General features: G+C 65.7%; 47 protein-coding genes, 1 tRNA gene and 1 pseudogene (1 of these 49 only partly in view). 22 read left to right on the top strand and 27 right to left on the bottom strand.

What is annotated here, in order from left to right; translation table 11 throughout:
* Positions 1-564: the 5' portion of an NADPH-dependent 7-cyano-7-deazaguanine reductase QueF gene (gene queF, locus V0R62_RS09030; protein WP_330103477.1), read on the bottom strand. It extends 267 nt beyond the left edge of the window; only the first 564 of its 831 coding nucleotides appear in the window; its start codon is at positions 562-564; the stop codon falls past the left edge of the window.
* Between the two features lie 68 nt (positions 565-632).
* Positions 633-1,148 carry a cupredoxin domain-containing protein gene (locus V0R62_RS09025; RefSeq protein ID WP_330103476.1) on the bottom strand — a complete coding sequence of 172 codons (516 nt, stop codon included), beginning with the start codon at positions 1,146-1,148 and terminating at the stop codon, positions 633-635.
* Between the two features lie 157 nt (positions 1,149-1,305).
* Between V0R62_RS09025 and V0R62_RS09020 the strand changes: the two genes are divergently transcribed.
* The gene (locus tag V0R62_RS09020) at positions 1,306-1,986 is read left to right on the top strand and encodes a heavy metal response regulator transcription factor (protein ID WP_330103475.1); all 681 of its coding nucleotides are present in this window, start codon (positions 1,306-1,308) and stop codon (positions 1,984-1,986) included.
* Positions 1,986-3,371 carry a heavy metal sensor histidine kinase gene (locus V0R62_RS09015; protein ID WP_408005643.1) on the top strand — a complete coding sequence of 462 codons (1,386 nt, stop codon included), beginning with the start codon at positions 1,986-1,988 and terminating at the stop codon, positions 3,369-3,371. Before V0R62_RS09020 ends, V0R62_RS09015 begins: the two co-directional genes overlap by 1 nt.
* Here the strand turns inward: V0R62_RS09015 and V0R62_RS09010 are convergent.
* The 3 genes from V0R62_RS09010 to V0R62_RS09000 form a co-directional block, all read right to left on the bottom strand.
* Positions 3,362-4,606, bottom strand: a complete 1,245-nt coding sequence (locus V0R62_RS09010) for a lipoprotein-releasing ABC transporter permease subunit (RefSeq protein WP_330103474.1) — start codon at positions 4,604-4,606, stop codon at positions 3,362-3,364. The genes V0R62_RS09015 and V0R62_RS09010 overlap by 10 nt on opposite strands.
* Positions 4,607-4,667: 61 nt before the next feature.
* On the bottom strand, positions 4,668-5,351 hold the full coding sequence (lolD, locus tag V0R62_RS09005; protein ID WP_177330835.1) for a lipoprotein-releasing ABC transporter ATP-binding protein LolD: 684 nt from the start codon (positions 5,349-5,351) through the stop codon (positions 4,668-4,670).
* A 7-nt stretch (positions 5,352-5,358) separates the two neighbouring features.
* Complete coding sequence (locus V0R62_RS09000; protein WP_186733461.1) at positions 5,359-6,609, bottom strand: lipoprotein-releasing ABC transporter permease subunit; 1,251 nt, start codon at positions 6,607-6,609, stop codon at positions 5,359-5,361.
* Positions 6,610-6,702: 93 nt separating this feature from the next.
* Between V0R62_RS09000 and V0R62_RS08995 the strand changes: the two genes are divergently transcribed.
* Together V0R62_RS08995 and V0R62_RS08990 are read left to right on the top strand one after the other, a co-directional pair.
* The gene (locus V0R62_RS08995; protein WP_330103473.1) at positions 6,703-7,287 is read left to right on the top strand and encodes a PilZ domain-containing protein; all 585 of its coding nucleotides are present in this window, start codon (positions 6,703-6,705) and stop codon (positions 7,285-7,287) included.
* 32 nt (positions 7,288-7,319) lie between these two features.
* A complete protein-coding gene (locus V0R62_RS08990) occupies positions 7,320-8,036 on the top strand; it encodes a glycerophosphodiester phosphodiesterase (RefSeq protein ID WP_330103472.1) in 717 nt (238 codons plus the stop codon).
* A gap of 48 nt (positions 8,037-8,084) precedes the next feature.
* Here V0R62_RS08990 and sthA read toward each other — a convergent pair whose 3' ends face one another.
* From sthA to V0R62_RS08975, 3 genes are all read right to left on the bottom strand, one after another.
* Positions 8,085-9,479, bottom strand: a complete 1,395-nt coding sequence (sthA, locus tag V0R62_RS08985; RefSeq protein WP_023631920.1) for a Si-specific NAD(P)(+) transhydrogenase — start codon at positions 9,477-9,479, stop codon at positions 8,085-8,087.
* A gap of 203 nt (positions 9,480-9,682) precedes the next feature.
* Entirely contained in the window at positions 9,683-10,681 is a 999-nt protein-coding gene (locus V0R62_RS08980) for an FAD:protein FMN transferase (RefSeq protein WP_330103558.1), read from the bottom strand.
* 227 nt (positions 10,682-10,908) lie between these two features.
* Entirely contained in the window at positions 10,909-12,372 is a 1,464-nt protein-coding gene (locus V0R62_RS08975; protein WP_110738521.1) for a glyceraldehyde-3-phosphate dehydrogenase, read from the bottom strand.
* Between the two features lie 167 nt (positions 12,373-12,539).
* Here V0R62_RS08975 and mfd point away from each other — a divergent pair, with 167 nt between their 5' ends.
* From mfd to V0R62_RS08960, 3 genes are all read left to right on the top strand, one after another.
* Entirely contained in the window at positions 12,540-15,989 is a 3,450-nt protein-coding gene (mfd, locus tag V0R62_RS08970; protein WP_330103471.1) for a transcription-repair coupling factor, read from the top strand.
* A gap of 9 nt (positions 15,990-15,998) precedes the next feature.
* Complete coding sequence (locus V0R62_RS08965; RefSeq protein ID WP_186713687.1) at positions 15,999-16,559, top strand: CsiV family protein; 561 nt, start codon at positions 15,999-16,001, stop codon at positions 16,557-16,559.
* A gap of 415 nt (positions 16,560-16,974) precedes the next feature.
* Complete coding sequence (locus V0R62_RS08960; protein WP_408005648.1) at positions 16,975-19,878, top strand: DEAD/DEAH box helicase; 2,904 nt, start codon at positions 16,975-16,977, stop codon at positions 19,876-19,878.
* Positions 19,879-19,998: 120 nt separating this feature from the next.
* Here the strand turns inward: V0R62_RS08960 and nagZ are convergent, their stop codons facing one another.
* Both nagZ and V0R62_RS08950 read right to left on the bottom strand, forming a co-directional pair.
* Positions 19,999-20,997, bottom strand: coding sequence for a beta-N-acetylhexosaminidase (nagZ, locus tag V0R62_RS08955; RefSeq protein ID WP_330103557.1), 999 nt, complete (start codon positions 20,995-20,997; stop codon positions 19,999-20,001).
* A gap of 191 nt (positions 20,998-21,188) precedes the next feature.
* On the bottom strand, positions 21,189-21,893 hold the full coding sequence (locus V0R62_RS08950; protein WP_203647455.1) for a TetR/AcrR family transcriptional regulator: 705 nt from the start codon (positions 21,891-21,893) through the stop codon (positions 21,189-21,191).
* Positions 21,894-22,112: 219 nt separating this feature from the next.
* Here V0R62_RS08950 and lexA point away from each other — a divergent pair, with 219 nt between their 5' ends.
* Together lexA and sulA are read left to right on the top strand one after the other, a co-directional pair.
* Positions 22,113-22,721: a transcriptional repressor LexA gene (gene lexA / locus V0R62_RS08945; protein WP_330103469.1), complete on the top strand. Its 609-nt coding sequence runs from the start codon at positions 22,113-22,115 to the stop codon at positions 22,719-22,721.
* Between the two features lie 13 nt (positions 22,722-22,734).
* On the top strand, positions 22,735-23,211 hold the full coding sequence (gene sulA, locus V0R62_RS08940; RefSeq protein WP_050704833.1) for an SOS-induced cell division inhibitor SulA: 477 nt from the start codon (positions 22,735-22,737) through the stop codon (positions 23,209-23,211).
* A 51-nt stretch (positions 23,212-23,262) separates the two neighbouring features.
* On the opposite strand, the gene V0R62_RS08935 is transcribed toward sulA, so the two are convergent.
* The 7 genes from V0R62_RS08935 to V0R62_RS08905 form a co-directional block, all read right to left on the bottom strand.
* Positions 23,263-23,496, bottom strand: coding sequence for a hypothetical protein (locus V0R62_RS08935; RefSeq protein WP_023630868.1), 234 nt, complete (start codon positions 23,494-23,496; stop codon positions 23,263-23,265).
* Positions 23,497-23,547: 51 nt separating this feature from the next.
* Positions 23,548-24,069 (bottom strand): DUF6586 family protein, encoded by a 522-nt coding sequence (locus V0R62_RS08930; protein ID WP_050704832.1) that lies wholly within the window; start codon positions 24,067-24,069, stop codon positions 23,548-23,550.
* Positions 24,070-24,227: 158 nt separating this feature from the next.
* Positions 24,228-26,837 carry a type I DNA topoisomerase gene (topA, locus tag V0R62_RS08925; protein ID WP_330103468.1) on the bottom strand — a complete coding sequence of 870 codons (2,610 nt, stop codon included), beginning with the start codon at positions 26,835-26,837 and terminating at the stop codon, positions 24,228-24,230.
* 100 nt (positions 26,838-26,937) lie between these two features.
* Positions 26,938-27,189 (bottom strand): DUF1653 domain-containing protein, encoded by a 252-nt coding sequence (locus V0R62_RS08920; protein WP_050704830.1) that lies wholly within the window; start codon positions 27,187-27,189, stop codon positions 26,938-26,940.
* A gap of 78 nt (positions 27,190-27,267) precedes the next feature.
* On the bottom strand, positions 27,268-28,443 hold the full coding sequence (fadA, locus tag V0R62_RS08915; RefSeq protein ID WP_330103467.1) for an acetyl-CoA C-acyltransferase FadA: 1,176 nt from the start codon (positions 28,441-28,443) through the stop codon (positions 27,268-27,270).
* Positions 28,444-28,474: 31 nt separating this feature from the next.
* Complete coding sequence (gene fadB, locus V0R62_RS08910) at positions 28,475-30,622, bottom strand: fatty acid oxidation complex subunit alpha FadB (protein WP_050704828.1); 2,148 nt, start codon at positions 30,620-30,622, stop codon at positions 28,475-28,477.
* 474 nt (positions 30,623-31,096) lie between these two features.
* Positions 31,097-31,534 carry a hypothetical protein gene (locus V0R62_RS08905; protein WP_330103466.1) on the bottom strand — a complete coding sequence of 146 codons (438 nt, stop codon included), beginning with the start codon at positions 31,532-31,534 and terminating at the stop codon, positions 31,097-31,099.
* Positions 31,535-31,644: 110 nt separating this feature from the next.
* Here V0R62_RS08905 and V0R62_RS08900 point away from each other — a divergent pair, with 110 nt between their 5' ends.
* Complete coding sequence (locus V0R62_RS08900; RefSeq protein WP_186733471.1) at positions 31,645-32,088, top strand: universal stress protein; 444 nt, start codon at positions 31,645-31,647, stop codon at positions 32,086-32,088.
* An 81-nt stretch (positions 32,089-32,169) separates the two neighbouring features.
* Here V0R62_RS08900 and V0R62_RS08895 read toward each other — a convergent pair whose 3' ends face one another.
* Positions 32,170-34,101 (bottom strand): ATP-binding cassette domain-containing protein, encoded by a 1,932-nt coding sequence (locus V0R62_RS08895; RefSeq protein ID WP_330103465.1) that lies wholly within the window; start codon positions 34,099-34,101, stop codon positions 32,170-32,172.
* 207 nt (positions 34,102-34,308) lie between these two features.
* Here V0R62_RS08895 and V0R62_RS08890 point away from each other — a divergent pair, with 207 nt between their 5' ends.
* Entirely contained in the window at positions 34,309-36,237 is a 1,929-nt protein-coding gene (locus V0R62_RS08890; protein WP_330103464.1) for a transglycosylase SLT domain-containing protein, read from the top strand.
* Positions 36,238-36,311: 74 nt separating this feature from the next.
* On the opposite strand, the gene V0R62_RS08885 is transcribed toward V0R62_RS08890, so the two are convergent.
* Both V0R62_RS08885 and V0R62_RS08880 read right to left on the bottom strand, forming a co-directional pair.
* Positions 36,312-37,115, bottom strand: coding sequence for an MOSC domain-containing protein (locus V0R62_RS08885; RefSeq protein WP_330103463.1), 804 nt, complete (start codon positions 37,113-37,115; stop codon positions 36,312-36,314).
* A 40-nt stretch (positions 37,116-37,155) separates the two neighbouring features.
* Positions 37,156-38,085, bottom strand: coding sequence for a chemotaxis protein CheV (locus V0R62_RS08880; RefSeq protein WP_028692748.1), 930 nt, complete (start codon positions 38,083-38,085; stop codon positions 37,156-37,158).
* A gap of 339 nt (positions 38,086-38,424) precedes the next feature.
* Here V0R62_RS08880 and V0R62_RS08875 point away from each other — a divergent pair, with 339 nt between their 5' ends.
* From V0R62_RS08875 to V0R62_RS08865, 3 genes are all read left to right on the top strand, one after another.
* A complete protein-coding gene (locus tag V0R62_RS08875; protein ID WP_330103556.1) occupies positions 38,425-38,925 on the top strand; it encodes a histidine kinase in 501 nt (166 codons plus the stop codon).
* A gap of 377 nt (positions 38,926-39,302) precedes the next feature.
* Positions 39,303-40,199 carry a sensor histidine kinase gene (locus V0R62_RS08870; RefSeq protein ID WP_330103462.1) on the top strand — a complete coding sequence of 299 codons (897 nt, stop codon included), beginning with the start codon at positions 39,303-39,305 and terminating at the stop codon, positions 40,197-40,199.
* Entirely contained in the window at positions 40,189-40,848 is a 660-nt protein-coding gene (locus V0R62_RS08865; RefSeq protein WP_330103461.1) for a response regulator transcription factor, read from the top strand. The genes V0R62_RS08870 and V0R62_RS08865 overlap by 11 nt, the downstream gene beginning before the upstream one ends.
* Here the strand turns inward: V0R62_RS08865 and yegS are convergent.
* On the bottom strand, positions 40,832-41,719 hold the full coding sequence (gene yegS / locus V0R62_RS08860; protein ID WP_330103460.1) for a lipid kinase YegS: 888 nt from the start codon (positions 41,717-41,719) through the stop codon (positions 40,832-40,834). The genes V0R62_RS08865 and yegS overlap by 17 nt on opposite strands.
* A 267-nt stretch (positions 41,720-41,986) precedes the next feature.
* On the opposite strand from yegS, the gene V0R62_RS08855 reads away from it, so the two are divergent.
* On the top strand, positions 41,987-43,444 hold the full coding sequence (locus V0R62_RS08855; RefSeq protein WP_330103459.1) for a mannose-1-phosphate guanylyltransferase/mannose-6-phosphate isomerase: 1,458 nt from the start codon (positions 41,987-41,989) through the stop codon (positions 43,442-43,444).
* A 63-nt stretch (positions 43,445-43,507) separates the two neighbouring features.
* Positions 43,508-44,743, top strand: coding sequence for a glycosyltransferase family 4 protein (locus tag V0R62_RS08850; RefSeq protein WP_330103458.1), 1,236 nt, complete (start codon positions 43,508-43,510; stop codon positions 44,741-44,743).
* Here V0R62_RS08850 and V0R62_RS08845 read toward each other — a convergent pair.
* Positions 44,732-45,952 carry a molybdopterin molybdotransferase MoeA gene (locus V0R62_RS08845; protein ID WP_330103457.1) on the bottom strand — a complete coding sequence of 407 codons (1,221 nt, stop codon included), beginning with the start codon at positions 45,950-45,952 and terminating at the stop codon, positions 44,732-44,734. The two genes, V0R62_RS08850 and V0R62_RS08845, sit on opposite strands and share 12 nt — an antisense overlap.
* Positions 45,936-46,475 (bottom strand): molybdenum cofactor biosynthesis protein B, encoded by a 540-nt coding sequence (moaB, locus tag V0R62_RS08840; RefSeq protein ID WP_330103456.1) that lies wholly within the window; start codon positions 46,473-46,475, stop codon positions 45,936-45,938. Before moaB ends, V0R62_RS08845 begins: the two co-directional genes overlap by 17 nt.
* Positions 46,476-46,645: 170 nt before the next feature.
* On the opposite strand from moaB, the gene V0R62_RS08835 reads away from it, so the two are divergent.
* Together V0R62_RS08835 and V0R62_RS08830 are read left to right on the top strand one after the other, a co-directional pair.
* Entirely contained in the window at positions 46,646-46,867 is a 222-nt protein-coding gene (locus V0R62_RS08835; RefSeq protein ID WP_043206706.1) for a YgdI/YgdR family lipoprotein, read from the top strand.
* An 81-nt stretch (positions 46,868-46,948) separates the two neighbouring features.
* Positions 46,949-47,025 (top strand) — tRNA-Pro (locus V0R62_RS08830).
* A 254-nt stretch (positions 47,026-47,279) separates the two neighbouring features.
* Here the strand turns inward: V0R62_RS08830 and mqo are convergent.
* From mqo to V0R62_RS08815, 4 genes and pseudogenes are all read right to left on the bottom strand, one after another.
* Positions 47,280-48,845 carry a malate dehydrogenase (quinone) gene (mqo, locus tag V0R62_RS08825; protein WP_330103455.1) on the bottom strand — a complete coding sequence of 522 codons (1,566 nt, stop codon included), beginning with the start codon at positions 48,843-48,845 and terminating at the stop codon, positions 47,280-47,282.
* A 431-nt stretch (positions 48,846-49,276) separates the two neighbouring features.
* Positions 49,277-49,981: a methyl-accepting chemotaxis protein gene (locus V0R62_RS26785; protein WP_371263132.1), complete on the bottom strand. Its 705-nt coding sequence runs from the start codon at positions 49,979-49,981 to the stop codon at positions 49,277-49,279.
* A 228-nt stretch (positions 49,982-50,209) separates the two neighbouring features.
* Positions 50,210-50,320 (bottom strand): annotated as a pseudogene (locus V0R62_RS26780) (hypothetical protein); the annotation flags it as partial.
* Positions 50,321-51,091: 771 nt separating this feature from the next.
* Entirely contained in the window at positions 51,092-52,855 is a 1,764-nt protein-coding gene (locus V0R62_RS08815; protein WP_330103454.1) for an ABC transporter transmembrane domain-containing protein, read from the bottom strand.
* A gap of 247 nt (positions 52,856-53,102) precedes the next feature.
* Between V0R62_RS08815 and V0R62_RS08810 the strand changes: the two genes are divergently transcribed.
* The 4 genes from V0R62_RS08810 (at position 53,103) to dsbG (ending at position 56,736) form a co-directional block, all read left to right on the top strand.
* The gene (locus V0R62_RS08810) at positions 53,103-53,276 is read left to right on the top strand and encodes a PA1571 family protein (RefSeq protein WP_330103453.1); all 174 of its coding nucleotides are present in this window, start codon (positions 53,103-53,105) and stop codon (positions 53,274-53,276) included.
* A gap of 151 nt (positions 53,277-53,427) precedes the next feature.
* Positions 53,428-55,146: a protein-disulfide reductase DsbD gene (dsbD, locus tag V0R62_RS08805; RefSeq protein WP_330103452.1), complete on the top strand. Its 1,719-nt coding sequence runs from the start codon at positions 53,428-53,430 to the stop codon at positions 55,144-55,146.
* The gene (locus V0R62_RS08800; RefSeq protein ID WP_330103451.1) at positions 55,146-55,976 is read left to right on the top strand and encodes a TlpA family protein disulfide reductase; all 831 of its coding nucleotides are present in this window, start codon (positions 55,146-55,148) and stop codon (positions 55,974-55,976) included. Before dsbD ends, V0R62_RS08800 begins: the two co-directional genes overlap by 1 nt.
* Position 55,977: 1 nt before the next feature.
* A complete protein-coding gene (gene dsbG, locus V0R62_RS08795; RefSeq protein WP_330103450.1) occupies positions 55,978-56,736 on the top strand; it encodes a thiol:disulfide interchange protein DsbG in 759 nt (252 codons plus the stop codon).
* Positions 56,737-56,754: the final 18 nt, after the last annotated feature.

Below are 56,754 nucleotides of genomic sequence, written 5' to 3'. Positions count from 1 at the left end.
GCCGGTGACCGGACAGTTGGATTTGAGCAGGTGGCTGTGCACGGTCTCTTCCACCACGCGCTCCGACGAACAACGCAGCAGCTCCGGTTGCGGCTGCTCGTAGTTGCTGATGTTCACATCCAGCGCATCGATGCACTGGCCCGGCAACGCGGTCACGCCCTGCCCCTCGACCTCGGCCAGGGTGCTGACCTTGACCGCGACCGGCTTACCAGCCGCAGCGGACAGATCCTGCACCAGGCACGCCTGCAACGCCGCTACCGACTCGAACACCGTCTGGTTCAGCGAGTTGAGGTACAGCTTGAAAGATTTGGACTCGATGATGTTCGGCGAATCACATGGAATGGCGAACTCGCCGATGGCTACCACCGGCTTGCCCGAGGGCAGCAGCCAGGAGAGCTCGAAGCAGTTCCAGAAATCCACGCCCTGCCACGGCAGCGCGTCGCCGCTCACGCCCAGCTCGGCCCATTTGGCCAGGCGAGGAATCGGGAACAGCAACGAGGGGGTGTAGGTGGCGATGTATTCGCTGGACTTGCCCAGCGGGGAATGTTCGGCGGCGGGATGCATGGAAACTGACCTGAAGGTTCGAAATTGCCCCTAGTCTACCGGTTTTGCACCCCGCCTTGGAGCCGATGTCACTCGATGGTCAGCGGCCCGACCATGCCTGCCTGGTAATGGCCCGGCACGTTGCAGGCGAACTCGATGGGCGCCGACTTGCGGAAGGTCCAGGTCAGCTCGGCGCGCTGGCCGGGCTGCACCAGCACGGTGTTGCCGCCCGCATGGCCGTGGCCAGCACCCATTTGGCCGTGATCCATCTGGCCATGGTCCATGCCTTCGTGGTTCATGCCGGCAGTGAACATCTTGCCCTGCATGGCGATCATTTCCTTCTGGTGCTCGGCGTGCATGGCCTTGTCGCCCAGGTTGAACTCGTGGGGCAGCTTGCCTTGGTTGACCAGCACGAAGCGCACGGTCTCGCCGGCCTTGACCTTGATACTCTTGGGTTCGAAGGCGATGTCCTTGAGCACCACCTCGACGGTGCGGGTGGCCTTGGCCGCCTCGGCCGGCTCGCCGAAGGCGAAGGGTTTACTGCTGTCGGCGAAGCTCGGCAGGCTGACCAGTGCGAGGGCGGCGGCGATAAACAGGTGTTTCATGGGTGACTCCGGGTCGTTCTGGGAGAATGAGGCCATTCTCGAAAAGGCTGGCTGGCAGCTGGCTGACGGGAAGATTACAACTTTGTCAGCTTGGGCAGGCCGCCGGATCGTCACGTATCATTTCGGCATCACGTTGGCCCTAACCGTTGGTAAACACATGAAACTGCTGATCGTCGAAGACCAGGCCAAGACCGGCCAGTACCTGAGCCAGGGGCTGAGCGAAGCCGGTTTCGCCACGGAGCTTGCCATCGACGGCGACACCGGCCAGCACCTGGCCCTGACCGGTGACCACGACCTGCTGATCCTCGATGTGATGCTGCCGGGGCGCAACGGCTGGCAGATCCTCCAGGCCGTGCGTCAGGCCGGGCTGGACACGCCGGTGCTGTTCCTCACCGCCCGCGATGCCGTCGAGGACCGCGTCCACGGCCTGGAACTGGGCGCCGACGACTACCTGGTCAAGCCGTTCGCCTTCTCCGAGCTGCTGGCCCGGGTGCGCAGCCTGCTGCGCCGGGGCGCCAGCGCCAGCCAGGACACCTGCCTGAGCCTGGCCGACCTGCGCCTTGACCTGATCCGCCGCCGCGCCGAGCGGGCCGGCCAGCGCGTCGACCTGACCGCCAAGGAATTCGCCCTGCTCGAACTGCTGCTGCGCCGCCAGGGCGAGGTGCTGCCCAAGTCGCTGATCGCCTCGCAGGTGTGGGACATGAACTTCGACAGCGACACCAACGTCATCGAGGTGGCCATCCGCCGCCTGCGCCTGAAGATCGACGACACCCACGCCACCAAGCTGATCCATACCGTGCGCGGCATGGGCTACGTGCTCGAGGAGCGCCAGGACTGATGCGCCGCCTGTCCCTCGGCAGCCGCCTGGCGCTGCTGTTCGCCGCCTGCACCGCCAGTGTTTCACTGGGCGCCGGCCTGCTGTTCAGCCGCGCCAGCGAGCAGCATTTCGTCGAACTCGACCAGCAACTGCTCAGCGGCCGCCTGTCGCTGATGCGCAGCCTGCTTGACGGCGTGACCAGTCCCGAGCAACTGGCCACGCGCCTGCCGGGGCTGCTCAACGAGCTGAGCCACCAGTCCGACCTGGCCTTGCGCGTGCGCGCGGTCGACGGCACCACCTGGTTCGCCAGCCGCAGCGACCTGCCGGACGCCCCGGACCAGCCAGGCCTGGCTACCCTGCATACCCAGGGCATCGACTACCGTGGGCTGAGCCTGCCGCTGGACGAAACCCGACCCGCCTCGCCGCAGCTGACCCTGTTCCTCGACATCACCCATCACCAGCACTTCCTGCAAGGCATGCAGCGCCTGATCTGGCTCACGGTCGGCCTCAGCGCGCTGGTCACCGCGCTGCTCGGCGCCTGGGCCGTGCGCCGTGGCCTGAAGCCGCTGCGGCGCATGGGCAAGGTCGCCGCCAGCGTCAACGCCCGCTCGCTGACTACCCGCCTGCCGGCCGCCGAGATGCCCGAGGAGCTGGCCGAGCTGGCCGGCACGGTGAACGCCATGCTGCAGCGTCTGGACGATGCTTTCCAGCGCCTGTCGGCGTTCTCCGCCGACATCGCCCACGAGTTGCGCACGCCGCTGTCCAACCTGCTGACCCACACCCAGGTCACCCTCACCCGCCCGCGCAGCCTCGAGGAGTACCGCGAGGCCCTGCATGGCAACCTTGAAGAGTTGCAATGGATGGCCCAGCTGGTCAACGACATGCTTTACCTGGCCAAGGCCGACCACGGCCTGCTGATGCCCAACCGCCAGGCGCTGGACCTGGCGACCGAGGTCGATGCGCTGCTGGAGTATTACGCGCCGCTGGCCGAAGAAGCTGAAGTCAGTCTGTCACGCGAGGGCCAGGCGCATGTCGAAGGCGACCGGCACATGCTGCGCCGGGCCTTGTCGAACCTGCTGGACAACGCCCTGCGCTTCACCCCGGCGGGCGGCGAGATCCGTGTGAGCCTTGCGCCGGGGTTGCGCATCGAGGTGGCCAACAGTGGCCCGGCGATCGCCCCGCAACTGCTGGAGCGGCTCTTCGACCGTTTCTATCGGGCAGACCCGGCGCGCCAGGAAGGCAGCAGTGAACATGCAGGGCTCGGGCTGGCTATCACCCGCTCGATCGTGCAGGCGCACGGTGGGAAGATTCGGGCGGAGTGCGAAAATGGGTGGACTCGGTTCGTGATCGAGTTGCCGGCGAAAGGGGCGCAAAGCGCCCCCGGTGTTGCCATGCCTTACTCGTAACGCAACGCCATCGCCGGCTCGATCTGCGAGGCGCGGTACGCAGGATAAATGGTCGCCAGGAAGCTCATCACCAGCCCGGCCACGCAGATGATCGCCACGTCGCCCCACTGCAGCTCCGACGGCAGGCTGCTGATGAAGTAGATGTCGGAGGTGAAGATGTGCTGGCCGCTGACCCGCTCGATCCAGCCGACCACGGCGCTGACGTTCAGCGCCAGGAGCACCCCGAGCACGCCGCCGATCAAGGTGCCGACGATGCCGATCAGGCTGCCCTGGACCATGAACGTGCCCATGATCTGCGCCGGCGTCGCGCCGATGGTGCGCAGGATGGCGATGTCCGCGCCCTTGTCGTTCACCACCATCACCAGGGTGGCGATGATGTTGAAGGCGGCCACGGCGATGATCATCATCAGCAGCAGGCCGATCATGGTCTTTTCCATCTTCATGGCGCTGAACAGGCTGCCCTGGGTGTGCGACCAGTCGTCGGCGCGGTAGCCGTCGCCCAGCCCCGTGGCAATAGCCTTGGACACCTGCGGTGCGGCGTACAGGTCGTGCAGTTTCAGACGCACGCCCTGCACCTGGCCCGGTGCCCAGCGCTGCATCTCGCCGGCGTCGGCGATATGGATATAGGCCTGGGAGCCATCCAGCTCGGCGCCGACCTTGAAGATGCCGACCACGGTCAAGCGCTGCATGCGCGGGGTGATGCCGCCCGGCTCCTTGCTGATCTCCGGGACGATCAGGGTCAGCTTGTCGCCGGTGTTCAGGCGAAAGCGTCGCGCCGTCAGCTCACCGATGACCACGCCGTACTCGCCCGGCACCAGGTCCTGCAGGCTGCCCTGGACGATATGCTGGGTGACGATGGAGACCTTGCCCTCCTCGGCCGGGTCGATGCCGGCAACCTGGATCGGCTGCATCGCCCCCTTGTACGAGAGCATGCCTTCCATCTCGGTGATCGGCGCCGCAGCCATCACCGCCGGATTGCCTTCGGCGGTGATGGCGACCTTGCGCCAGTCGTCCAGCGGCTGCGCGCCGAGGATCGCGGCATGGGGCACCAGACCCAGCACGCGCGAACTCATCTCGCGCTGGAAGCCGTTCATCACCGACAGCACCGTGATCATCGCCAGCACGCCAAGCGACAGCCCGATCATCGAGGTCATGGAGATGAACGAGATGAAGTGGTTGCGACGCTTGGCACGGGTGTAGCGAGCACCGATGAACAAGGACAAGGGTCTGAACATGAACAGGGATACCCAATCTAAGTGTGAAACGGGAGGCCTCGTGGCGCCCCGCGCAAGCGATTCAGATCGCCACCAGGCGCCCGTCTTCCAGGCTCAGCACGCGGTCCATCTGGCGCGCCAGGTTGAGGTCGTGGGTCACCACCAGGAAGGCGGTCTGCGAATGCGTGGACAGCTCTCGCATCAGTTCCTGGATCCCCATGGCCGTATGGTGGTCGAGGTTGCCGGTGGGCTCGTCGAGCATCACCAGGCCCGGGCGGTTGACCAGGGCGCGGGCAATCGCCACGCGCTGGCGCTCACCGCCGGACAGCTCGGCCGGCTTGTGATTCAGCCGGTGCCCCAGGCCAACACGCTTGAGCAGTGCCTCGGCGCGCTCGCGGGCCTCGGCGATCGGCGTCTTGCCGATCAGCAGCGGCATGCAGGCGTTTTCCAGGGCGGTGAACTCCGCCAGCAGGTGGTGAAACTGATAAACGAAGCCCAGGGCGCGGTTGCGCAGCAGGCCACGGGCCCGCTCGCCCAGCGCCGACAGCTCCTCGCCGGCCAGCCAGACACTGCCCTGGGTCGGCGTGTCGAGGCCGCCGAGCAGGTTGAGCAAGGTACTCTTTCCCGAGCCCGAGCTGCCGACGATGGCCACCCGCTCGCCCGGGTGCAGCTCGAGGTTCAACCCCGACAGGACCTGGACCGACTCCGGGCCTTCCTCGTAGCTCTTGCCCAGGTTGCGGCAGCTCAACACGGCTTTATCACTCATGCGCGACTCACTCATAACGTAGCGCCTCCGCCGGCTGGGTGCGCGAGGCGCGCCAGGCCGGATACAGGGTGGCGAAGAAACTCAGGACCAGCGCCGCACCACAGACCATGTACACGTCCTGGGCCTGGATCTGCGACGGCAGGTAATCGATGAAGTACACGTCGGCATTGAGGAACTTGTGCCCGATCAGGGTCTCGATGCCGGCGATGGCCGCGCTCACGTTGAGCGCGCCGAGGATGCCCAGCACCGCGCCGATCAGCGTGCCGACCACGCCGATCACCGTGCCCTGGACCATGAAGATGGCCATGATCTGCCCGGGTGTGGCGCCCAGGGTGCGCAGGATGGCGATGTCGCCGCGCTTGTCGTTGACCACCATCACCAGGGTGGAAATGATGTTGAATGCCGCCACCGCGACGATCAGCAGCAACAGCAGGCCGATCATGGATTTCTCCATGCGGATCGCCTGGTACAGGTTGCCGTGGGTGCGGGTCCAGTCACGCGGGTAGAACTCCTGCTCGCCCAGCTGCTGGGCGATGGCCCAGGCGGCACGCGGGGCCTGGAACAGGTCGTCGAACTTCAGGCGCACGCCCTGGACCTGGTCGGCCTTCCAGCGGTGCAGGCGCGACAGGTCGGCGATGTTGGTCAGCCCCAGGTAGCCGTCGATCTCGCCAGCACCGACGTGGAAGGTGCCGACCACGGTGAAGCGTTTCATGCGCGGGAACATCCCCGCCGGGGTGACACTGACCTCGGGGGCGACGAAGGTCAGCTTGTCGCCGATGCCCACGCCCAGCTTCTGCGCGGCCTTGTCGCCGATCATGATGCCCCACTCGCCCGGGGCCAGCTTGTCGAGGCTGCCGTCGAGGACGAACTTGTCGATGATCGACACCTCGCGTTCGCGGGCCGGGTCGATGCCGTTGAGCAGCACCTTCTGCACCTTGCCTTCATGGGTCAGCAGGCCCTGCATCTGGGTGAACGGCGCGACCGCCAGCACCTGCGGATTCTGCTTTACTTTAGAGGCGAGGGCCTGCCAGTCGTCGATCGGCTGGCCGGTCTCCAGCGTGGCGTGGGGGATCATCCCCAGCACGCGGGTACGCATCTCGTGGTCGAACCCGTTCATCACCGAGAGCACCACGATCATCACCACCACGCCCAGGGCGAGGCCGATCATCGAGGTGAGCGAAATGAACGAGACGAAGTGATTGCGGCGCTTGGCACGGGTGTAGCGCGTACCAATGAATACGAATAGAGGTCTGAACATGTCGGGGCTTGTTCGGATGAAAGGGAACGTCCTTGTGGCGAGGCGCCTACGGCGGCTTTACACTCGGACCACCGCCGTAACCTTGGGTTCGCCATGACGACATTAGACGAAGAAGATCGCCGCGAATACTACCGCATCGAAGATCGGATCGCACTTCAAATCAGCCCCCTCAGCGCGGCCGAAGCCCTTGAAACAGAACTGTTGCAGGATGATTCAGAGCTGTTCAACCTGCTCAGCGAGCTGCACCTTTCGGACTTCGAGTCGCAGCACCTGCTACGCCAGTTGAGCGAGAAGGACCGCACCCTGGCCGCCTTCCTGCGCGCCCAGAACAAACGCCTCGACCTGCTCAGCGCCGTGGTCGCCCAGAGCCTGATCGGCGAGATTGGCCAGCCGCAACCGGTGATCATCTCCGAAGGCGGCATCGAGTTCGCCCAGGCGCAGAAGATCGCCCCCGGCACCCGGGTCAAGGTGAAAATGGTGCTGATGCCCCGCGCCCACGGCCTGCTGCTGCGTGGCCGGGTCACCCACTGCGACCCGCGCCCCGACGGCGATTACGAGGTGGGCACCGAGTTCATCGACATGACCGACGCCCAGCGCCAGCTGCTGGCCCGCTACATCCTGCAGCGCCAGCAACAGCAACGACGCCAGGCGCTGGAACAGAACGATCCCGCTTCCTGAAGCCCTTTTCTCTCTGATTTGAAGGAACGAACGTGACCTTGATCTATGGCCACCGCGGCGCCAAGGGCGAAGCGCCCGAGAATACCCTGCAGAGTTTCCGCCAGTGCCTGTCCCATGGCGTGACCCGCTGCGAACTCGACCTGCACCTGTCGGCCGACAACGAGCTGATGGTGATCCATGACCCGACCCTCAAGCGCACCACCGGCCGGCGCGGCAAGGTGGTCGAGCACACGGCGGCCGACCTGGTCACCTACGATGCGCGCAAGGGCGGCCCGGGGCATGTGCAGCCCTGCCCCATCCCGCGGCTCGAGGAGTTGTTCGAGAAGTGCCCGTTCGAGCACTGGCAGCTGGAGGTCAAGAGCGCCTCGCGCACCCGCGCCGCCAGCACCGTGCTGGCGATCCGCGAACTGGCCCAGCAGCATGGCCTGCTGGACAAGGTGACCATCACCTCGAGCTCACGGGAAGTGCTGGGCGCCGCCCAGGAATTGGTGCCGGACATCAAGCGCGGGCTGGTTGCCGAGTACGCCTGGCTAGACCCGCTGAAGGTCGCGCAGAACTACGACTGCGAGATGCTGGCGTTGAATTGGACGCTGTGCACCCCCGAGCGCCTGATCAAGGCGCAGCGCCAGGGTCTGCACGTGTCGGTATGGACGGTCAACGAACCGGCGCTGATGCGCCGGCTCGCCGACTTTGGCGTGGACAGCCTGATTACAGACTTTCCCGGTTTGGCCAGGACCACCCTCGGGTAGGGCTGAAATCGGTCTCCCCGACCGGCTCAGGCCACCGGTCGGAGCCGCTCAAAAAAGCCGGTTCAGACCATCATAGGCAGCTACCCGATAGGCCTCGGCCATGGTCGGGTAGTTGAAGGTGGTGTTGACGAAGTACTTCAGGTTGTTCTGCTCGCCCGGCTGGTTCATCACCGCCTGGCCGATGTGGACGATCTCCGAGGCCTGGTAGCCGAAGCAGTGCACGCCGAGGACTTCCAGGGTCTCGCGGTGGAACAGGATCTTCAGCATGCCTTGCGGCTCGCCGGCGATCTGCGCGCGGGCCATGCTCTTGAAGAAAGCCTTACCCACTTCGTAGGGTACCTTGGCCTGGGTCAGCTCCTGCTCGTTCTTGCCGATCGAGCTGATCTCCGGAATGGTGTAGATGCCGGTCGGCACGTCGTTGACGAAGCGCCAGCTGCCGTTGTCGACGATACTGCCGGCGGCCGAGCGGCCCTGGTCGTGGGCGGCGCTGGCCAGGCTCGGCCAGCCGATCACGTCACCAGCGCCATAGATGTTCGGCACGCTGGTGCGGTAGGTCTCGTCGACCTCGATCTGGCCACGGCTGTTGACCTTGATGCCGATGTTCTCCAGGCCCAGCTTGTCGGTGTTGCCGGTACGGCCGTTGCACCACAGCAAGGCGTCGGCCTTGATCTTCTTGCCCGACTTCAGGTGCAGGATCACCCCGTTGTCCAGGCCTTCGACGCGGTCGTATTCCTCGTTGTGGCGCACGGTGATGTTGTTGTTGCTGAAGTGGTAGCTCAGCGCCTGGGAGATTTCCGAGTCGAGGAAGCTCAGCAGCTGGCCGCGGTTGTCGACCAGCTCGACCAGCACACCCAGGCCGCTGAAGATCGAGGCGTATTCGCAACCGATCACCCCGGCGCCGTAGACGATCAGCTTGCGCGGGGTGTGGCTCAGGCTGAGGATGGTGTCGCTGTCGTAGACGCGCGGGTGGTGGAAGTCGATGTCAGCCGGGCGGTACGGGCGCGAGCCGGTGGCGATGATGATGTGCTTGGCGTTGAGCTTCTCGACCACGCCGTTGGGGCAGACCACTTCGACGGTCTGCTCGTCGGCGAAGCTGCCGGTGCCAACGAACACGTCGACGCGGTTGCGCGCATAGTAGCCCGTGCGCGAGGCGACCTGCTTGCTGATGACCTTCTCGGCGCTCTTGAGCACGTCGGGGAAGGAGAACCAGCGCGGCTCACCGATGGCGCGGAACATCGGGTTGGTGTTGAACTGCATGATCTGCCGCACGGAGTGACGCAGCGCCTTGGACGGGATGGTGCCCAGGTGGGTGCAGTTGCCGCCGACCTGGCGACGGCTGTCGACCATGGCCACCTTGCGCCCTGCTTTGGCGGCGTTCATTGCCGCGCCTTCTCCGGCCGGGCCGGAACCCAGCACCACTACGTCGTAGTTGTAGACAGCCATGCGTACTCCTTCAGAACTGGCCCGCCGGCCGGATGGCCGCGGGGCGCGATCATGTCGCCGGGGCGCCATGAGAAAATTCGGGTGCAGTCTAATCAAGCGTGAACGCCGCGCACATTAACCCTTGGTCGCGTCGTAGGCCATTATTGCCTGCACTACATGTCGTTTCACCGTATCCGTGGCATTGATCATCCGTGGCTTGCCTTTCACTCGCCTTTCACCACTCGCTCGAAGGCCGGCGTGGAACGGGAGACGAAACCACCCTCGACCCGGGTCACCAGCACCGCGGCGATGCCGTGGGCGATGGCGAAATCCCAGCCACGCTGCAGCCCGAGGATCAACAGCACGGTCGAATAGCCGTCGGCCCGCAGCGCCGAGGCGTCGAGCACCGTCACCGCCGCCAGGTCGTGCTCGACCGGGCGCCCGAGACGGGCATCGAAGGTGTGCGAATAGCGCCGGCCATTGTCCTCGAAATAATGCCGATAGTCACCCGAGGTCGACACGGCCATGCCCTCCACGTCGATGACCTGGCGGGCGATCTGGCGGTCCTCGCGCGGCAACTCCAGGGCCACCCGCCAGGCACTGCCATCGGGCTTGCGGCCCACGGCCTTGAGCTCGCCGGTGGCTTCGGCGAGAAACGCCTCGATGCCCATGGCGCGCAGGCGCTGGGCGATCAGGTCGACGGCGTGGCCAGCGGCGATACTGTTGAAATCCAGCTCGATGGCGGCGTCCTTGCACAGGGCGTCACCCTCGATACGCAGGTGGCGGTAGCCCACGCGCTGGCGGGCACGGGCCAGCGCCTGCGGGTCGGGCACATGCATTTCGCGGGCCTGGGGGCCGAAACCCCAGAGGTCAAGCAGCGGCTCGACGGTCAGGTCGAAGGCGCCCTGGCTCTGCTCGGCCAGGTGCTGACCGAAGCTGGCCAGCTCGAACAGGTCGGCGTCAATGGGCAGGCACTGATTGGCCGGGAGCTGGTTGAAACGGCTGACGGTGGAGTCGCCACGGTAGGTGGAGTAACGGCTATCGATGGCCTGGAGGATGGCCTCGACCTCGGCCTGGACCTGCTCGGGCGCAGGACCACCGGGCTGGCGCACGTACTGGATGCTGTAGCTGCTACCCATGGTCGGGCCGCCGAAGCGCTCGAGGGTGGGGCCTGGGTTGCAGGCTGATAACAACAACAGGCAGAGCAGAAGAACTGTGCGCAACATGGATCTCTCGGTTGACCTGCCCACGCGGTCGGTGTAGGAGCGGCCTTGTGTCGCGAAAGGGCTGCGCAGCAGCCCCGGCAATTGTGGCAGTGACGCTGAAAACCTGGGGCCGCTTTGCGGCCCGTTCGCGACACAAGGCCGCTCCTACAACGACCGCGCTGATGCGGAAAGCAAAAAAAACGGGAACCCGAAGGTTCCCGTTTTTTCAACGCATTACAAGCGGATCAGCGTGGAAACGCTGGCGGGTTCACACCGGCCATGTCTTCCATCACGCGCACTACCTGGCAGCTGTAACCGAACTCGTTGTCGTACCAGACGTACAGGACAACGCGGTTGTCGTTGCAGATGGTTGCCTCGGCGTCGACCACACCGGCGTGACGCGAGCCGACGAAGTCGGTGGACACCACTTCCTGGGAGCTGACGTAGTCGATCTGCTTGTGCAGTTCCGAGTGCATGGCAGTCTGGCGCAGGTACTCGTTCAGCTCTTCGCGGTTGGTGGCCTTCTCGAGGTTCAGGTTGAGAATGGCCATCGACACGTTCGGTGTCGGCACACGAATGGCGTTGCCGGTCAGCTTGCCCTTGAGCACCGGCAGCGCCTTGGCTGCGGCGGTGGCGGCACCGGTCTCGGTGATGACCATGTTCAGCGGCGCGGCGCGGCCACGACGGCTGCCCTTGTGGAAGTTGTCGATCAGGTTCTGGTCGTTGGTGAACGAGTGAACGGTTTCGACGTGACCATTGACGATGCCGTACTGGTCGTTGATGGCCTTGAGCACCGGCACGATGGCGTTGGTGGTGCAGGACGCCGCCGAGATGATCTTGTCATCGGCGCTGATGTCGCCGTGGTTGATGCCGTGCACGATGTTCTTCAGCGCGCCCTTGCCAGGCGCGGTGAGGATCACGCGGGCAGCGCCCGGGCAGGCCAGGTGCTGGCCGAGGCCGTCGGCGTCACGCCATACGCCGGTGTTGTCGACGATCAACGCATCATGGATGCCGTACTGGGTGTAGTCGACTTCGCTCGGGCTCTTGGCGTAGATCACCTGGATCAGGTTGCCGTTGGCGGTGATGGTGTTGTTGGCTTCATCGATGACGATGGTGCCGTCGAACGGACCGTGCACCGAGTCGCGGCGCAGCAGGCTGGCGCGCTTGACCAGGTCGTTCTCGGCGCCCTTGCGCACGACGATGGCGCGCAGGCGCAGGCCGTCACCACCACCGGTCTTCTCGATGAGGATGCGCGCCAGCAGGCGGCCGATGCGGCCAAAGCCGTACAGGACGACGTCGGTGCCCTTGCGTGCGGAAGCGTTCTGCTGACCCACGACGTCGGCCAGTTCGTCACGGACGAACTGCTCGGCGCTGCGGCCGTTGCCTTCGACCTTGAACTTGTTGGCCAGCTTGCCCAGGTCCACCGAGGCGGCACCCAGCTTAAGCTCGCTCATGGCCTTGAGCAGGGGGAATGTCTCGTGGACGGACAGCTCGGTCTCGTCGGTCTGACGGTGACGGGCAAAGCGGTGGGCTTTGAGGATCGAGATAACCGAACGGTTGATCAGGCTGCGGCCATAGATCGAGCTCACCACGTTGTTGTTGCGGTAGAGCTGACCGATAAGCGGGATCATCGCTTCAGCCAGGGCTTCACGATCGATCCACTCACCAAGACACTGGTCGGGCTTCTGAGTCACGGTAACCTTCCACATGTAGGGGAACAAAAAAGGGGCTACATTATGACGCCCCTCGGCGTATCGGGCAATGAGCGCCTGTCGCCGACGCCAGACCCCGTCGTCATGCCCTCGCGAGCCTGACAGCGAGCCCCGTCACCGGTACAATCGACCTCTTTGCCGCAACGCTTGGAGTCCGATCTCCCGTGTCAGTTCTGCGCCTACCGCAAATGTCGGCCACGGCCGGCAAACAAACCTGGGGCAACCTGCCCGGCGCCGCCTTGAGCCTGGCCATCGCCGAGGCGGCCAGTACCGCCGGTCGCTTCACCCTGTTGCTGACCGCCGACAGCCAGGCGGCCGACCGCCTCGAGCAGGAGCTGCGCTTCTTCGCGCCGGCGCTACCGGTGCTGCCGTTCCCCGATTGGGAAACCCTGCCCTACGACCTGTTCTCACCGCACCAGGACATCATCTCCCAGCGCATCGCCAGCCTCTACCGGCTGCCGGAGCTGGACCACGGTATCCTCGTCGTGCCGATCACCACCGCGCTGCACCGCCTGGCCCCCACGCGCTTCCTGCTGGGCAGCAGCCTGGTGCTGGACGTCGGCCAGAAGATCGACGTCGAGCAGATGCGCACGCGCCTCGAAGCCAGTGGCTACCGCTGCGTCGACACGGTCTACGAGCATGGCGAGTTCGCCGTGCGCGGCGCGCTGATCGACCTGTTCCCCATGGGCAGCAAGCAGCCGTACCGCATCGACCTGTTCGACGACGAGATCGAGACCCTGCGCACCTTCGACCCGGAGTCGCAGCGCTCGATCGACAAGGTCGATTCGATCCGCCTGCTGCCGGCACGCGAGTTCCCCATGCAGAAGGACGAGGTGACGCGCTTCAAGGCGCGCTTCCGCGAACGCTTCGACGTGGACTTCCGCCGCAGCGCGATCTTCCAGGACCTGACCAGCGGCATCATCCCCGCCGGCATCGAGTACTACCTGCCGCTGTTCTTCGAAGAGACCGCCACCCTGTTCGACTACCTGCCGACGGACACCCAGGTGTTCTCCCTGCCGGGCGTGGAGCAGGCCGCCGAGCACTTCTGGAACGATGTGCGCGGGCGCTATGAAGAGCGTCGCGGCGACCTCAGCCGGCCGCTGCTGCCGCCGGCTGAGCTGTTCATGCCGGTGGAGGACTGCTTCGCCCGCCTCAAGCAATGGCCGCGGGTGGTGATCGGCGCCGACGACGTCGAGCCCGGCGTCGGCCGCGAGCGCTTTCCGGCCCGCGCCCTGCCCAACCTGGCGATCGAAGCCAAGGCCAACCAGCCGCTGGCGGAACTGGCGAACTTCCTCGACCAGTTCCCCGGTCGCGTGCTGTTCACGGCGGAATCGGCGGGCCGGCGCGAAGTGCTGCTGGAACTGCTCGAACGCCTGAAGCTGCGCCCGCACGCCGTCGACGGCTGGGCCGACTTCGTCAGTGGCGGCGAACGCCTGGCGATCACCATCGCGCCGCTGGACGACGGCCTGCTGCTGGACGACCCCAGCCTGGCCCTGGTCGCCGAGAGTCCGCTGTTCGGCCAGCGCGTGATGCAGCGCAGGCGCCGCGAGAAACGTGGCGAGGCGGCCAACGACGCGGTGATCAAGAACCTCACCGAGCTGCGCGAAGGCGCCCCGGTGGTGCACATCGACCACGGCGTGGGCCGCTACCTTGGCCTGGCGACCCTGGAAATCGACGGCCAGGCCGCCGAGTTCCTCACCCTCGAATACGCCGAGGGCGCCAAGCTCTACGTGCCGGTGGCCAACCTGCACCTGATCGCCCGCTACACCGGCAGCGACGACGCCCTGGCGCCGCTGCACCGACTGGGCTCCGAAGCCTGGCAGAAAGCCAAGCGCAAGGCCGCCGAACAGGTGCGCGACGTCGCCGCCGAGCTGCTCGACATCTATGCCCGCCGCGCCGCGCGCAAAGGCTACGCCTTCGCCGACCCGGCCGCCGACTATGCCACCTTCAGCGCCGGCTTCCCGTTCGAGGAAACCCCCGACCAGCAGGCCGCCATCGAGGCGGTACGCGCCGACATGCTCGCCGGCCAGCCGATGGACCGCCTGGTCTGCGGCGACGTCGGCTTCGGCAAGACCGAGGTGGCCATGCGCGCCGCCTTCATCGCCGTGCACGGCGGGCGCCAGGTCGCGTTGCTGGTACCCACCACCCTGCTCGCCCAGCAGCACTACAACAGCTTCCGCGACCGCTTCGCCGACTGGCCGGTGAAGGTCGAGGTGATGAGCCGCTTCAAGTCGGCCAAAGAAGTCGCCAGCGCCGCGGCGGACCTGGCCGAAGGCAAGATCGACATTCTCATCGGCACCCACAAGCTGCTGCAGGACGATGTGCGCTTCAAGGACCTGGGTCTGGCCATCATCGACGAGGAACACCGCTTCGGCGTGCGCCAGAAGGAACAGCTCAAGGCCCTGCGCAGCGAGGTGGACATCCTCACCCTGACCGCAACGCCGATTCCACGCACGCTGAACATGGCGGTGTCGGGCATGCGCGACCTGTCGATCATCGCCACCCCGCCGGCCAGGCGCCTGTCGGTGCGCACCTTCGTCATGGAGCAGAACAAGAGCACGGTCAAGGAGGCGCTGCTGCGCGAACTGCTGCGCGGCGGCCAGGTGTACTACCTGCACAACGACGTCAAGACCATCGAGAAGTGCGCCGCCGAACTGGCCGAACTGGTGCCTGAGGCGCGCATCGGCATCGGCCACGGGCAGATGCGCGAGCGTGAACTCGAACAGGTGATGAGCGACTTCTACCACAAGCGCTTCAACGTGCTGATCGCCTCGACCATCATCGAGACCGGCATCGACGTGCCCAGCGCCAACACCATCGTCATCGAGCGCGCCGACAAGTTCGGCCTGGCCCAGCTGCACCAGTTGCGCGGCCGGGTCGGACGCAGTCACCACCAGGCCTATGCCTACCTGCTGACGCCGCCGCGCCAGCAGATCAGCGCCGATGCCGAGAAACGCCTGGAGGCCATCGCCAACACCCAGGACCTGGGCGCGGGCTTCGTTTTGGCCACCAACGACCTGGAGATCCGCGGTGCCGGCGAGCTGCTCGGCGAAGGCCAGAGCGGACAGATCCAGGCGGTTGGCTTCACCCTGTACATGGAAATGCTCGAGCGCGCGGTCAAGGCCATCCGCAAGGGCGCCCAGCCGAACCTCGAGCAGCCGCTCGGCGGCGGCCCGGAGATCAACCTGCGCCTGCCGGCGCTGATCCCCGAGGACTACCTGCCCGACGTGCATGCGCGGCTGATCCTCTACAAGCGCATCGCCTCGGCGGCCGACGAAGAGGGCCTCAAGGACCTGCAGGTGGAAATGATCGACCGCTTCGGCCTGCTGCCCGAGCCGACCAAGAACCTGATGCGCCTGACCCTGCTCAAGCTGCAGGCGGAAAAGCTCGGCATCAAGAAAGTCGATGCCGGCCCCAATGGCGGCAAGCTCGAGTTCGAGGCCGAGACCCCGGTCGACCCGCTGACCCTGATCAAGCTGATCCAGGGCCAGCCCAAACGCTACAAGTTCGAAGGCGCGACCCAGTTCCGCTTCCTGGTACCGATGGAGCGCCCCGAAGAACGTTTCAACACCCTGGAAGCGCTGTTCGAGCGCCTCACTCCACAAAATCCATAAGGAAGCTTCATGCGTGCCATCCGTTGCCTGACCCTGCTGCTGGCCCTGCTCGCGCCAGCTGCCTTCGCCGCAGGCCCCTACCAGGTGGAAATGATCCTGGTGCGGCAGAACGCCGTGCCGGCGATCACCAGCCCGTTCGCCCCGGAAGACTGGAGCGCCGGCGCGCCGCGCCTGGAAAAAGGCGCCGAGCGCCCGACTGGCCTGGGTGACGAAGTCACCCGCCTGCAGGCCACCGCCGACTACACCGTGCTGCTGCACAAGGCCTGGCAGCAGGACGGCGATACCGTCGCCGTGAGCGCCGGTGACGAGCAGTTCGGGCACTTCCCCATCGAAGGCAACCTGAGCATCAGGGAGGATCGCTTCATCGCCGTCGACGCCAACTTCTGGGTCAACCAGCTCGACGGCAACGGCAGCGTGATGCAGAGCGAACAGCTCAAGCAGAGCAACAGCAACATGAAGGCCGGCCAGCTGACCTTCTTCGATGGCGGGCACCTGGCGCTGCTGCTCAGGGTTTCGCCGGCCGGCATGCGCAAGATCCCGCTGCCGGATCCGGAAATGATGGAGCAGTGAAACCGTGAACGCCGATGTGCAGAAGCTGGCGGCCGAGAACCCGAGCTGGAAGCGCGACTTTTCCGCGGCCACCCTGCAACGTGGCGAACGCTACGCCGAACAGGGCCTGGTGCAGATCCAGTCCCACGGCGACTCGCGCATCGAGTCCATCTGCCACGGCAGCGGCGGCAATGTCTACCGCCAGCGGATCATCATCACTGCAGGCCCCTCCGGACAGTGCCATGTGCGCGGCGACTGCTCCTGTCCGGTCGGCACCAACTGCAAGCACTGCGCCGCCGCGCTCTATACCCTGGCCAACAGCTACGGGCACGTCGCGGCCAACGGCGACCAGCTGCCCCATCACCTGCAGCACTGGCTGCAGGGGCTGGAGCCGCCCACACCCCGACAGGGCGATGCCGAGGACAAACGGGGCCGCATGGTCTGCTACCAGCTGGCGCTCAACGACGACCACAGCAGTTGCGCATTGCGCGTGCGCAAGGGCACCCGGGAAGAGCACGGCATTCGCTACAGCCGCATCCAGTCGCTGTACGAACTGCTCTACGAGCCCCCGAAGTTCGTCAAGGAAGATGACCTGCGCATCCTTCGCCAGCTCTCGGCGCAGACCGCGCCCTACGGCCACGAGCGCGGCTATGCGCTCAAGGGGCTCGAGGGCGGCGAGTTGCTGCAGCGGGCGCTGGACACCGGACGCCTGATGTTCATCGAAGACCTGCCCCTGCTGACCCAGGGCGCGCCTCGTCAGTCGGACTTCCGCTGGGTGCGCCTGGAAAGCGGCGACTATAGGGGCATGTGGTACAACGGCGAGAAACCGCTCAATTGCGTGCTGCCGCTGGTGCCGCTGTACTACTTCGACATCGACACCCATGAGGTCGGCAGCGTTTCCCACGACCTGGATCCGCACACTGCCCTGCAGCTGTCCCTTGCTCCCGATGTACCGGAACACCTCATCGTGCCCCTCAGCCACAAGCTCAACGCCCTCAACCATCACCTGCCGACGCCCACCACCGTGCAGCAGGAGCAGCTCGACGACATCCAGCCGACCCCGCACCTGACCCTCGGCAGCCTCGAATTCAGCGCCTACACGCCCAAGACCGGACGCATGCAACGGCAGATGCAGCACCGCGCCGCGCTGGCGTTCGACTACGACGGTCTGCGCGCCAGCGGCGGTGAAGACAAGCCGCTGAGCCGCCTGGTGGGCAGCACCAGCCAGCGCATCCGCCGCCAGCCCCAGGCCGAGCAGGCCCTGCGCAAGGTGTTACGCGAGCATGGTTTCAAGCCCGCCACCCGCCAGAGCAAGGCCCTGCCCGACAGCGCCGGCGAGATGCTCCAATTGCCTGACGACGAAGCCTGGCTGCGTTTCGCCCGCGAAGGCCTGCCGCGCCTGCGTGAGGCCGGCTGGGCCATCGATGTGCACCGCGACTTCGCCTTCAACCTGCACGAGGTCGACGACTGGTACGCCACCATCGACGAAGCGCCGGGCCACGAATGGTTCGACCTGGAACTGGGCATCGTCGTCGAGGGCCAGCGCCACAGCCTGCTGCCGATCGTCCTGCAGCTACTGCGCGCCAGCCCCGAGCTGCTGCGCCCCAGCGAACTGGCGCGGCGCAGTGACGATGAACACCTGCTGATCGACCTCAACCGCGCCCGACACGATAGCCCGGCGCTGCGTGTCGCCCTGCCCTACGGGCGAATCAAGGCGGTGATGGGCACCTTGGGCGAGTTGTACCTGCACGACGACGCCAGCGGCCCGAGCCTGCGCCTGGAGCGCGCCGACGCCGCGCGCCTGAACGACATCGACCATCTGCCGCTGCAATGGCAGGGCGGCAGCCATGTCCGCGACCTGGGCCGGCGCCTGCGCGACGCCCGCGACCTGCAGGTGGTGCCGCCCAAGGGCCTGAACGCCACCCTGCGCCCCTACCAGCAGCAAGGCCTGAACTGGCTGCAGGCCCTGCGCGAGATGGGCACCGGCGGCATCCTCGGCGACGACATGGGCCTGGGCAAGACCCTGCAGACCCTGGCCCACCTGCTGCTGGAGAAGGAAGCCGGACGCCTGGCCCACCCGGCACTGGCGGTGATGCCCACCAGCCTGGTACCCAACTGGCTCGACGAGGCCCGGCGCTTCGCCCCCGACCTGCGCGTCCTGGCCCTGCACGGCCCCGGTCGCAACAAGCACTTCGCCAACCTGGCCGACTACGACCTGGTGCTGACCACCTACGCCCTCGTCCCCCGCGACCTGGAACACCTCAAGGCCCAGCCCTGGCACCTGCTGGTGCTGGACGAGGCGCAGAACATCAAGAGCAGCACCAGCAAGGCCGCCCAGGCCGTGCGCGAGCTGCAGGCCAGCCAGCGGCTGTGCCTGACCGGCACGCCGATGGAGAACAACCTTGGCGAGCTGTGGTCGATCTTCCACTTCCTGATGCCCGGATGGCTGGGTGACAGCAAGCGCTTTACCCAGGACTACCGCACCCCGATCGAGCGCCACGGCGACGCCGAACGCATGGCCCACCTGGCCAGCCGCATCCGCCCGTTCCTGCTGCGCCGCACCAAGGAGCAGGTGGCCACCGAGCTGCCGGCCAAGACCGAGATGATCCACTGGGTCGAGCTCAGCGACGCCCAGCGCGACACCTACGAAGCGGTGCGGGTGGCGATGGACAAGAAGGTCCGCGACGAGATCGCCCGCAATGGCGCCGCCCGCAGCCAGATCGTCATCCTCGACGCGCTGCTCAAGCTGCGCCAGGTGTGCTGCGACCTGCGCCTGGTCAAGGGCACCGAGACCAAGGGCACGTTCGCCGACAAGGGCAAGCTGGGCAGCCTGCTGGAGATGCTCGAGGAGCTGCTCAGCGAGGGGCGCAAGGTGCTGCTGTTCTCGCAGTTCACCTCGATGCTGGCGCTGATCGAGTTCGAGCTGGAGAAGCGCGGTATCCGCTACAGCCTGCTGACCGGCGACACCCGCGACCGCCGCGCACCGGTGCAGCAGTTCCAGAACGGCGACAGCGAGGTGTTCCTGATCAGCCTCAAGGCCGGCGGCACCGGGCTGAACCTGACCGCCGCCGACACCGTGATCCACTACGACCCGTGGTGGAACCCGGCCAGCGAAAACCAGGCCACCGACCGTGCCTACCGTATCGGCCAGGACAAGCCGGTGTTCGTGTTCAAGCTGATCACCCGGGGGACGGTCGAGGAGAAGATCCAGCAGTTGCAGCAGGAGAAGGCGGCGCTGGCGGCCGGGTTGCTCGATGGCGGACAGGCCGGGCAATGGCGGCTGGGGGATGACGAGATCGAGGCGCTGTTCGCGCCGCTGCCGGGCAAGCGCGGGCGTTAAGCCTGGCTTTTCCCGTGCCGGCCTCTTCGCGGGCAAGCCCGCTCCCACAGGGACGGCGTATTCCTTGAGGGTGACGCCTTACCTGTGGGAGCGGGTTTACCCGCGAAGAAGCCAACGCGGTCAATCAACCAGCTGGGCTTCCTTCAACGCCCCCAGCGCCTCCAGCCAACGCGGCTGCTGGCGGTAATCGGTACGCGCAAAGCCCTGCCCGCGCATCCGCGCGATCCGCGGCGACGGCTTGACCTTCATCCGCTGCGCCGCGCTCAACGCCAGCTCCGCCGCCGCCCGGTCGTTGCACACCAGGCCCATGTCGCAGCCGGCGCTCAGGGCCGCCTCGATACGACTGGCGGCATCGCCCACCACATGGGCACCTGCCATGGACAGGTCGTCGCTGAAGATCACCCCGTCAAAGCCCAGCTCGCCCCGCAGGATGTCCTGCAGCCAGCGCCGGGAGAAGCCGGCCGGCTGGTTGTCGACCTGCGGATAGATCACATGGGCCGGCATCACCGCCGCCAGCTGGCCACCCAGGCGGGTGAACGGCACCAGGTCGGCGGCGCGCAGCTGCTCCAGGCTGCGCTCGTCGCCCGGGATCGCCACATGGGAGTCGGCTTCGGCCCAGCCGTGGCCGGGGAAATGCTTGCCGCAGGCAGCCATGCCCGCGGCGTTCATGCCGCGGATGAACGCACCGGCCAGCTCGGTGGCACGCTGTGGATTGCCTTCGAAGGCGCGGCTGCCAACCACGGCGCTGCGCTGGTGATCGAGGTCCAGCACCGGAGCGAAGCTCAGGTCCAGGCCCACCGCCAGCACCTCGGTGGCCATCAGCCAGCCGCACTGCTCGGCCAGGTACTCGGCATTGGCGTTGTCGGCGATCGCGCGCATGGCCGGCAGGCGCACGAAGCCCTGGCGCAGGCGCTGGACCCGCCCGCCTTCCTGGTCCACGGCGAGGATCAGCTCGGGGCGAATCGCGCGGATCGACGCGCACAGCTCGCGCACCTGGCGCGGGCTGTCGATGTTGCGGGCGAACATGATCAGGCCGGCCACTTCGGGCTGGCGCAGCAGATGGCGGTCTTCGGCGGTCAGCCATTTACCGGCGATATCCACCATCAGGGAGCCTTGCAGGCTGGCAGTCATAGGGAGTCCTTCATGGGAGGTCCAGGGGCGCTTCGCCGTGGCGCGGGCGCACGCAACCATCGGACAACGAAGTGCCCGATGGTTCAGTGGCGAAGCAGCCGTGCTGGCGGAAAATGCGGCGGGAGACAAGGTCAGACATGCGCGCTAGCTTAGCGCAAGCGCCCTGCCCCGCCCAGTACTCAGGCCTTGGCGGGGGTGGCGGACTTGCTGCGCGGACGCAGCTGCGCCGTGGCCATGGCCTCGTCGGTGACGCCGCTGTCGGCGCGCATGCCGGCGGCCAGGAACGGCACCATCAGGCGCATGACCTGCTCGATCGAGGTGTTGATGCCGAAATCGGTCTCGGCGATGGCCCGCAGGGCCTTGATCCCCGACATGCTGAACGCCGCGGCGCCGAGCATGAAGTGCACGCGCCAGAACAGCTCCAGCGGCGGGATGCGCGGCGCGGCCTCGTTGACCAGCAGCATGTAGCGGCGGAACACCTTGCCGTACATGTCTTCCAGGTAGCGCCGCAGGTGCCCCTGGCTCTGGCTGAAGGCCAGGCCCAGCAGGCGCATGAAGATCGACAGGTCGTTGTTGCTGCGCGGCTGCACGGCCAGGGCCTGTTCCACCAGCATCTCCAGCAGCTCCTCGAGCGAGGCTTTCTGCTCGGGACGCGCCTGACGACGCTCCAGCTCGCGCTCCAGGCTCGCGCAGAACGGCCCCAGGAAGCGCGAGAACACCGCCTGGATCAGGGCCTTCTTCGAACCGAAATGGTAGTTCACCGCCGCCAGGTTGACCCCGGCCTTGCTGGTGATCAGCCGCAATGAGGTTTCCGCGAACCCGCGCTCCGCGAACAGCTGCTCCGCCGCATCGAGGATGCGTTCAACGGTTTCCGATTGGGCCATGACTACTCCGCCTGACAAACAGTTGTTTGAAACATACGTTTCAGGCCTGCCGATGTCAAGGCTGGGTGACCGGTCGGTCGCCATTTAAAAGCGCCAAGAGTCAGGCTGCAAGCGACAAGATGCGTCGGCGTTTCGATCTTTCTTGGTCCGGGTGGGTTGCAGGCCGCGAGCCACTGTATATAATTCCAGTCACTGTATAAAAAGACAGAGCCCTCGCCCATGCTGAAACTGACGCCACGCCAAGCCGAGATTCTGGCCTTCATCAAGCGCTGCCTCGAAGACAACGGCTTCCCGCCGACCCGCGCCGAAATCGCCCAGGAGCTGGGCTTCAAGTCGCCCAACGCCGCCGAGGAACACCTGAAGGCACTGGCCCGCAAGGGTGCCATCGAGATGACCCCTGGCGCTTCCCGCGGCATCCGCATTCCCGGCCTGGAGCCGAAAAGCGACGACAGCGGCCTGCCCATCATCGGCCGGGTCGCCGCCGGCGCGCCGATCCTCGCCGAGCAGCACATCGAGGAATCCTGCAACATCAACCCGGCCTTCTTCCACCCCCCAGCCGACTACCTGTTGCGCGTGCACGGCATGAGCATGAAGGACATCGGCATCTTCGACGGCGACCTGCTGGCCGTGCACACCACCCGCGAAGCCCGCAACGGCCAGGTGGTGGTGGCCCGCATCGGCGACGAAGTGACCGTCAAGCGCTTCAAGCGCGAAGGCAGCAAGGTCTGGCTGATCGCCGAAAACCCCGAATTCGCCCCCATCGAAGTCGACCTGAAGGAACAGGAGCTGGTGATCGAGGGCTTGAGCGTCGGCGTCCTGCGCCGCTGAACCAGGAGGCGTCATGCAGCCGTTCACCCATGCACCCCAGCAAGCCCAGCTGCCGCTGTTCGAGGCCTTTCTCGCCCAGCCGGTGCTGCCCGGCCTCAAACCCGCTCCAGCAGCGCGCAAGAGCAGCCAGCCCGAGCTGTTCAGCGAACTGGCCCTGCGCGGCGCGCCCGGGCATTGCCAGAGCCTGCTGGCGCCGGTCCTGCGCGAACTCAGCGAAGAAGACGACAGCCGCTGGCTGACGCTCATCGCCCCGCCCGGCAGCCTCACCCAGGCCTGGCTGCGCGATGCAGGCCTCAACCGTGAACGCATCCTGCTGCTGCAACCCGGCGGCAACCAGACCGCCCTGCAACTGGCCTGCGAAGCGCTGCGCCTGGGCCATAGCCACACCGTGGTCAGCTGGCTGGGCACCCTCAACGGCAGCGCTCGCCAACAGCTGCAGCGCGCCGCCGCCAGCGGAAACGCACAAAGCCTGAACATCCGCCTCGGCTGATGTTCAGGCTTTGCCTGTCAAACGCTTGAAACCCTGGGCAGGTAACCTGCCTCAGTGAAGGACGCGCGGCCCCTCTTCACGCTCGAAGTCACCCTCGACGAGGCGGCCGGCCATCTGCACACCGACGCTGAGCATGGCCTTGGCCACTTCCACATGCTGTCCTTGCAGGAATGCCTTGGCATCCTCGGAGAAATCCAAGGTCACCAGGGAGCCTTCATCCTCGGCACGGCGCAGCTCGATCCGGCCATCAGGCAACTCGACAATTTCTAGAAAGGACGTTGACATAAAGGGCCTGCTTTTCACGAAAGGCCATCAGTGTACCAGCCATGGCGGCGGTCAGCACTCACTCAGCGCTTCGCGGAATCGTCTCACCAGGCTTTTCAAGTTCTGCCGCCAGGCTTCGAGCTCCTCGCGGGAAAGCTCGGCCGGCTCGGGCTCGTCCAGATTGACGGCCTGTATCAGCGGCTGGGTGACGTCGCCCTTCACGGCTTTCTTCGCGACCGGCGGTCGGAACAAATCGGCATAAGCGGCCAGCAGGCGTGCCAGCCAGGTTTCCGGCTGGCGGGCCAGTTCGAGCAGCTCGGCCATTTCCGGGATTGCCACGCTCTGCAGCACCTCGTCACTGAACAGCAGTTCGGCCCGTGACGCCGAGGCCTGGGGCAAGCGGTAGAAGCCGGCGATCTCGTGGCACAACCCCAGCAACGCGCCGTACAGGTGGAACAGTGCCGATTCGCGCTCGGCCTGGAGCAAGCCCTGGGCGTTCATGGCCTGGCTGTCGGCGGCCTTGGCCATGGACTCCAGGGCAAGGCCGGCGAAGAACAGTTTCTGGTTGGTGCGGGTGTAGAGTTCCTGGGCCATTTTCCATGACCTCCCATGGGCAGCAAGGCGATATCGCAGTTTCGGGGATTGCCCGGCGTTACCGCAAGCACAAACGATCGCGGGGCAAGCCCGCTCCCACAGGCTCTGTTTGAACCTCGTGAGAGCGGGCTTGCCCCGCGATGAGCCTGAGACTCAGATCAGCGCTTGTCTTCGACCTTCCACGCCTTGCCGTCGTAGAACGCCTTCCAGCCGGTCGGCTTGCCGTCGACCTCGGACTGCACGTACTGCTCCTTGGTCTTACGGCTGTAGCGAATCACCGCCGGGCGCCCGTCCGGGTCCTTCTGCGGTGCTTCGCAGAGGAAGTGGTACTTCGGATCGATCTCGTGCTTGTGCGGGACGATCTCCAGCACCAGTGGCGCGCGGGTTTCGCGGTTCTTCGGGAACTGGCTGGCGGCCAGGAACAGGCCCGAGGCGCCGTCGCGCAGCACGTAGGTGTCGTCGACCTTCTCGCACTTGAGCTCCGGCATGTCCACCTTGTCCATCTTCGGCGGCGCTGCCTCGCCGCTCTTGAGCAGCTTGCGGGTGTTCTTGCAGGTGGCGTTGGTGCAACCGAAGAACTTGCCGAAACGGCCGGTCTTGAGCTGCATCTCGCTGCCGCACTTGTCGCACTCCAGGCTCGGACCTTCGTAGCCCTTGATGCGGTAGCTGCCTTCCTCGATCTCGTAGCCGGCGCAGTCCGGGTTGTTGCCACAGATGTGCAGCTTGCGCTTCTCGTCGAGCAGGTAGGCGTCCATCGCCGTCGAGCAGATCGGACAGCGGTGCTTACCGCGCAGCACCAGCGACTCGGACTCACCTTCGTCGTCGGCGGCGATCTCGTCGCCCGGCACCAGGTTGACCGTGGCCTTGCAGCGCTCCTTCGGCGGCAGGCTGTAGCCCGAGCAGCCGAGGAACACGCCGGTGGAGGCGGTACGGATCATCATCGGCCGGCCGCATTCCTTGCAGGCGATGTTGGTCAGGGTCGGCTGGTTGGCGCGCATGCCGTGCTCGCTGGACTCGGCGGTCTGCAGCTTCTTGCTGAAGTCGCCATAGAACTCGTCGAGGACGTTTTTCCAGTCACGCTCGCCCTGGGCCACATCGTCGAGGTTCTCTTCCATGCCGGCGGTGAAGCCGTAGTCCATCAGGTTGGCGAAGCTCTCGGACAGGCGCTCGGTGACGATATCGCCCATCTTCTCGGAGTAGAACCGGCGGTTGTGCAGTGTCACATAACCGCGATCCTGGATGGTCGAAATGATCGCCGCGTAGGTCGACGGACGGCCGATGCCGCGCTTTTCCATTTCCTTGACCAGGCTGGCTTCGGTGAAGCGCGCCGGCGGCTTGGTGAAGTGCTGGCTGGGGTCGAGCTGGATCAGCTTGAGCGCCTCGCCCTGGGCCATTTCCGGCAGCACGTCGTCCTCGCCCGGCTTGCTCTGCTGCGGCAGGACGCGGGTGTAACCGTCGAACTTGAGGATGCGGCCCTTGGCACGCAGCTCGAACTCGCCGGCCACCACGGTGACGCTGGTGGACAGGTATTGCGCTGGCGGCATCTGGCAGGCCAGGAACTGGCGCCAGATCAGCTCGTACAGGCGCTCGGCGTCACGCTCCATGCCGCTGAGCTTGGTCGGATGGGTGTTCACGTCCGACGGGCGAATCGCCTCGTGCGCCTCCTGGGCGCCTTCCTTGCTGCCGTAGACGATCGGCGCCGCAGGCAGGTACTGCTTGCCGAATTCTTTCTCGATGTAGCTGCGCGCCATCTCGACGGCGTCGGTCGACAGGTTGGTCGAGTCGGTACGCATATAGGTGATGTAGCCGGCTTCGTACAGACGCTGGGCCATCATCATGGTCTTCTTCACCCCAAAGCCCAGGCGGTTGCTCGCGGCCTGCTGCAGGGTGGAGGTGATGAACGGCGCCGACGGCTTGCTGCTGGTCGGCCGGTCCTCGCGCTTGCTCACGCTGTAGCTGGAAGCCTTGAGCTTTTCCAGCGCGGCCATGGCCTGGGCTTCGTTGAGCGGCTTGAAGGCCTCGCCCTTCTCGCGGGCTACCTCGAAACGCACCTTGGCGTTCTTGGCGGTGCCCAGGTCGGCGTGGACTTCCCAGTACTCTTCCGGGTTGAACGCGCGGATCTCGCGCTCACGCTCGACCACCAGCTTCACCGCCACCGACTGCACACGGCCGGCGGACAGGCCGCGGGCGATCTTGGCCCACAGCAGCGGCGAGACCATGTAGCCGACCACGCGGTCGAGGAAGCGACGCGCCTGCTGGGCGTTGACCCGGTCGATATCGAGCTCGCCCGGCTGGGAGAAGGCTTCCTGGATCGCCTTTTTGGTGATCTCGTTGAACACCACGCGCTTGTAGCGGCTGTCGTCACCACCGATGGCTTCGCGCAGGTGCCAGGCAATGGCTTCCCCCTCGCGATCCAAGTCGGTTGCGAGATAGATGGTGTCGGCATCCTTGGCCAGGCGGCGCAATTCCTCGATCACCTTCTCCTTGCCGGGAAGGATCTCGTACTTGGCCTTCCAGCCCGCTTCCGGATCGACGCCCATGCGCGCGACCAGGGTGCGGCGCGCCTTTTCCTTCGGCGACAAGGCCGGAGCCTCGGCCGCGGCCTTGCCGCGCTTGGCCGCCGGTTCCTTGCTCGCACTGGCGGAACCGCTGGTGGGAAGGTCACGGATGTGGCCGATACTCGACTTCACCACGTACTGGCTGCCCAGGTACTTGTTGATGGTCTTGGCCTTGGCCGGGGATTCCACAATGACCAGCGATTTGCCCATGGATCGGAGTATTCCTGAATCTGAAGATGAAAAACGCGTCAGGTGCCGGACGCGGCACCGCTATATATAGTGGCAAAAGAGTGAGGTCAAGCGTGGTCGATCACTCGTGCGCCTTGCCAAGCCGCTCGCCCAGCCCCTCTTCGGCCTTGACCAAAGCAAAGCGTGGCACCTGCTCGCCGTCAACCTCGACGGACTCCTGGAACATCGAAAGTGGCCTGACCCAGAAGCTGTAGTCACCATACAGGCACTGGTAGAAGACCATCCACTCTTCGCTCTCGGAATGCCGCGCCGCGCTGAACACGCGGTATTCAGGGCCTTTGTAATGCCGGTACACACCAGGTTGTATCTGCATGTCACTCGCCCTCTTGAACAAATCCTGTAAAAAACAAAAGCCGGGGCACATGGCCCCGGCTGCTGTCCCGCAACGCGATCAGACGCGTTCGAAGACAGTGGTGATGCCTTGGCCCAGGCCGACACACATGGTGGCGATGCCCAGGGTACCGCCATTCTGCTTCATGACGTTGAGCAGGGTGCCGGAGATCCGCGCACCGGAGCAACCGAACGGGTGGCCCAGGGCGATGGCGCCGCCGTGCAGGTTAACCTTCTCATCCATCTTGTCGAGCACTTTCAGGTCCTTCAGCACCGGCAGGGCCTGTGCGGCGAAGGCTTCGTTGAGCTCGAAGAAGTCGATGTCGGCGATGGTCAGGCCAGCGCGCTTGAGGGCTTTCTGCGTCGCCGGAACCGGGCCGTAGCCCATGATCGCCGGATCAACACCGGCCACCGCCATCGAGCGGATCACCGCCAGTGGCTGGATCCCCAGGTCCATGGCGCGCTGGCCGGACATGACGATCATGCACGAGGCGCCGTCGGTGATCTGCGAGGAGGTGCCCGCAGTGACGGTGCCACCTTTGGGGTTGAACGCCGGCTTGAGCGACGCCAGGCCTTCGAGGGTGGTTTCCGGGCGAATGGTCTCGTCGTAGTCGAAGACCTTCAGGAAACCGTTCTCGTCGTAACCCTGCATCGGGATGATCTCGTCCTTGAACTTGCCCTCGACCGTCGCCTTGTGGGCGAGCTGGTGCGAACGCAGGCCGAACAGATCCTGTTGCTCACGGGTGATGCCGTGCATCTTGCCGAGCATCTCGGCGGTCAGGCCCATCATCCCGGAAGCCTTGGCGGCGTGCAAGGACATGTGCGGGTTGGGGTCGACGCCGTGCATCATGCTGACGTGGCCCATGTGCTCGACGCCACCGACCACGAACACGTCGCCGTTGCCGGTCATGATCGCCTGGGCGGCGGTGTGCAGCGCGCTCATCGACGATCCGCACAGGCGGCTAACGGTCTGGGCGGCGGAGGTGTGCGGGATCTGGGTCATCAGCGAGGCCATGCGGGCAATGTTCCAGCCCTGCTCCAGGGTCTGGTTGACGCAGCCCCAGATCACGTCCTCGACTTCCTTCGGATCGACCTTGTCGTTGCGCTCCAGCAGCTTGCTGATCAGGTGCGCGGACATGTCCTCGGCACGGGTGTTGCGGTGCATGCCACCCTTGGAACGGCCCATCGGCGTGCGACCGAAGTCGACAATCACCACGTCTCTTGGATTCAGGCTCATATCAATATTCTCGCTCTAGCTCGTTGGGCGCTCAGTTGAAGAAGCGCTGGCCGTTCTTGGCCATTTCGCGCAGCTTCGCAGTGGGGTGGTACAGCGGCCCCAGGTCGGCGTACTTGTCGGCCAGTGCGACGAACTCGGCGACCCCGATCGAATCGATGTAGCGCAGCGCGCCACCACGGAAGGGAGGGAAACCGATGCCGTAGACCAGGCCCATGTCGGCTTCGGCGGCGGTCTCGACGATGCCGTCTTCCAGGCAGCGCACGGTCTCCAGGCACAGTGGCACCATCATCCAGTTGATGATGTCCTCGTCGCTGACCTCACGCTGTTCGAAGATGACCGGCTTGAGCACGTCGAGCACGCTGGCGTCGGCGACCTTCTTCGGCTTGCCGCGCTTGTCGGTCTCGTAGGCGTAGAAGCCCTTGCCGTTCTTCTGGCCAAGGCGGTTGGCCTCGTAGAGGGCGTCGACGGCGGAGCGACGGTCGTCCTTCATGCGGTCCGGGAAGCCTTCGGCCATCACGTCGCGGCCGTGGTGACCGGTGTCGATGCCGACCACGTCCATCAGGTAGGCCGGGCCCATCGGCCAGCCGAACTTCTCCATGACCTTGTCGATGCGCACGAAGTCGACGCCGGCGCTGACCAGCTTGGCGAAACCGCCGAAGTACGGGAACAGCACGCGGTTGACCAGGAAGCCCGGGCAGTCGTTGACCACGATCGGGTTCTTGCCCATTTTCTTGGCGTAGGCCACGGTAGTCGCGACCGCGACTTCGCTGGACTTCTCGCCGCGGATGACTTCGACCAGCGGCATCATGTGCACCGGGTTGAAGAAGTGCATGCCGACGAAGTTTTCCGGACGCTTGAGCGCCTTGGCCAGCAGGTTGATGGAGATGGTCGAGGTGTTGGAGGCCAGGATGGCATCTTCCTTCACCTGGCCTTCCACTTCAGCCAGTACCGCTTGCTTGACCTTCGGGTTCTCGACCACGGCCTCGACGACGATGTCGACGTTGGCGAAATCGCCGTAGGACAGGGTCGGACGAATGGCGTTGAGCGCCTCGGCCATCTTCGCCGGGGTCAGGCGACCCTTCTCGACGCGCTTGCCGAGCAGCTTGGAGGCCTCGTTCAGGCCCAGCTGGATGGCTTCCTCGCGGATGTCCTTCATCAGGATCGGCGTGCCCTTGACCGCCGACTGGTAGGCGATGCCGCCACCCATGATGCCGGCGCCGAGCACGGCGGCCTGCTTCACGTCGTGGGCGATCTCGTCGTGGGCCTTGGCCTTGCGCTTGAGCTCCTGGTCGTTCAGGAACAGGCCGATCAGGCTCTCGGCGACCGAAGTCTTGGCCAGCTTGGCGAAGCCTGCGGCCTCGACTTCCAGGGCCTTGTCACGACCGAAGTTGGCGGCCTTCTGGATGGTCTTGATGGCCTCGACCGGCGCCGGGTAGTTCGGGCCGGCCTGGCCGGCGACGAAGCCCTTGGCGGTCTCGAACGCCATCATCTGCTCGATGGCGTTGAGCTTGAGTTTTTCCAGCTTGGGCTGGCGCTTGGCCTTGTGGTCCAGCTCGCCGCTGATGGCGCGCTTGATCAGGTCCAGGGCACCGGCCTGCAGCAGCTCGGGAGCCACCACGGCGTCGACGGCGCCGACTTTCAGGGCGTCCTCGGCACGGTTTTCCTTGCCCGAGGCGATCCACTCGATGGCGTTGTCCGAGCCGATCAGGCGCGGCAGGCGCACGGTGCCGCCGAAGCCTGGGTAGATGCCCAGCTTGACTTCCGGCAGGCCGATCTTGGCGCTGCTGGACATGACCCGGTAATCGGCGGCCAGGCACATCTCCAGGCCGCCACCCAGGGCGATGCCGTTGATGGCGACGACGGTCGGCACCTGCAGGTCTTCGAAGTCATTGAAAATGCGGTTGGCTTCCAGGTTGCCGGCGACCAGTTCGGCCTCGGGCAGCTTGAAGTTGTCGACGAATTCGGTGATGTCGGCGCCGACGATGAACACGTCCTTGCCGCTGCTGACGATCACGCCCTTGATCGAGGCATCGCCCTTGATCACGTCCACGGCCTGACGCAGCTCGTTCAGAGTGAGACGGTTGAACTTGTTGACGGACTCACCCTTGAGGTCGAACTTCAGTTCGACGATGCCGCTTTCAAGAGCCTTAACCGTGATGGCTTTACCTTCGTAAATCATCAACTGATCTCCACGATATGGAAGCTGAACAGTACACGTCGAACGCTGGCGCAAGAGCCGGTCTACCGGTCCCTCACCCCAGGCACACCCGTCGACGCGCTAATCGGGATTCTGTAAGAGCCGTCTGACATACAAACGCTCAATTCATACGCCCGTTTGACTTGGGTGTGCACACATTCTCCGAAATGGACGGCGTTGTCAAATGCTCGCGAACACCGTGAAAACGCGACTTTCCAGTCATCTTCTACCCGCCGGGTACGAAACATGATGACAGTGATCGCCGACCATTCATGTCAGCGATAGACCATCACCGACCGCAGACGGCGCTTTTTTCTAAACGCATCCGCCAACGATGGCTACACTGGGTCTGCATGAAAGTGTTTCCGGCCTGCCTGGCCTTTTTCTGCGCTGCAGAACGCAAAACGGCGCGCAAGAGCATGATTGCTCCTGCGCGCCGTTTTGCGTTGGTCAGGTTCAGGCGAGGGTGTCGAGGGCCTGGGCAATATCCTGCAAAACAGATTTATCACCCCGCTCGCTCCAGTACAGGGCGATCATCCGCCGGTCGGCCTCGACCTTGTAGACGGTTTCCGGCAGGCGGACGAAAACCTCGGCCAGGCGCGGGTCCTCGCAGGGTTCACGCCACTGGTTCCACCACACGCCCGGGCTGATCTGCCAGTAGCACCAGCAGTCCTCGCGGCCCTTGCGGCGCGCCCGATGGTATTGCGGACAAGGGCTGGGCGGCTCCTTTTCCAGCCAGTGCGGCCACTGCTGCGGCGCCAGCTGCATGGCCAGGCCCATGCGCCGGCCCTCCAGGCGCAGGCTCATCTGCTCGCCCTGCTTGCGCGACTGGCGCAGCCAGGCCAGCGGGCTGAGCATCAGCGCAAGGATTGACACCACCAGCCATACCGTCATATCTGTAGACCTTATAAAGCGTTGCAAATGAGCGGGTTATCCAGGTTTCACGAACGCCCGGCCCGAAAGCGACCATACTTCTACTATCGCGATTGTCAGGAGTACTGCACATGTCCTACGAACATCTTCTGGTCGCCGTCGACCTGACCGAAGAATGCGACCCGGTGATCAAGCGGGCCAAGACCATCGCCCTGGCCAGCGGCGCCAAGGTATCCCTGGTGCATATCGTCGAACCCATGGCCATGGCCTTCGGCGGTGACGTGCCGATGGACCTGTCGCAGTTGCAGCAGCAACAGTTCGACCAGGCCAAGGAGCGCATGGAACGCCTGTTCAACAAGTACCCGGACATCCAGCGAGGCGATTCGCACCTGGTTTATGGCCAGCCGCGCCAGGAGATCCATGAACTTGCCAAGAAACAAGCCTGCGACCTGATCGTTGTCGGCAGCCATGGCCGCCATGGCCTGGCACTGCTGCTGGGCTCCACCGCCAATGACGTGCTGCACGGCGCGCCGTGCGATGTACTGGCGGTGCGCTTGCAGAAGAAGGCCGAGTAAGCCTGTAATCGCGGGGCAAGCCCGCTCCCACATGGCCCGTCAGGCAGGGCTGCGTGGGAGCGGGTTTGCCCCGCGATACGTTCAGCCTTCCAGCTCGGCCCAGCGCTCCACCAGCACGTCCAGCTCGCCCTGCAGCTTCTCCAGCCTGGCCAGCACTGCGGTGGTTTCATCGATTGGACGCTGGTAGAAGTTCGAGGCATTGACCTCTTCCTGTACCTCGGCCATCTGCTGTTCCAGCGCATCGATCTGCCCTGGCAGCGCTTCCAGCTCGCGCTGCAGCTTGTAGCTGAGCTTCTTCTTGCTGGCATCGGCAGCAGGCGCTGCGACGGCCGCAGGCGCTTGCTCTTCAACCGCCTTGGCCACCACCGCGCTGTTGAGCTCGGACTTGCCGCCCTTGCTCTCGGTCACGCCCAGCAGCTTCGGCGAACCACCCTGGCGAATCCAGTCCTCGTAGCCACCGACGTATTCGCGCACACGGCCCTCACCCTCGAACACCAGGGTGCTGGTCACCACGTTATCGAGGAAGGCCCGGTCGTGGCTGACCATCAGCACCGTGCCCTTGTAGTTGGACAGCACTTCCTCGAGCAGCTCCAGGGTCTCGACATCGAGGTCGTTGGTCGGTTCGTCCAGCACCAGCAGGTTGGCCGGCTTGCTGAACAGCTTGGCCAGCAGCAGGCGCGCACGCTCGCCACCGGACAACGCCTTGACCGGCGTGCGCGCACGCTGAGGGCTGAACAGGAAGTCGCCGAGGTAGCTCAGCACGTGCCGATTCTGGCCATCGATCTCGATGAAGTCGCGACCTTCGGCCAGGTTGTCGATGACGGTCTTTTCCAGGTCCAACTGATGGCGCATCTGGTCGAAGTAGGCCACTTCCAGCTTGGTGCCGCGCTCGACCTTGCCAGACGTCGGCTCCAGGTCACCGAGCATCAGCTTGAGCAGGGTGGTCTTGCCGGTACCGTTGGCGCCGAGCAGGCCGATGCGATCTTCGCGCTGCAGGACCATGGAAAAGTCCTTGACCAGTTTCGGGCCATCCTTGTGTGCGAAGCTGACGTTCTCCAGCACCATCACCTGCTTGCCGGACTTGTCCGCCACCTCGATAAGGATGTTGGCCTTGCCCTGGCGCTCGCGACGCTCGCCGCGCTCCACGCGCAACGCCTTCAACGCACGTACACGGCCTTCGTTGCGGGTACGCCGGGCCTTGATGCCCTGGCGGATCCACACCTCTTCCTGGGCCAGGCGCTTGTCGAACAGCGCGTTGGCGGTAGCCTCGGCGGCCAACTCGGCCTCCTTGTGCACCAGGAAGCTGGCGTAGTCGCCGTTCCAGTCGATCAGACCGCCACGGTCCAGCTCGAGGATGCGCGTGGCCAGGTTCTGCAGGAAGGAACGGTCGTGGGTGATGAACAGCACCGCGCCGTTGAAGCCGTTAAGGGCTTCTTCCAGCCAGGCGATGGCGCCGATATCCAGGTGGTTGGTCGGCTCGTCAAGCAGCAGCAGGTCGGGCTCGGACACCAGTGCCTGGGCCAGCAACACGCGACGGCGCCAGCCACCGGAGAGCTCGGCCAGGGTCTTGTCGGCCGGTAGCTGCAGGCGGCTCAGGGTGCTTTCCACCACTTGTTGCAGGCGCCAGCCGTCGCGGGCCTCCAGCTCGTGCTGGACGTGCATGAGCTTTTCCAGGTCGTCATCGCCGTGGATGTTCTGGCTCAGGTGGTGGTACTCGGCCAGCAGCTCGCCCACGCCATCCAGGCCCGCGGCCACCACGTCGAACACGCTGCGCTCGTCGGCCACCGGCAGCTCCTGCGGCAGTTCGCCGATCTTGAGCCCGGGCGCACGCCAGATATCGCCGTCGTCGGGCTTCTGCTCGCCCTTGACCAGGCGCAGCATGCTCGACTTGCCCGTGCCGTTGCGGCCGATGATGCACACCCGCTCGCCACGGGCGATCTGCCAGGACACTTTGTCCAACAGCGGCATGGCGCCGAAGGCGAGGGACACATCGCTGAATTTGAGCAGGGTCATGATCATCTCCAAAAACCGGGCGCGCATTCTACCCGACTTGCCCCTTCACGGCATCAAAAGCCCATCGTCGGCGGCAGGGCGTCGGATAACAACTCGATACAAGCACAGTGCTTTCACCCGCCACCGGCAAACGGCTAAGCTAGACAGTAATACCCAACAGTGCTGGCTCCGCCGTCACTTTCCATGGTTCTACTGCCCGGACGTATCATGCGCAGCCGCCTGTTACAAATTGCTTCCTGCCTGCTGCTCACCGCCACCGCCGCGAGCGCCGCACAGGCCGTCGACATCACCCAGCAGCGTCAGTACTACGACGAGGCCAAGCGCGCCCTGGCCAAGGGCGACAAGGGCCCTTACCTGCGTTACGCGCAGGCGCTGCGCGACTATCCGCTCACGCCCTACCTCACCTACGACGAGCTGACCGCCCGCCTGAAGAGCGCCAGCAACGAGGAGATCGAGGGCTTCCTCAAGGCCCACGGCGACCTGCCCCAGGCCAACTGGATGAAACTGCGCTGGTTGCGCTGGCTGGCCGAGCGCGGCGAATGGAACACCTTCACCCGCTACTACGACCCCAAACTCAACTTCACCGAGCTGGACTGCCTCAACGGCCAGTACCAGCTCTCCCACGGCCTGCGCGCCGAAGGCTTCGCCACCGCCGACAAGCTGTGGAACGTCGGCAAGTCGCAGCCCACCGCCTGCGACACCCTGTTCGCCATGTGGGCGGCCGAAGGCCAGCTGACCGAGGCCAAGCGCTGGCAGCGCGCCAAGCTGGCGGCCCAGGCACGCAACTACGGCTTGGCCAGCAGCCTGGTCAAGACCCTCACCACCCTCGGCCCCCAGGGCAAGTTGTTGATCGACGTGGCGCAGAAGCCCGAGCTGCTCAACCAGCCGTCGCGCTTCACCCCGGTCAACGAGGCCATGTCCGACGTGGTCAGCCTCGGCCTGCGCCGCCTGGCCCGCCAGGACCCCGAGCAGGCCATGGCGCTGCTCGACGATTACGCCCAGCGCATGCACTTCTCCCGTGACGAGAAGGTCGCCATCGCCCGCGAGATCGGCCTGACCCTGGCCCGACGCTACGACCCGCGCGCCCTCGACCTGATGACCCGCTACGACCCCGAGCTGCGCGACAACACCGTCAGCGAATGGCGCCTGCGCCTGCTGCTGCGCCTGGGCCGCTGGGAGGACGCCTATGCGCTGACCAAGCGCCTGCCCCAGGACCTGGCCAGCAGCAACCGCTGGAAGTACTGGCAGGCGCGCAGCCTGGAGCTGGCCCAGCCGAACAACCCGCAGGTCCCGCTGCTCTACAAGACCGTCGCCCGCGAGCGCGACTTCTATGGGTTCCTCGCCGCCGACCGGACGCAGACGCCCTATCAGTTGAACAACAAGCCGCTGGCGCTCAGCCAGGCGGTGATCAACAAGGTCCGCAATACCCCGGGCGTGCGTCGCGCCCTGGAGTTCCATGCTCGCGGCCAGATCGTCGAGGGCCGCCGCGAGTGGTACCACGTCAGCCGTCACTTCAACCGTGACGAGATGGTCGCCCAGGCCCGCCTGGCCTACGACATGCGCTGGTACTTCCCGGCCATCCGCACCATCAGCCAGGCCCAGTACTGGGACGACCTGGACATCCGTTTCCCCATGGCCCACCGCGACACCCTGGTGCGCGAAGCCAAGGTCCGCGGACTGCATTCGAGCTGGGTGTTCGCCATTACCCGCCAGGAGAGCGCCTTCATGGAAGACGCCCGCTCCAGCGTCGGCGCCAGCGGCCTGATGCAGTTGATGCCGGGCACGGCCAAGGAGACCGCGCGCAAGTTCAGCATTCCGCTGGCCTCGCCGGCCCAGGTGTTCAACCCGGACAAGAACATCCAGCTCGGCGCCGCCTACCTGAGCCAGGTGCACGGCCAGTTCAACGGCAACCGCGTGCTGGCCTCGGCCGCCTACAACGCCGGCCCCGGGCGCGTGCGCCAGTGGCTCAAGGGTGCCAAGCACCTGAGCTTCGATGTATGGGTCGAGTCGATCCCGTTCGACGAGACGCGCCAGTACGTGCAAAACGTGCTGTCGTATTCGGTCATCTACGGGCAGAAGCTCAATTCACCGCAGCCGCTGGTGGATTGGCATGAGCGGTATTTCGACGATATGTGATCGGGACGCCATCACCCCGCGCCCACGCAACGTGGGAGCGGCGGTGCGCCGATGCGACCTACCCCGCGATGGTGCTATTCGAGGACCTCGACGTCCATCCCCACCTTCAGCTCCCCCTCGCCATCCACCGCCAGGTTCTGGCCAAACAGCACATCCCCTTCCTTCTCGCGAAACGTCTTGAGCGTGGTCAACGGCTCACGGTCCGGGCTGCGCTCGCCCGTGGCAGGATCGAGGGTGGTGAGGATGCAGCGCACGCTCGGCTTGAGCACGCGAAAGGCCATGTCGCCGATACGAATGCGCTTCCAGCGGTCCTCGGCGAAGGCCTCGGCCCCCTCGACCACCAGGTTCGGGCGAAAACGCAGCACCTCCATTGGGCGCCCCACCCGACGGCTCAGCTCATCCAGTGAGGCCTGCCCGATCAGCAGCAGCGGAAAACCATCGGGAAAGGCTGCCCGGTCACTGTTAAGGCCGTAGCCGCTGGGCAGGTAGCGGGCCCGCTGTTCGGGGCAGTACACCAGCCTTACCGCCTTGCCCAGCAGCTCGCTGAGCCAGGCTGCAGCGGCATCGCCGGCATCCGGCACGCGCAAAGTGTCGCGCCAGATGGTGACGCCGCGCAGCGCCTCATCGGCCGGCGGCACCGACACCTCCAAGGGCGCCTGCCCCGGTGCCTGGAGCAACAGCTGGCCCTGTTTGCCGTAATCGGCGCCGACCTGCCCCAGCCGGGGCCAGGCCCGCTGGGTCAGGAAGCGGCCATTCTCCTCCTCCACCACCAACCAGCGGCGGTCACCGTCCAGGCCCAGATTGCCGACCGCGGACGCTTGCAAGCCCTGGGCCCGCCCCGATTTCACCGGATATCGATACAACGCACTCAGAAACATCCCTGCTCACCTGGTTTCCATGGAAAAACCAAGCTTACACCTAGGCGTGATCCATGTTCAGACGCTGACGCACCACATCCACCAGGCGGTCGGGCTGGAACTTGGACAGGAAGTTGTCGCAACCGACCTTCTTGACCATGGATTCGTTGAAGCTGCCCGACAGCGAAGTGTGCAACACCACGTACAAGCCACGCAGGCGCGGGTCGTTGCGGATCTCGGTGGTCAGCCGGTAGCCATCCATCTCGGGCATTTCGGCGTCGGTGAAGATCATCAGCAGCTTCTCGCAGACATTTTCCCCGGCGTCGGCCCAGCCCTTGAGCAGGCGCAGGGCCTTGAGTCCGTCACTGGCCACGTGCAGCTTCACCCCCAATTGCGACAGGGTATCGCGCAACTGCGCCAGGGCCACGCTGGAGTCATCCACCAGCAGCACTTCGCGGCCACGGGCGCGGGCCAGCACCGGATCTTCCAACTTGTCGCGGGACACCTTGGCGTTGTACGGCACGATCTCGGCCAGCACCTTCTCCACGTCGATGACCTCCACCAGCTTCTCGTCGACCTTGGTGATCGCGGTGAGGTAGTGCTGGCGACCGGCGCTGGCCGGTGGCGGCATGATGGCTTCCCAGTTCATGTTGACGATACGATCTACGCCGCCCACCAGAAACGCCTGCACCGAACGGTTGTATTCGGTGACGATGATGGTGCTGTCCGGCCCCGGCTGCAGCGGGCGCATGCCGATCGCCTGGGACAGGTCGATCACCGGCAGCGTCTGGCCGCGCAGGTTGACCACGCCGCAGACGAAGGAATGGCGCTGCGGCATGAGGGTCAGCTTGGGCAGTTGCAGCACTTCCTGGACCTTGAACACGTTGATGGCGAACAACTGTCGGCCGGCCAGGCGGAACATGAGGATTTCCAGGCGGTTCTCACCCACCAGTTGCGTGCGTTGGTCTACCGTGTCGAGAATGCCAGCCATTGGAAAGCCCCCAGGCGTGAGTCGGTAAAAAATGAATGCATCCCCCTGTATCGGCGGATGCGCGCGCAGCTTGACCCCTGATGGAAAAAGCCGCGCCGGGTGATTGATATCACTTTACCATCATGCTTTACTGCTGCCACATCCCACCGCGTCCGTCGCTCGCAACGAACGACCTACCTGAATCCTCATCAGGGAAACCCCTAGTAGCAATCGGGTGCAACCTGATGTTCGCAATATCCATTAGCCATTAATGTGACGCCATTCTCACTGCATGAACGGAGTCAGGCTTTTGCGAGCGATCATCTTGGTACGGCCAATCCCCGACGACGGGGCGCCATGATGGATAGCACTCCACTGCACAACGCCGCTGTGGCAGCCTTTCTGCAGGACGCGCAGGTCCTGCTGGCCAGGTCCCAGGAATGCCTGCAGCACCTGGAACTGATCGCCAACGACCCGGACGCCTGCCACAGCCTCAACGCGGCACTCGACACCCTCGCCCGCCGTGCCGATGCCCTCGACCTGCTCGAGGTGGCTCACTATGCGTTCGCCCTGAGACAACTGCTCGCGCCTACCTGTGCCCAACAGCACCTGCACGGCAGCAGCCTGCCTGCTCTGGCCGCCTGCCTGACCTTGCTCGACTGGCAACTGGAGCTGCTCGACCCGCACACCGGCCAGCTGGGCATGGACACCGACGAACAGCGGCTGCTGCTGGGTGAACTGGCCAACGCCCTGGGCCAGCCGTCCATGCAGCTGTGCGCGGACTGCCAGCGGACGGGTGTCTTCTGCGCCCACCCCCATACAGCGGATAACGGCACCGACGCTTCCGATCGGCAACACTAAAGCGAGCAACTGAGGCACAACTAAACCCGCTCCGGGGTGAAACTTGCAAAGTTGGACAAGTTTTTCCAAATGTGTGGGCGAAGGCGAAATGTTAGTTGTTCCACACGCAGCGGAAACATCATTTAATAATGGCACTCTGCTAGCCAACCCCTCGCCCGACAGGCCCGCCACAGCCCGGAAAATACGAGGTTTCAAGCAGTTATCCCCCCGCGACCAAACTCAATCAAAGTGATAACATGCGCGCATTCGAACATGCGCGCCCAGGTTATCGGGCGATTGGATCCGCATCCGACACTTGATTGAAGGCGGGGCGGAAAAACCTCTGGTCAGACGTGTGCAATGCTAAAAACCGCTATAACTCAGTGGCTTCCCTATCTATGCTCCCACGCTTGAAGTTTCTCCAGCGTTGCCACTCCAGAGTTGCCCTGCTGCGCTGGACCACCGCGCTGCTGTGCGTTGCATCTCTGGCGGCGAACCTGGTGGTGTACCTGAGCACCCAGCCCCTGTCGGCCAGCTTGCTGCTGCTGCAACTGCTGGCGATGCTCGGCGTCGGCTGGCACCTGCGCCACTGGGCGCGCTCGATCAGCCTGCGCCCGGCGGAACTGGCCACGCGCATGCTCAAGGTGCAGGAAAGCGAGCGCCAGAGACTGAGCCGCGAGCTGCACGACGATATCGGTCAATTGCTGACTGCCGCCAAGCTCCAGGTCGACTGGCTGCAACGCCGGGTTCCGGCCGAACTGCAGGAGCACTGCAGCACCCTGCGCAGCACCCTGGACCTGACCCTGAGCAACGTGCGCGACGTTTCCACCATTCTCAACCCCCGCCAGCTGGCCAGTCTGGGCCTGGAGGCGAGCCTGCGCGCGCACCTGCTGCGCACCCTGGAGAACACCGAGGTGCACTGGAGCCTGGAATGCCACCAGCGCCTGGGCGGCATCAGCGAAGAGGTGGCCATGGCCGCCTTCCGCATTACCCAGGAGGCGGTCACCAACATGCTGCGCCACGCCGACGCGCGCAACCTGGTGGTTCGCCTGCAACGCACCCCGGCCGGCCTGGCACTGTCGATCCACGACGACGGCGGCGGCTTCGTGCCGGCCCAGGCCCCGGCGGAATACGGCCAGCGCGGCATGGCCGGCATGCAGGAACGGGTGACCGCCCTGCAAGGCAGCCTGACCATCACCAGCCAGCCCGGCCAGGGCACCCAGATCGACGCCCTCTTCCCATGGCCGCCCCGCAGCCAAGAACGCGCCAGGACCCCTGCCCCCGATGACCTGTAGATTACTGCTGGTGGACGACCACTCCCTGATTCGCGCAGGCGTCAGGGCACTGGTCTCGGACATTCCCGGTTACACCGTGATCGGCGAGGCTGACGACGGCGGACGACTCTTGGAACACGTCCTGCGCCTGGCGCCGGACATCGTCCTGCTGGACATTTCCATGCGCTCGACCAGCGGCCTGGACGCACTGACGCAATTGCGCGCAAACGGTTGCACCTGCAAGGTCCTGATCCTGTCGATGCACACCGATCCGGAAATGATCATGCGCGCCCTGGAAAGCGGCGCCCACGGTTACCTGCTCAAGGACACCACCGCCACCGAGCTGGAACAGGCGCTCACTGCGCTGCGCAACGACGAACGCTACCTCAGCCCGGCCATCGCCCACACCGTGATCAACCAAGCTCTGCTGCGCGCCCAGAGCGGCCGCCAGCCAAGCAGCGAAGGGCACAACCTGACCGGCCGCCAGCTGGAAATCCTGCGCCTGATCGTGCGCGGCAAGTCCACCCGGGAGATCGCCGCCGGCCTGGGCCTGTCGATCAAGACCGTGGAGACCCATCGCTCGCAGATCATGAAACGCCTGCAGATTTACGACGTGGCGGGGCTGGTGCTGTTCGCCGTGCGCGAGAAGATCATCAGCCTGGACGACTGAGCAGCGGCGAGTCCGTCGGCAGGTGCACGCGCAACGCCCTCGGCATGGCCTCGAAGCGCAGGCTGGCGGCCTGCAGTGGCTCGCCGTCGAGATTGATGTCCAACCCCTGGGCGCCCTTGATTTCCACCCAGGGCAAGCGCGCGCGGACGAACAGCCCGTCGCCGGCCAGCAGGTCGCGCAAGGCCCCCGCTACCTCCTGCGGCGCCGGCAGAATGCCGATATCCAGCAGGCCGTCATCTACTGTCGCCTCCGGGCACAGCACGTGCCCGCCGCCGGCCTGGCGGCCATTGCCGATGCCCAGCGCCAGCAACTCGCCCTGCCACTGGAAGCCGGGCCCCTGCAGTTCCACCGAGGCGGCCTGCAGCTCGCTGAAGCGTGACAGGCCGGTGAACAGGTAGGCCGCTGCGCCCAGCACTTTCTTCAGGTCTTCCGAGGTGTTGGCCGTGACCTGGCTGCCGAAGCCCCCGGTGGCCATGTTCAGGAACAACTGGTCGCCCACCCGCCCCAGGTCGATCGGCCGCGCCGGCACCTCCAGCAGGTCGAGGGCCGCCTGCGGCTCGAGGGGCACGCCGGCCGCCCTGGCGAAGTCGTTGGCGGTGCCCAGCGGCAGCAGCGCCAGGCTGGCCTGGGTAGCGGCCAGGCCCATGGCTTCGGCCACGTCACGCAAGGTGCCGTCACCGCCACCGGCCACCACCTGGCCATAGCCCGCCGCCAGGGCCTCGTCGACCAGGCGCTGGGCGTCGCCGCCCTCCCAGGTCAGCCGCACATCCAGGGCCCAGCCCCGCTCGCGCAGCTGGCCCACCGCGGCTCGCACCTCTTCATTGCCGGCCTGTTTGCCATGCAGGATCAACAGTGCCTTGCGCTCGCTCATGCCGTTCTCCCCGAATAGAAATGCCCTACCGCAATCTCGACCACTGCGACGAGCAGATTGCTCCCTGCAACGCCGAAAAACCGCCGTTTCACACAAATGCCATTGAAAGCCGGGCGCCACAGGTGCATCATCTGACAAATATTTGGCCATCACGGACGAAGCCGACTCGAAAAGTCATTTTATTGACTTTACGCCGCCAGACGCCTGACAGGTCGTGATTTCCTTGCATTGCGCCGCCCCCCGGCGCCCTGATTCGAGGCTGTGACTATGAGCGTTCTGATCCCCTGCATCATCGCTGGCGGCGCCGGCACCCGATTGTGGCCGGTCTCCCGCGAGGCCATGCCCAAGCCCTTCATGCGCCTGCCCGATGGCATGAGCCTACTGCAGAAGACCTTCAGCCGCGCCAGCAGCCTGCCCGGCGTCGAGCGGGTGCTCACGGTGACCAACCGCGAAGTGGTGTTCCGTACCCAGGACGAGTATCGCCAGGTCGGCACCCAGCGCATCGCCCTGGACTTCATCCTCGAACCCTTCGGTCGCAACACCGCCCCCGCCATCGCCGCCGCGGCACTGCACTGCGCGCGCCTGCATGGCGAGGACAGCCTGCTGCTGGTACTGCCCGCCGATCACCTGATCCAGGACCAGGACGCCTTCGAGGCGGCCGTCCAGCGGGCCATGGCCCTGGCCGCACAAGGCTGGCTGACCACCTTCGGCCTGCTGCCGACCCGTGCCGAGACCGGCTTCGGCTATATCGAGCAAGGTCAGGCGCTGGACGACGGCGCCTATCAGGTCGCCCGCTTCGTCGAAAAGCCCGACGCCGACACCGCCCAGGTCTATCTGGACGGCGGCCGGCACCTGTGGAACGCCGGCATGTTCTGCCTGCGCGCCGGCACCGTGCTGCAGGAGCTGCAGGCCCATGCCCCCGAGGTGCTGCACAACGTGACCCACTGCCTGGCGCAGAGCCAGTTCAAGGAGGGGACGTGCGGCCAGCAGGTGGAACTCGACGCCGACAGTTTCGCGCTGGCCCCTGATATTTCTATCGACTACGCCCTCATGGAACCCTCTACCCAGGTAGCCGTGGTGCCCTGCGCCATTGGCTGGAGCGACATCGGCAGCTGGGAAGCGGTGCGCGAGCTGCGCCCGGCCGACAGCCAGGGCAACCACTGCAACGGCGAAACCGTGCTGCACGACGTGAGCAACTGCTACATCGACTCGCCACGGCGGCTGGTGGGCGCGGTGGGCCTGGACAACCTGATCGTCATCGACACCCCCGACGCCCTGCTGATCGCCGATGCGGCGCGCAGCCAGGAGGTCAAGGTGATCGCCCAGCAGCTCAAGCGCCAGGGCCACGACGCCTACCGCCTGCACCGCACCGTGACCCGCCCCTGGGGCCTGTACACCGTGCTCGAGGAAGGGCCGCGGTTCAAGATCAAGCGCATCATGGTCCGCCCCGGCGAATCGCTGTCGCTGCAGATGCACCATCATCGCAGCGAGCACTGGATCGTGGTCAGCGGCATGGCCTGCGTGACCAACGGTGAAGAGGAGTTTCTGCTCGACACCAACGAGTCGACCTTCATCAAGCCCGGGCGCAGCCATCGCCTGACCAACCCCGGCGTCATCGACCTGGTGATGATCGAGGTGCAGAGCGGCGAGTACCTGGGCGAAGACGACATCGTGCGCTTTACTGATATCTATGGACGCGCCCCGGCAGCAGCAGCACCTGCTTGACTGCCAGAGGGCGCGTTTTGCCATCCAGGGCCGACACCCGGCCAACCGCGAGGATTCGGGCTCATGCGCATACTCTGGACCCTGCCCTACCTGCCCTGGCCCACCACCAGCGGCAGCAAGACCCGGCAATACCACCTGCTGCGCGCCCTGGCGCAGCATGGCCACCGGATCACCTTGCTGGTGCAGTCGAAGGTTCCCTTGAGCGACGCGGCGCGAGAAGCCCTTGAACCCCTGGTGGAACGCCTGGTGGTGCTGCCCCGGCGTGCACTGCACAGCCCGCTGAACCTGTTGGCCTCGCCCATCATCGACTACCCCATGCGGGCCATCATCAATGGCCTGGCGCCCTGCCTGAGGCACCGCTTCGAGCAACTGCTGGACGAACCCTGGGACGTGATCCAGATCGAGCATAGCTACAGCTTCCAGCCGTTCGAGAAGGCCTTGCAAGCCCGTGGCCTGCCCTACATGCTCAGCGAGCACTACCTGGAATCGGTGATGGGCGCCGCCTGCCACGACCGCCTGCCCCTGTGGCTACGGCCGCTGAACGCCTTCGATCGCTGGCGCTACCGGCGCTGGGAGCAGCGGGTGCTGCGCCAGCCCACCGAGGTGGTGGCGGTCAGCGCCTGCGACGCCGAGCTGATCGGCCAGATCAGCGGGCGCCCGGTGAACGTGGTGGTCAATGGCGTGGACTGCGACCACTACCAGGACGTGCGCCCCACGCCGCATAGCCAGCGCCTGCTGTTCGTCGGCAACTTCGAGTACGGCGCCAACCTGGAGGCCATCGAATGGGCGCTGGAGGAGATCCTGCCCCAGGTGTGGATGAGCAACCCGGCGGTGCGCCTGGCCATTGCCGGCCACGCCCTGCCGGCCAGCTGGAAGCTGCACTGGAACGACCCGCGCATCGAGTGGGTGGGCTATCGCCCCGACCTGCGCGAGCTGCAACGGCGCTCGGCGCTGTTCTTCGCGCCACTGCGCCATGCCGGCGGCTCCAAGGTGAAGATTCTCGAGGCGATGGCCGCCGGGTTGCCGGTGATCACCACCAGCAAGGGCGCCTCGGGCCTGGCCATGAACAACGGCGAGCACTACCTGGGCAGCGACGACAGCGGCCAGCTGGCGCTACTGGTCACCCAGCTGCTCAACCAGCCATGGCGCATGTGCCAGCTCAGCGAGGCCGGGCGCCAGTTCGCCCGCCAGCGTCATGACTGGAGCGTCGCCGCCCAGCAGTTGGAGAACGTGCACGTGCGCCTGACCCAGCTGGCGCCGGCCGGCGCGGCGGCCGCAGGCGGCGTGCTAGCCAAGTAGCTCGCTGAACGGAATGAACGTCACCGCATCGCCCTGTTGCGGCGTCGTGCCTTCGAGTACTTCCACCACGCCATCGGCCCATGCCGCGCTGCGCAGCACGCCGGAGCTCTGGTTCTTGTAGATGCGCACGCGACCGTCCTCGATGCGCGCCCGCAGGTACTCGCGGCGCGTTCCGGCCTTGGGCCAGTCGAAGCCCGCCGGCACGCTGAAGCGCAGCGGCGCGACATGGGCCACGCCCATTCGACGCAGCAGGTAAGGCCGGGTCAACAGGCCGAAGGTGACCAGGGTCGAGGCCGGGTTACCCGGCAGGCCGATCACCGGCACGCCCTGGTAATGGCCGAAGGTCAGCGGCTTGCCCGGCTTGATCGCCAGCTTCCACAGCGCCAGCTCACCCGCCTCGCGCAGGGCCAGGCCGAGGAAATCGGCTTCGCCCACCGACACGCCGCCGGTGGACAGGATCAGGTCGACATCGCCCAGCCCGCCCAGGCACTGACGGGTACGCTCGAGATCGTCCGGGAGGATGCCCGCATCGACCACCGTGCAGCCCAGGCGTTGCAGCCAGCTGACCAGCAGGCGTCGGTTGCTGTTGTAGATCTGCCCGGGACCCAGGGCCAGGCCCGGCTCGACCAGCTCGTCGCCGGTCGACAGCACCGCCACCCGGGGCCGGCGCCGCACTTCAAGCGTACCGAAACCCAGGGTCGCGGCCAGGCCAAGCTGGATCGGGCCCAGCCGCGTACCGGCGCTCATCACCTGTTCGCCGACACGGGTTTCCTGGCCCTTGGGGCGCACGTTCTGCGCCAGCGCCAGCGGTTCGAGGAAACGCACCCGACCATCCTCGAGCACCTCGGTGTTTTCCTGCATCTCGACGCAATCGGCGCCTTCCGGCAGCGGCGCGCCGGTGAAGATCCGTGCGCAGGTGCCAGGTTCCAGGGGCTGTGGCGCATGCCCGGCAAAGATGCGTTGGGTCACCCGCAGCGGTTCGCCCTGCCAGTCGGCCAGGCAAAGGGCGTAGCCATCCATGGCGCTGTTGGGCCACGGCGGCAGGTCGAGGCCGGCCACCAGTTCATGGGCCAGGACCCGCCCTTCGGCGTCGGCCAGGGCCACCTGTTCGGTCTCGGCGATGGGCGCCGTGTCGGCCAGCGCCAACAGGCGCTCCAGGGCTTCTTCCACCGGCATCAAGGGCCGGGCCACCTCAGCCACGGCTGTCACAGGCCGCCGCCTGCTTCAGGTGCGGCACGAAATTGCACGGCCGATGACGGGCGTCCAGCTGCTCGGCAAGGATGCCGTCCCAACCGGTGCGCACGGCGTTGGTCGAACCCGGCAGGCAGCAGACCAGGGTGCCGTTGGCCAGCCCCGCCAGGGCGCGGGACTGCACGGTGGAGGTGCCGATATCGGCCACCGAGATCTGCCGGAACAATTCGCCAAAGCCCTCGACCTGCTTGTCCAGCAGGCACGCCACGGCTTCCGGGGTGCTGTCGCGGCCGGTAAAGCCGGTGCCGCCGGTGATCAGCACCACCTGCACCTGATCATCGGCGATCCAGGTCGCGACCTGGGCGCGGATCTTGTACAGGTCGTCCTTGAGCAGCACGCGCTCGGCCAGGCGGTGGCCGGCGGCGCTCAGGCGATCGACGAACAGCTGCCCGGAGGTATCGGTGTCGAAGGTGCGGGTGTCGCTGACCGTCAGCACGGCGATGTTCAGCGCAACGAAAGGGATATCTGCCTTGGCTTTCATGGGAGTCCGTCGCAGGGTAACTGGGAATGTGCGCTGTTATATCACAGGCCGCCTGCGGCGTTGTTCTTGGTCAATGCCTACGCGATGGCGCTATGCTGCACTGTGCAAGGAACTTGCGTGGACGCCCTGCGTCTTAATGACATCTAGCACCATCGCACTGGAGAAACACAATGATCCAACGGACCCTTCCCGCCTTCCTGCTTGCCCTGGGCCTGGGCGCCCTCGCTGGCTGCGCCTCGCCAACCGTCATCACCCTGAACGACGGCCGCGAGATCCAGGCGGTGGACACCCCTTCCTATGACGAAGACTCCGGCTTCTACGAGTTCGAGCAGCTCGACGGCAAGCGCACGCGCATCAACAAGGACCAGATCCGCACCGTCAAGGAGCTGTGATCCAGTCCCGCTTTTTAGCGCAACTCCTTTTTGCAACAAGGGGTTGCGTTGAAAAAAGCGATGCAGTAGCATTTTGGACATCGGAGTGTAGCGCAGCCAGGTAGCGCGTCTCGTTCGGGACGAGAAGGCCGCAGGTTCGAATCCTGTCTCTCCGACCATATCCCACAAAAAACCCGCCTCGAGCGGGTTTTTTGTTGCCTGCGAAAAGGTCAGGTGGCGCCCTGCACCAGGCAACACTGGACCCTGTAGGAGCGGCCTTGTGCCGCGAAAGGGCTGCACAGCAGCCCCGGGATTTCAGCGTTGTTGCAAAGATCGCCGGGGCTGCTGCGCAGCCCTTTCGCGGCACAAGGCCGCTCCTACAGAGGGCTTTGTTTCTCGCATGAAAGCGCAGTCCAATGGACTGCGACTTTTCTTACTCCGGCAACACCGGCACGTACAGCAGTTGCAGGCGCGCACTGCTCCACTCACGGGTCTTGTTGGTCAGCTCTAGGTCGTTGTTCAGCTTCTGGCCGTAGGTCGGCACGATCTCCTTGAGCTTGGCTTGCCACTCGGCACTCTTGATCCGGTCCTTGAAGGTCTTCTCCAGCACGCTGAGCATGATCGGCGCGGCGGTCGAGGCACCGGGCGAAGCGCCCAGCAGCGCGGCAATGCTGCCGTCCTCAGCGGCCACCACTTCAGTGCCGAACTGCAGCACGCCACCGTGCTCGGGATCCTTCTTGATCACCTGCACGCGCTGGCCGGCCTGGAGCAGCTTCCAGTCTTCGTTCTTGGCGTTGGGGAAGTACTCGCGCAGGGCCGCCATGCGGTCATCGAAGCTCAGCATCAACTGGCCCATCAGGTAGGTGCTGAGGTCAATGTTGTCGATCCCGGCGTGCATCATCGGGCTGATGTTGTGGGTGGTCAGCGAGCTGAACATGTCCAGCAGCGAGCCGTGCTTGAGGTACTTGGTGGAGAAGGTCGCGAACGGGCCGAACAACAGCACTTCCTTGCCATCGATCACCCGGGTGTCCAGGTGCGGCACCGACATCGGCGGCGCGCCGACCGAGGCCTTGCCGTAGAGCTTGGCCTTGTGGCGGGCGACCAGGTCGGCATTGTCGGTCATCAGGAACTGGCCACCGACCGGGAAGCCGGCGTAGCCTTCTGCCTCTGGAATGCCGGACTTCTGCAGCAACTTGAGCGCGCCACCACCGGCGCCGATGAAGACGAACTTGGCCTTGACCGCGGACTCCTTGCCGCCGTTGGCCAGGTCGGCCACCACCACGTTCCAGCTGCCATCGTCATTGCGCACGATGTCGCGCACTTCGTGGCTCAGGTGCAGTTGCACATTGGGGTTCCGGGTCATCGAGGCGAACAGCTGGCGGGTGATCTCGCCAAAGTTCACGTCGGTGCCGATGGCCATGCGGGTCGCGGCCACCTTCTGCCCGGGTTCACGGCCTTCCATCACCAGCGGCACCCACTTGCGGATCTGCTCGTGGTCCTCGGTGATCTCCATGCCGCGGAACAGCGAGCTGTGTTGCAGGGCCTCGACGCGCTTGTGCAGGAAGGCGACGTTCTCGTCACCCCAGACGAAGCTCATGTGCGGCACGTTGTTGATGAACGAACGCGGGTTGCTCAGCACGCCCTGCTCGACCTGGTAGGCCCAGAACTGCTTGGACACCTCGAACTGCTCGTTGACGTTGACCGCCTTGCTGATGTCGATGCTGCCGTCCTTGCCGACGCTGGTGTAGTTCAGCTCGCAGAACGCCGAGTGACCGGTGCCGGCGTTGTTCCAGGCGTTGGAGCTTTCCTCGGCGACCTGGTCCATGCGTTCGTAGACGTCGACCTTCCAGCTCGGTTCCAGCTCGGTGAGGTAGGTCCCAAGACTCGCACTCATGATGCCGCCGCCGATCAGCAGGACATCGACGGACTTCTGTGGCTCCGCGGGCTTGGAGCAGCCGATGACGCCCAGGCACAGGAGCGTCAGCAGGATTTTTTTCATTAGCTCAATCCAATTGAAGTGAAGGACTGGCAGTCGTTGCCCCCGGCGTGCACGCCCGGATGTTGTTGTTCTGGTCAGCAGGAGTCTTGCGGAATCGGGGCACGATCGCCTCGGGCCGTGGCCCGGGGCGCCGTAAAGCAGGGAGTGTGCCAGGTTGGCCTGGGCCAATGGCGCAGGGCTGTGGCGTGCTGGCGCAGTGGGCTTGGCCGGGGTGGGTTGGCGGCAATCCGCCAAATGGATGGGTACTTTGCCTGGGGGATGGCGGTTTTCCCCCGAACGCCTGTAGGAGCGGCCTTGTGCCGCGAAAGGGCCGTGCAACGGCCCCGAGATTTCAGTTTTGACGCGAAGATCGCCGGGGCCGCTTTGCGGCCCTTTCCGGCCGGTCCGACGCCTCGGCAAGGCCGCTCCTACTCAGGGATCGTGCAGGCTTGTCAGGCAGTCAATCGGGAAGTGACTTCGCCCAGCTGCCCCGACAACCCGTGCAGGCGCTGCCCGGCTTGCTCGGTATGCTGCACGGCCTCCTGGTTTGCAGTGGCGATGCGGGTGATCTCGACCAGGTTGCGCGAGATGTCCTCGGCGACGCTGGTCTGCTCCTCGGCAGCGGTGGCGATCTGCCGGTTCATGTCGCGGATCGCCTCCACGGCCGTGGTGATGCGCTGCAGCATCTGCCCGGCCTGCTGCACCTGCTCGGCGCCCTCCTCGCTGCGCTGCTGGCCGCTCTCGATGGCCTTGACCGCCTCCACCGCGCCCGACTGCACCGCCTCGATGATCTGGTGGATCTCGGCGATCGACGCCGCGGTGCGCTGGGCCAGGCTGCGCACCTCGTCGGCCACCACCGCGAAGCCGCGCCCGGCCTCGCCGGCACGGGCGGCCTCGATGGCGGCGTTAAGCGCCAGCAGGTTGGTCTGCTCGGCGATGCCGCGAATCACTTCGAGTACCTTGCCGATCCGCGTGCTGTCGTGCTCCAGGTGACGGATCACCGCTGCGGTACCGGCGATTTCGCGGTTGACCACGGCGATGGTGTCGATGGTTCGCTGCATGACCTGCTCGCCGGCCTGGGCGCTGTGGTCGGCCTCGTCCGCAGCGCGGGCGGCATCGGCGGCGTGGCGCGCCACTTCCTGGGCGGTGGCCGACATCTCGTGCATGGCCGTGGCGACCTGGTCGGTGCGCTGGAACTGGTCGTGGGTGCCGTGGGCCATGTCGCCGGCGATGCTGCGCAGCCGGCCGCTAGCGCTTTCCAGCTCCTCGGCGTTGTCCTTGAGACGGCCGACGGTGTCGGCGAGGAAGTCGCGCAGGGTGTTGGCGGCCAGCGCCAGGCGCCCCAGTTCATCCTCGCGGCGGCTGTCGACGCGGGCGGCGAAACGCCCCTGGCTGAGCTGGGCGACATAGTCGATCAGCTGGCGAATCGGCTCGACCAAGCTGCGGTTGACCAGCCACAGGCTGAACAGCCCGACCAGCACGGCCGAGCCCAGCATCACCAGCACGCCCAGCCACACCGTGCGCTCGGCGCTGGCGCTGATGGCGCCGGCACGCCCGTGGGCATCGGCGCGCAGCTGCTCCACCAACGCACTCATCTGGTCGCTGGTGGCACGGTCCACGCCCTTGACCGCCAGGTCGCCCGCCACCGGATCGCCGCCGGCGGCCAGAAACGCCTGGCGACCTTGCGCGTAGGCCGATCCCAGCTGCCGATGGCTGGCCTTGAGCTGCTCCAGGCGCGCCTTGAGCGCCGGCTCACTGCTGTCGATCAATTGCCCCAGCAACTGCTGCACCTGCTGCTCGCGGGCCTGGAACTGCTGCCAGTACTTGTCCAGTTCCGCCGGCTGGCGGCCACGCAGCAGCACGTTCTTCCACTCCTGCACCTGGATCTTGAACTGCAGGTTGGCTTCGTCGATCAGCTGCGAGGCACGCAACGGTCCGTCCACCAGCTCGGCATAGCCGCGCACGCTGGACGACAGGAACTGGAAGCAGACCAAGGCGATCAGCAGGATCGCCACCAGGCTGCCACCGAGCAGGGAGAGAATTTGCACTCTGAGGGATTTACGCAAGATTGCGGATCTCGGAACAAGGAAGAGGGAAAACGGCGCATGGCGGCACCGCCGACGGAGGCATCCTTGTCCTCGTTCGCTGGCCCGAAAACGCCGCCATCGGGCGATGGCAGCCAGGGCGAGCACCTGCGCAACCGCCGAGGCAGATAGTCTCAGGCAATTGCTACAGAATTGTTACAAAACGGTGACAGCCATGGCCGCTCATGCCGGGTTGAACTGCAGCGCTGCCAAGCGTGCGTAGAGTGGGCTTTGCTCGATCAGTTGTCGATGGCTGCCGACTGCCGCCAGTCGGCCTTTGTCGATCACCGCGATGCGGTCGGCATGCTGCACCGTCGCCAGGCGGTGGGCGATGACCAGCGTGGTGCGCCCGGCCATCAGCTGCGGCAACGCCTGCTGGATCAGGTGCTCGCTCTGCGCGTCCAGGGCGCTGGTGGCCTCGTCCAGCAGCAGGATCGGCGCATCCACCAGCAACGCCCGGGCGATCGCCAGACGCTGGCGCTGGCCGCCGGACAAGCCCACGCCGCCCTCGCCCAGCAGCGTCTGGTAGCCCTGGGGCAACTGGGCGATGAACTCATGGGCATGGGCGCCGCGCGCCGCCGCCTCGACCTCGGCCAGGCTGGCCTCGGGCCGGCCATAGCGGATGTTGGCCTCGACCGTGCCACGGAACAGCGCCGGCTGCTGGGCCACCAGGGCGAACTGACGACGCAGCTCGGTCGGCTCCAGCCCGGTGATCGCTTGGCCGTCGAGCAGAATCGCGCCGCCCTGCGGGTCGTAGAAGCGCAGCAGCAGGTCGAACAGGGTCGACTTGCCGGCCCCCGACGGCCCGACCAGGGCCACGGTTTCGCCCGGACGGATGTGCAGGCTCAAGCCATCGATGGCCACCGTTGTGGGGCGCGACGGGTACGCGAAACGCACGTCGCTCAGCTGGATGTCGCCCGTGGCACGGCCCTGCGCCAGCCCCTGAGGTCGTGTCGGGGCCAGAATCGCCGTCTTCGCCGCCAACAGCTCGGCGATACGCTCGGCGGCACCAGCGGCCCGTTGCAGTTCGCCGATCACCTCGCTCAGGGTGCCAAAAGCGCTGCCGACGATCAGGCTGTAGAACACGAAGGCGGCCAGCTCACCGCCGGAGATGCGCCCGGCGATCACGTCCATGCCGCCGACCCAGAGCATCACCCCCACCGCCCCCAGCACCAGCACGATCACCAGGGTGATCAGCCAGGCGCGCTGGGCGATGCGCCGGCGTGCCACGCCGAACGCCGCCTCCACGGTCTCAGCGAAGCGCGCCTGGTCATGCCCCTGATGATTGTAGGCCTGCACCGTCTTGATCTGGCCGAGGGCCTCGGCGACATAGCTGCCCACGTCGGCCACCCGGTCCTGACTCTGCCGCGACAGGCTGCGCACGCGCCGGCCGAACAGCAGGATCGGTGCCAGTACCAGCGGCAAGGCCAGCACCACGATGCTGGTCAGTTTGGGATTGGTGACAAACAGCAGGATCACCCCGCCCAGCACCATCAGCGCGTTACGCAGGAACATCGACAGCGACGAGCCGATCACCGATTGCAGCAAGGTGGTGTCGGCGGTCAGCCGCGACTGGATCTCCGAGCTGCGGTTGTCCTCGAAGAAGCCCGGGTGCAGGCCGATCAGGTGGTCGAACACCGCCCGGCGGATATCGGCCACGCAGCGTTCGCCGATCCACGACACCAGGTAAAAGCGGGCGAAGGTCCCCACCGCCAGGGCCAGCACCAGCAGCAGGAACAGGCCGATGGTCTGGTTGAGCTGGTGCGCCGAGCCGGTCATGAAGCCCTGATCGACCAATAGGCGGATGCCCTGGCCCATGGACAGGGTGATGGCGGCGGTGACCACCAGCGCCAGCAAGGCCAGCAGCGCCTGGCGGCGATAGGGGCGCACGAAACGCCAGCCCAGGTGCAGGGCGCGGCGCTGGCGGGGGGAGATCGAATCGGGCATGGCGAGGGGGTTCCATACGGAGACAAGACCAAGACTACCACTCGTCGGCCCTGTGCAACGCCGGGGAATGCGACACCGTCCCATGAACGAACAGGACGACAGTGACTATGCCCATTCGTTCTAACCTGCGACTGGAGCTTTACCGCCGTTTCTGTTGGACTGATCCGGCATGACGCCGAAGAAACTGTCACAGACCAGTCACGGCGAAGCGCTACCTTGAGCTTGAACCTGAAAGAGGAGACAGGACATGAGCTTGCAGCACAGCACCGACACGCCCAAGACCCAGAACCGTCCACAAACTCAGGTCTGCGGCTCGATCATCGATGCCCAGGGACGCGAGATCCCGATCACCGAGCAGATGATCCAGAAGGCCTGCAAGGACCTGGATGAGAGCCGGGTCGCAAAAGTCCGCAAGGCCTGACCCCAGAATTGCGTGCAACCCGGCGCTTGCGCCGGGTTTTTATTACCTGTCAACCTGGCCAGAGCAACTGCCGATCCTAGGACCAAGTTAACCTTCAGTTAATAAGCCCGGGCCAGCATGTTCCTCTTCAAAGCTCTGCCAAGGCGTCGACATGCGTGTTCTCCTGCTCTTCCTGACATTCCTGCTCGCCGGCCCCCTCCAGGCCAATCCTTTCGCGGTCAAACCGGACTTCCTGCCGGTCAACGAGGCCTTCGTCCTGACCCACGACCGCCTGGAAAACGGCCAGACGCGCCTGCATTTCCAGATCAAGGACGGCTACTACCTCTACCAGAAGCGCCTGAAATTCGACGGCCTGCCTCCTGAACAGCACCCGTCCCTGCCCCAGGCTGAAAACCACCACGACGAGTTCTTTGGCGACAGCGCGGTCTACCGCACCGAGCTTGAGCTATTGCTCCCGGCCAGCGCCAGCGGTGAACTGCGCCTGGGCTGGCAAGGCTGCGCCGACGCCGGCCTGTGCTACCCGCCGCAGACCACGCCGATTGCCCTCGGCGGTAGCGCAGCGCCAGCCGCCACTGCCGACCAGGCCAGCGACCAGGCCCTGGCCGGCACCCTGCAACAGGACAGCCTGGCCTGGAGCCTGCTGGCGTTCTTCGGTCTGGGCCTGCTGCTGGCCTTCACCCCCTGCTCGCTGCCGATGCTGCCGATCCTCGCCGGGCTGGTCCTGGGCAACGGCGCCAGCGCCCGCCGCGGCTGGTGGCTGGCCGGCGTCTATGTGTTGAGCATGGCGCTGGTGTATGCCGCCCTCGGCGTGATCGCCGCGCTGCTGGGCGCCAGCCTGCAAGCCTGGTTGCAACAGCCCTGGCTGCTGGGCAGCCTGGCCGGCCTGTTCGTGCTCCTGGCCCTGCCGATGTTCGGCGCCTTCGAACTGCAGTTGCCGGCCGCCCTGCGCGACCGCCTGGACCGCGCCGGGCAAGGCACCCGTGGCGGCAACCTGTACGGCGCGGCGTTACTGGGCGCCTTGTCGGGCCTGCTGCTGGGCCCGTGCATGACCGCGCCGCTGGCCGGTGCGCTGTTGTTCATCGCCCAGAGCGGCGATGTGCTGCAAGGCGCGCTGGTGCTGTTCACCCTCGGGCTGGGCATGGGCGTGCCCCTGCTATTGCTGGTGACCCTGGGCAACCGCTACCTGCCGCGCCCGGGCGCCTGGATGAACCTGGTCAAGGGCTTGTTCGGCTTCGTGTTCCTGGCCATGGCCCTGTACACCGTGCGTGGCCTGCTGGCGGAAACCCTGGTGCTGGCCCTGGCCGGCGCCTGGCTGATCGCCCTGGGCTGGGCCGCCTGGCCGGCCCTGCAGCGCCTACCCGCCTTGCGCGCCATTCCCCTGCTCGGCGCCTTGTGGGGTGGCCTGCTGCTGGTGGGTGCCGCGGCCGGGGGCAACGACCTGTGGCAACCCCTGCAGCCCTTCGCCGGCAAGGGCACCACGACAGCCCCGGCCAACGCCCACGACGCCTTCGTCACCGTGAGCGCGCCGGCCGACCTGCAACGTGAGCTCGACGCCGCCAAGGCCCGTGGCCAATGGGTGCTGGTGGACTACTATGCCGACTGGTGCGTGTCGTGCAAGGTCATGGAAAAGCAGGTGTTCGGCCGTGGCGATGTCCAGGCCAGCCTGGCCGGCGTGCACCTGCTGCGCCTGGATGTGACCGCCGACTCCCCGGCCAGCCGCGAACTGCTGCAGCGCTACCAGGTGCCAGGCCCGCCCAGCCTGATCTGGATCGGCCCGGAAGGCGACGAGCGCCGCGCCCGCCGTATCACCGGCGAGATCGACGCCGCCGGGTTCCTGCAACACTGGGCCCAGACCAGGAGCCAAGGCTGATGCTGACCGTCACCCTCGGGCCACTGACCATGGCCCTGAATCACCTGCTGCTGCTCGCGGCGCTGGGCATCGCCAGCCTGGTCGGCTGGCGGGTGGCCAGACGTGGCGGCGAGAACCCGGAGTCGGCGCTGTTCAACCTGTTCCTGCTGGGCTTGTTGTTCGCCCGCCTGGGCTTCGTCCTGGCCTACTGGCCGATGTACCGCGACGACCTGCTACAGGTCATCGACATCCGCGACGGCGGTTTCCTGCTCTGGGGCGGCCTGCTGGGCATCGTCCTCGGCACCCTGTGGCAGGGCTGGCGGCGACCCGGCCTGCGCCGCCCCCTGGGCTGGGCGTTGTTCAGCGGCGCGCTGTTCTGGGGCCTCGGCAGCCTGGCCAGCCACCTCTACAGCAAGGGCACCGAGCTGCCGGACATGAGCCTGCGCGACAACCGCGGCCAGACGGTGGCCCTGCACAGCTACCGCGGGCGACCGCTGGTAATCAACATCTGGGCCACCTGGTGCCCGCCCTGCCGGCGCGAGATGCCGGTACTGCAGCAGGCCGAGGACGACTACCCCCACGTGACCTTCCTGTTCGTCAACCAGGGTGAGACCCCGGAGAACGTCAGCACCTTCATGGCCACCACCGGCCTGACCCTGTCCCACGTGCTGTTCGACGGCACCGGCGAGCTGGCCCGCAAGGTCGGCTCCATGGCCCTGCCCACTACCCTGTTCTACAACGCCGAAGGGCGGCTGGTCGGCAGCCACCTGGGCGAACTGTCGCGCGCCAGCCTGCGCCACGCCCTGGAACCCTTCGAACGCACCGATGCACCCGCCCCACAAGGAAACTGACATGCGACTGAATGCGCTGCTGCCCCTGACCTTCACCCTGCTCGGCGCGCCCTTGCTGCACGCCGAAGAGCTGCCCAAGCCGATCCAGCAACTGCAGGCCAAGGGCGCCGTGATCAAAGGCAGCTTCGACGCCCCCAACGGCCTGCGCGGCTATGCCGCCGAGTACCACAACAATGGTATCGCCCTGTACCTGACGCCCGACGGCAAGCATGTGCTGGTGGGCAGCCTGTTCGACGAGCAAGGCAAGGACCTCAGTGCCGAGCCACTGGAAAAGCTGGTATACACACCGATGAGCAAGGCGGTCTGGGCGAAGATGGAAAACACCGCCTGGATCCAGGACGGCAAGCTGGACGCCCCACGCACCGTCTACCTGTTCAGCGATCCCAACTGCCCCTACTGCAACATGTTCTGGCAGCAGGCCCGGCCCTGGGTCGAGTCGGGCAAGGTGCAGTTGCGTCACATCATGGTCGGCATCATTCGCGAGGACAGCCCGGGCAAGTCCGCCGCGCTGCTCGCCGCCAAGGATCCTGCCAAGGCCTTGCAGGAACATGAGAAGGCCGGCAAGGCCAGCACGCTCAAGGCGCTGGACAAGGTGCCGGAGGCAGTACAGACGAAGCTTGAGGCGAACCTGGCGTTGATGGAAGAACTGGGCCTGGCCGCAACCCCGGCGATCTTCTATCAGGATGAACAGGGGCAGTTGCAGAGCCAGCAAGGCGCACCGCGGCCGGAGATGCTCGGGAAGATCCTCGGCAAGCGCTGAAAACCATCGCGGGGGCCC

It is taken from the genome of Pseudomonas carassii, assembly GCF_036324045.1.
Lineage (GTDB): Bacteria > Pseudomonadota > Gammaproteobacteria > Pseudomonadales > Pseudomonadaceae > Aquipseudomonas > Aquipseudomonas peradeniyensis.
The sequence above is the reverse complement of the archived record's forward strand: the minus strand, read 5'-3'. Positions and strand labels throughout refer to the sequence as shown.

What these genes read in the sequence shown, in the direction of transcription:
- V0R62_RS08810 (WP_330103453.1), top strand. Translation starts at nt 53,103, where the DNA reads ATGAGCTTGCAGCACAGCACCGACACGCCCAAGACCCAGAACCGTCCA.
- V0R62_RS08875 (WP_330103556.1), top strand. Translation starts at nt 38,425, where the DNA reads ATGGATAGCACTCCACTGCACAACGCCGCTGTGGCAGCCTTTCTGCAG.
- V0R62_RS08800 (WP_330103451.1), top strand. Translation starts at nt 55,146, where the DNA reads ATGCTGACCGTCACCCTCGGGCCACTGACCATGGCCCTGAATCACCTG.
- dsbG (WP_330103450.1), top strand. Translation starts at nt 55,978, where the DNA reads ATGCGACTGAATGCGCTGCTGCCCCTGACCTTCACCCTGCTCGGCGCG.
- V0R62_RS08920 (WP_050704830.1), bottom strand. Translation starts at nt 27,189, where the DNA reads ATGCAGATACAACCTGGTGTGTACCGGCATTACAAAGGCCCTGAATAC.
- V0R62_RS09025 (WP_330103476.1), bottom strand. Translation starts at nt 1,148, where the DNA reads ATGAAACACCTGTTTATCGCCGCCGCCCTCGCACTGGTCAGCCTGCCG.
- V0R62_RS08995 (WP_330103473.1), top strand. Translation starts at nt 6,703, where the DNA reads ATGACGACATTAGACGAAGAAGATCGCCGCGAATACTACCGCATCGAA.
- V0R62_RS08890 (WP_330103464.1), top strand. Translation starts at nt 34,309, where the DNA reads ATGCGCAGCCGCCTGTTACAAATTGCTTCCTGCCTGCTGCTCACCGCC.
- V0R62_RS08880 (WP_028692748.1), bottom strand. Translation starts at nt 38,085, where the DNA reads ATGGCTGGCATTCTCGACACGGTAGACCAACGCACGCAACTGGTGGGT.
- V0R62_RS08895 (WP_330103465.1), bottom strand. Translation starts at nt 34,101, where the DNA reads ATGACCCTGCTCAAATTCAGCGATGTGTCCCTCGCCTTCGGCGCCATG.
- topA (WP_330103468.1), bottom strand. Translation starts at nt 26,837, where the DNA reads ATGGGCAAATCGCTGGTCATTGTGGAATCCCCGGCCAAGGCCAAGACC.
- V0R62_RS09015 (WP_408005643.1), top strand. Translation starts at nt 1,986, where the DNA reads ATGCGCCGCCTGTCCCTCGGCAGCCGCCTGGCGCTGCTGTTCGCCGCC.
- V0R62_RS08900 (WP_186733471.1), top strand. Translation starts at nt 31,645, where the DNA reads ATGTCCTACGAACATCTTCTGGTCGCCGTCGACCTGACCGAAGAATGC.
- yegS (WP_330103460.1), bottom strand. Translation starts at nt 41,719, where the DNA reads ATGAGCGAGCGCAAGGCACTGTTGATCCTGCATGGCAAACAGGCCGGC.
- dsbD (WP_330103452.1), top strand. Translation starts at nt 53,428, where the DNA reads ATGCGTGTTCTCCTGCTCTTCCTGACATTCCTGCTCGCCGGCCCCCTC.
- fadA (WP_330103467.1), bottom strand. Translation starts at nt 28,443, where the DNA reads ATGAGCCTGAATCCAAGAGACGTGGTGATTGTCGACTTCGGTCGCACG.
- V0R62_RS08930 (WP_050704832.1), bottom strand. Translation starts at nt 24,069, where the DNA reads ATGGCCCAGGAACTCTACACCCGCACCAACCAGAAACTGTTCTTCGCC.
- V0R62_RS08850 (WP_330103458.1), top strand. Translation starts at nt 43,508, where the DNA reads ATGCGCATACTCTGGACCCTGCCCTACCTGCCCTGGCCCACCACCAGC.
- V0R62_RS08935 (WP_023630868.1), bottom strand. Translation starts at nt 23,496, where the DNA reads ATGTCAACGTCCTTTCTAGAAATTGTCGAGTTGCCTGATGGCCGGATC.
- sthA (WP_023631920.1), bottom strand. Translation starts at nt 9,479, where the DNA reads ATGGCTGTCTACAACTACGACGTAGTGGTGCTGGGTTCCGGCCCGGCC.
- V0R62_RS08855 (WP_330103459.1), top strand. Translation starts at nt 41,987, where the DNA reads ATGAGCGTTCTGATCCCCTGCATCATCGCTGGCGGCGCCGGCACCCGA.
- sulA (WP_050704833.1), top strand. Translation starts at nt 22,735, where the DNA reads ATGCAGCCGTTCACCCATGCACCCCAGCAAGCCCAGCTGCCGCTGTTC.
- V0R62_RS08870 (WP_330103462.1), top strand. Translation starts at nt 39,303, where the DNA reads ATGCTCCCACGCTTGAAGTTTCTCCAGCGTTGCCACTCCAGAGTTGCC.
- V0R62_RS08865 (WP_330103461.1), top strand. Translation starts at nt 40,189, where the DNA reads ATGACCTGTAGATTACTGCTGGTGGACGACCACTCCCTGATTCGCGCA.
- moaB (WP_330103456.1), bottom strand. Translation starts at nt 46,475, where the DNA reads ATGAAAGCCAAGGCAGATATCCCTTTCGTTGCGCTGAACATCGCCGTG.
- fadB (WP_050704828.1), bottom strand. Translation starts at nt 30,622, where the DNA reads ATGATTTACGAAGGTAAAGCCATCACGGTTAAGGCTCTTGAAAGCGGC.
- V0R62_RS09000 (WP_186733461.1), bottom strand. Translation starts at nt 6,609, where the DNA reads ATGTTCAGACCTCTATTCGTATTCATTGGTACGCGCTACACCCGTGCC.
- V0R62_RS08905 (WP_330103466.1), bottom strand. Translation starts at nt 31,534, where the DNA reads ATGACGGTATGGCTGGTGGTGTCAATCCTTGCGCTGATGCTCAGCCCG.
- V0R62_RS08965 (WP_186713687.1), top strand. Translation starts at nt 15,999, where the DNA reads ATGCGTGCCATCCGTTGCCTGACCCTGCTGCTGGCCCTGCTCGCGCCA.
- V0R62_RS09010 (WP_330103474.1), bottom strand. Translation starts at nt 4,606, where the DNA reads ATGTTCAGACCCTTGTCCTTGTTCATCGGTGCTCGCTACACCCGTGCC.
- V0R62_RS26785 (WP_371263132.1), bottom strand. Translation starts at nt 49,981, where the DNA reads ATGTCGGCCACCGCCCAGGAAGTGGCGCGCCACGCCGCCGATGCCGCC.
- V0R62_RS08815 (WP_330103454.1), bottom strand. Translation starts at nt 52,855, where the DNA reads ATGCCCGATTCGATCTCCCCCCGCCAGCGCCGCGCCCTGCACCTGGGC.
- lexA (WP_330103469.1), top strand. Translation starts at nt 22,113, where the DNA reads ATGCTGAAACTGACGCCACGCCAAGCCGAGATTCTGGCCTTCATCAAG.
- V0R62_RS09020 (WP_330103475.1), top strand. Translation starts at nt 1,306, where the DNA reads ATGAAACTGCTGATCGTCGAAGACCAGGCCAAGACCGGCCAGTACCTG.
- V0R62_RS08975 (WP_110738521.1), bottom strand. Translation starts at nt 12,372, where the DNA reads ATGTGGAAGGTTACCGTGACTCAGAAGCCCGACCAGTGTCTTGGTGAG.
- V0R62_RS08835 (WP_043206706.1), top strand. Translation starts at nt 46,646, where the DNA reads ATGATCCAACGGACCCTTCCCGCCTTCCTGCTTGCCCTGGGCCTGGGC.
- V0R62_RS08960 (WP_408005648.1), top strand. Translation starts at nt 16,975, where the DNA reads ATGGTCTGCTACCAGCTGGCGCTCAACGACGACCACAGCAGTTGCGCA.
- lolD (WP_177330835.1), bottom strand. Translation starts at nt 5,351, where the DNA reads ATGAGTGATAAAGCCGTGTTGAGCTGCCGCAACCTGGGCAAGAGCTAC.
- V0R62_RS08885 (WP_330103463.1), bottom strand. Translation starts at nt 37,115, where the DNA reads ATGTTTCTGAGTGCGTTGTATCGATATCCGGTGAAATCGGGGCGGGCC.
- mqo (WP_330103455.1), bottom strand. Translation starts at nt 48,845, where the DNA reads ATGAAAAAAATCCTGCTGACGCTCCTGTGCCTGGGCGTCATCGGCTGC.
- V0R62_RS08950 (WP_203647455.1), bottom strand. Translation starts at nt 21,893, where the DNA reads ATGGCCCAATCGGAAACCGTTGAACGCATCCTCGATGCGGCGGAGCAG.